Here is a 57671-nt window from a genome sequence, read left to right as displayed (position 1 = left end):
GCTGGCCCGGATCGTCGAGGAGTTCGGGGAAGGCGTCCTGACCGGGGAGGGGACCCTGAACCGGGAGAAGCTCGGCTCGATCGTCTTCTCCGACCCCGAGAAGCTGGCGAGGCTCAACGCGATCACCCACCCGCTGATCGGGGCGAGGAGCGCCGAGCTCCAGGAGGCGGCGCCCGAGGACGCGGTGATCGTCTTCGACGTCCCGCTGCTCGCCGAGAACGGCCTCGAATCGCTGTACGCCCTGGTGGTCGTGGTGGACGCCCCGGTGGAGACCCAGCTGGAGCGGCTCACCTCGCTGCGCGGCATGAGCGAGGAGGAGGCGCGCAAGCGCATCGCCGCGCAGGCCACCCGCGAGCAGCGCCTGGCCATCGCCGACCGGGTGATCGACAACTCCGGGACGCTGGAGGAGCTGGCCGGGCAGGTCGACCGGCTGTGGGCGGACCTGCTGGAGCTCCGCTCCTGAGGGCTCAGTCCTGGCGCAGTTCCCAGAGCAGGTCGGGCCGGTTGGTGGTGATGCCGTCCACGCCGTACTCCAGGAGGCGCAGCATCGTGTCCTCGTCGTCGATGGTGTAGGCGTAGATCTCCAGCCACCGCTGGTGCGCGTCCCGGACGTAGGCGGGGGTGATGACCTTCTCGGAGGGGTGGACGGCCTTGGCGTACCAGCGGACCCCGAACAGCTCGTAGGAGTCCGGATGGCCCAGGACGGTCCCGCGGACGGAGGGCAGGGCGTCGTTGACGGCCTTCACGTAGCGCCAGGAGAAGCTCTGCACCGTGAGCCGCTCGTGGCTCGTCCAGTAGGAGTCGTTCTTCACCTGCGAGACCAGGCGCTGGGTGATCCCCGGATACTCCCCGGGGTTCTTCAGCTCCACGAGGGCCTTCGAACGGGCCGCCTTGATCGTCCGCAGCGCCTCGGCGAGCGTCGGCACCCGCTCGCCCCTGTAGCGGCGCGCGAACCAGGAGCCGGCGTCCAGCCGCTTGATCTGCTTGAGGGTGAGGTCCTGCACCCGCCACGGCTTGAGCTTGGGGAAGAGCTTCTCCACGTCGGTGGTGCGGGTGAGGGTCCGGTCGTGGACGACGACGAGGTGGCCGTCCCTGGTCTGCCGGACGTCCAGTTCGATGAGGTCGGCCCGCATCCGCCCGGCCGTCCGGAACGCGGCGAGGGTGTTCTCCGGCGCGTAGGCCGAGGCTCCCCGGTGCGCGATGATCTGGACGTGGGCCCAGGCCCGGCGCTCCCGGTCGGCCGCGGCCGGGCCGGCGACGGCGAGCGGGGCGAGGAGGGCTAGAGCGGTCACTGAGACCGGTGCGCGGAGCCGCGGCATGTGCTGGTCCTCCCCTAGAGGCGGTCAGGGTGGTTCCCGGGTCCATGGTGCGCGTGCGCGGTGACGGCGCGATGAGGATCCGGTGGGCGGACGGTGACCACCGTAGGGCGATCCGGTGACGGGCTGCCAGCAGGCAGGCGGGTCAGATCGGGAAATCTCCGTTCAGCGGTTCTTCCAGGGGGATCCTCCGGACGGAAGGGAGGTGTTCGTCCAGTTCGCCGGGTTCGAACCGGCACAGCCCCACGGCCCACCAGAACTGACCGGAGACGCTTCCGGCGTGCTTGTAGCGCCCGTCCGGGGCGATGGCGGCCCAGCCCTCCGGGAGGCCCAGCAGGGTGCAGTGCCGTTCCGCCCCTTCGCCGGCCATCCGCCACAGGACCGTCGTGCCGTCGTCGCCGCCTCCGGCGAGCAGCCGCCCGTCGGGGGAGAAGGCGACGGACATGACCCGCCGGGTGTGCCCGTGCAGGGCCTGGAGGGGACGTCCGGTGCCGACCTCCCACAGCCGGATCACCGCGTCGTCGCCCGCGGTGGCCAGCAGCCGCCCGTCGGGGGAGAAGCAGGCCGTCCACAGCCGTCCGGAGTGGCCGTCCAGGGTCTGGAGGGCGGCGGCGGAGGACGGGTCCCAGATCCGGGCGGTGCCGTCGTTGCCCGCGCTGGCCAGCAGGGCCCCCGAGCGGTCGAACTGGACCTGGTAGACGCGGTCCTCGTGGCCGGTCAGGGTGGTGAGGAGGGCTCCGGTGGAGGCGCTCCAGATCCGTACCTTCCGGTCGTCGCAGCCGGTGGCGACGAGCGCGCCGTCGGGGGAGAAGTCGATGCACCGCACCCGGCCCCGGTGGCCCGCGAGGTCGACGACCTGGCGTCCGGTCGTGTGGTACCAGAGCCGCACGCTGTCGTCGTCGTTGGCGGTCGCCAGGATCGTCCCGTCGGGGCTGAACGCCTGGGCCCAGACGTGGTCGGTCTCCACCGACAGCTCCCGTTCGAAGGTGCCGCTGGCGGCCTGCCACAGGTGCACGCCGCCGTCGTTGGTGGCGGTGCCCAGCCTGCCGCCCGCCGGGCTGAACGTCGCGGACGTCAGCCGGTCGGAGGTCCCGGTGAGCTCGTGGAGGCGCACGCCGCCGACCGGATCCCAGATCCGCACCACTCCGTCGTTGCCCGCGGTGGCCAGCATCGTCCCGTCGGGGCTGAACCGCACCGAGGTGATGCGCCTGCTGTGGCCGCGCAGGGTGTGGCGGCAGACGCCGGTGGCGGTGTCCCACAGCCGGGCCGTCCCGTCGTTGCTGGAGGTCGCCAGCTGAGCCCCGTCGGGACGGAAGACCGGCGGCCAGACCGCGCCGCGGTGCCCGGACAGGGCGTGCAGCAGCCGTCCGAAGCCGGGACCGGGCTCGCCGCCCGAACGCTCCAGGCTCCACAGCCGGACCGCGCCGTCGCTGTCGGAGGTGACCAGGCGGGTGCCGTCGGGATCGAAGGCGGCGCGGTAGATCGCCCCGGTGTGGCCGGTGAGCTGGCGGGGGGAGTACCGCCCGGTGAGGTCCCACAGCCGGACCGAGCCTTCGGTGTCGCCCGAGACCAGTAGCCCGTCGCGGGCGTCCAGCGCGTAGACCCTGCCGGTGTGGCCGCTCAGCTCGCGCAGCAGCGCCCCGGACGGCGGGTCCCACACCCGGATGCGGCCGTGCTCGTCACCGGTGACGAGCAGCCCGTCCTCGGTGAAGATCAACCGGAAGACGGCGCCCTCCCCCTCCATGGTGTGGAGGAGTTCTCCGTCGCCGGACCAGACGCGGACCGTCCCGGCGGAGTCCCCGGTCACGATGAACCTCCCGGGCCCGCCGCCGGGACTGAAGGCGCAGGTGTAGACGGGCGCGGTGTGCCCGGGGAGGACGGTGTGGAGCTCCGCCGTGGCGGTGCGCCAGATCCGGATCGTGCCGGTGGCGTCCCCCGCTGCGACGAGGGAGCCGTCGGCGTCGGTGACGACCGGCCATACCCCGTCGGGATGGATGTCGATGGACTGCTTCTGCTCCCCGGTGGAGGTGTCCCAGAAGCGCAGCGTGCCGTCGGCGGCCCCCGTGACGAGCAGCCCCTCGCCGGCGTACAGGACGGCGTAGGCGCGGTCCCGGTGCCCCTGCAGGACGCGCAGCGGCAGCCCGGTGCGGGAGTCGCAGAGCAGGACGGATCCGTCCTCGCCGCCGAACGCGATGGTCGCCCCGTCCGGGCTGTAGGCGGCTGGGGAGGGCAGTCGGCTGGACTGGAAGTGGAAACCGTAGGGGACGCCGACCGCCGAGGGCGCGAACTGCGCCTCGACGGCGCTGCCGGGGACCATCGCCGCGCCGCGCAGCTCCGCCCGCCGGGACCCGGCGCCCGCCGTCTCGATCACGGCGGCGCGGGACCAGCGGCTGCCGGTGAGCACCGCGTCGCGCAGGTCGGCGCGGACCAGCCGGGCCCGGCCGAGGTCGGCTCCGGACAGGTCGGCGCCGATGAGCCGGGCCTCGTCCAGCCTGGCCCCGGCCAGCCGTGCGCCGCGCAGGACCGCCCGGCTGAGGTCGGTCCCCACGAGCCGGGCGTCGGTGAGGTCGGCGCCGGTCAGGTCCACCTCGCTGAGATCGCGGTAGGACAGGTCCTCGCCCTGCAGCCGGGCGCCGCGCAGGTCGGTGCGCGCCGGGGTGCGCAGCCTGGTGGTGATCTTGATGGCGTTGGCGCGGACCACGTCGCCGGCCTCGGGGTCCCGCAGGACCCGGGCCGTCCACTCCTGGCAGGCGCGGCTGTCGGCCAGGTCGCACAGGAAGTCGACGGTCAGCTGGGACAGGGGGCGGCGGCCCAGCGCGGCGGGGTCGGCCCCGGAGGTGAGCTCGTCGGCGATGTGCCGGGCCACCAGCCACTCGGAGACCGAGCCGTGGATGAACCCGAACAGGCCCTCGTCCGTGCGGACCAGCAGGCTTCCCGCGCCGACCGCGTGCGCCGTCTGGCCCTGCGACATGGTGGCCACGCCGCCCTCCGCCAGGCCGGCGAGGGCGGCGGCGACCTCGGCCAGGTCGTCCGGACGCAGGTGGGTCTCGCCGGTCTCCCACAGGCGCAGCGCCAGGATCCGGGCGGCCCGCCACAGCTCGTCCAGGGACAGCCCGCCGGGGGAGCCGGGCACCCCGCGCACCCGCTCCTCCTCGTGCCGCAGCCAGGAGGTGAGGATCTCCTGGTACAGGTCGGCGGGACTGACGGTCTGCCGGGCCCGGGAGACCAGGCGCAGCCGTTCCTCGGGCAGGTCGGCGATGAATCCGAGCATGCGCGGGTTCTGGGCCAGGCCGAGCAGGTCCTCCACCCCGCGCAGCAGCGCCATCCGCCGGTCGGCGGCGGACTCGTCCCCGTACCGGTTGACGAGGAACGCCCGGATCTGGGCGGGGGTGAAGTCGTCGACGCCGAGCACCCGCCGGTTCGGCAGCGTCCCGACCCGCTCGCCGAGCGCGGTGAAGACCTGTGAGTGGGACTTGAAGTGCTGGGTGCGCGACGCCACCACGATCTTGGCCTTGCCCTCGGCGGCGGCCAGCAGGGCGTCCAGGTGGTCGGCGGCGCGGTCGTAGGTCACCCGCGTGACCAGCTCGTCGAACCCGTCGAAGAGCAGCACGATGCGGCCCTGGCGGAGCATGTAGTGGAAGGCCCGCAGGTCGATGAGGTCCTCGCCGTGCGCGGCCAGGTGCGCGGCGACCAGCGCGTCCACCGAGTGCGCCTTGTCGAGCTTGCGCAGCTCGATGAGGATCGGGATGAGGCCGGGCAGCTCGGAGGGGATGCGCCGGGCCACCTCCCTCAGCGCGAAGGTCTTCCCCCGGCCGAAGTCGCCGAGCAGCAGCAGGAACCTGCCGTGGTCGGCGGCGAGCAGGTCGAGCATGGTGCCGACGAGGTCGTCCCGGACGGCCGGGGAGTCGCCGTCCAGCTCCCGGTAGCGCTGCTGGACGTACAGGCCGGACGGGTACAGCGGGTCGGCGGACAGCCGGACGGTCTGGTCGGTCACGTAGGACGACAGGTCCAGCAGCCCCTGGAACTCCATGAGGCTGCGCAGCCGCACCCCGCGCCGCAGCGCGTCCTCGCGCAGCGACCTGGGGGGCGCCGGGCCCAGGAAGACCAGTTCCGAGCCGTGGGTGTCGCCTCCGGCGTGCACCTGCCGGAGGAAGGCCGACAGCTCCGCCTCGCCGACCCGCCCGACGTGCGCGCCGACCCGGAACTGCCGGACGAATCCGTCCTCCAGGTGGCTGACGAGGAGGTGCGGGGGCTGGGAGTCCACCCTCCTCGTCCTGGCCCCGGGGAAACGGGTCTCGCACGCCTCGACGATCTGGTCGAGCAGCAGGCTCACCGGGTCGGCGGGGCGGTCGGGCGACTCCCGCTGAGGGGGGACGGGCGGGGCGGGCGGAGCGGGACGGAAGAGGCCGGCGCGGTCGAGGCGTTCGGGCGCGACGCCGCGCCGCAGCAGGGTCAGCCCGCCGGAGTCGACGGTGAGCAGCTGGTGGCGGCCCGGCGCGAGGGCGGGCAGGCAGGGCGTCCCGGAGGGCAGGTCGCCGCGCGCGCCCTGCCGTCCGTGCAGCACCAGGTCGAGCCCGGGCGCGACGAGCCGGTCCAGCAGGTCGGCGTCCCGCAGCCGGTCGGGGTCGCCCTCCAGCGGACTGTGGTTGAGCACCCCGAGGCGCAGCCAGCCGTCGCCGAAGGCCCGCAGCCGCTCGGCGAACCAGGCGGCCTGGGAGGGGCCGATCACCCCGCGCCGGTCGTCGTCGCGGTGGCTGAGCGCCATGGTCGTGTTGAGCCCGGCGACGACCGTCCGCAGTTCGGGGATCGGGAACAGGGTCCACGGCTGGGCGCTGTCGAACACCACGTTGTCCAGGCCCCGGTACAGCTCGGAGAACAGGGTGCTGAAGTGCCGCCATTTGGGCCAGTAGGGAGGTTCGGGCTCCTCGTCGTCGGCCTCGCAGGAGTTGAAGTAGGCGCGGCAGGCCGCCTTGGTGACGTCGCGCGCTCCGGGCACCAGCACGACCCGGTGCGGTTCCAGGCCGAGCAGGGTGCGCATCCCGGTGAGGAAGTCGGCGGCCTCGGCGCACTCGCGGCGGCTGCCGGACTCGGTGAGGTCGCCGGTGACGACCAGCAGGTCGGGGCGCGCGTTCAGTTCGGTGACCTCGGCCCAGATCCGGGCCTGCAGGTCCGCGGCGTCGAACGGCTCGTCGGCCAGCGTCCACCCGAACCGCGGGCCCGCCAGGTGCAGGATCGTGACGTCCTCCCGGCGCGGTTCCCCGCCGGAGGCCTCGGGCGGGTAGGAGGGCTGGACGGCCGGGGAGCGCCGCGCCTGCCGCCCGCCGTTGGAGCCGTTGCGGGCGGGGACGGGCTGCGCCGCCGGCGCGGCGGGAGGGAACGGGGAGGGCGGGCGGTCCTCGGGCTTGGCCCGCCCCGAGAGGGCCTCGCGGACCCGGGTGATCAGCAGGTCCCGCGCGGTCTCCTCGTCGGTGACGCCGACGAGGTCGACGTAGGTGATGGTCGACAGGAGCCCTTCGAGTTCGCAGTCCTCCAGCCGGACCGTCACGAGTTTCGCCGACGGGTTGTCGGGGTTGGCGCGCAGGGCGGCCTGCCATTCCATCCGGCCGTAGCGGGAGCGCATGTAGTTGCGGGACAGGACGGCGATGACGACGGCCGCCTCGCTGACCCCCCGGTCCATGAAGTCGATGAAGTTGGTCCCGGGGACGAAGTCCCAGGCCTGCAGCATCGTCCGGTAGCCCGCGGCCTCCAGCTCCCAGGCGATCCACGCCGCCCAGCGTTCGTCGGCGGGCGAATAGGACACGAAAATCTCAGTCTGCGGCCCCGTCATCCCGCCAGTATCCAAAAGGATCACCCTGCTGCACAGCCTTTGCGAGAAGAGGACGTCGACGCGTCCCGGCTCCATGGGACGATGCTCGGTTGGCCTCCGCTCCGCGCTCCGTGGGAGCATGCCCCGGTGAGCCGAGTGTCGACACTGGACTGGATCCGGTTCGGTCTGCTCCTGCTGGGCGTCGTCTTCGTGCTGACCGGGGTCCTGCCGGCGGAGGAGGCCGAGGCCGGCCTGCGCCGGATAGCCCCGCTGCTGCTCTTCCTGGTCAGCGTGATCGTCCTGGTGGAGCTGACGAAGGAGGCGGGGGTCTTCGACGTCATCGCCGACCGGCTGGCCGTCATCGGCCGCGGCCGCTACGCGGCGCTGTTCCTCCTGTGCGTCGCGTTCGCGTCCCTGACGACGATCTTCCTCAACCTGGACACCACCGCGGTCCTCCTGACGCCCGTCATGCTCGCCCTGGCGATCCGGACGGGCATCGCGGCGCTTCCGCTGGCGATGACCACGGTGTGGCTGGCCAACACCGCGAGCCTGCTGCTGCCGGTGTCGAACCTGACCAACCTGCTGGCCGCCGACCGCGTCATGCTCACCCCCCGGGAGTTCGCCGCGCGCATGTGGCTCCCGCAGCTGGTGGCGATCGCGGTGACCATGGTGCTGCTGTGGGTCTTCTACTGGCGGCGCGGCGCGCGCGGAGCCGACAGGTATGAGCCGCCCTCCCCGATGAAGGTCGGCGACAGGGCGCTGTTCACCGTCGCCTCGGCGGCCTGCCTTCTGTTCATCGTGCTGGTGATGGCGGGGGCCCACGTCGAGTACGCGGCGGCGGGCGCGGCCGTCGTGACCGCGGTCGCCTTCGCGGTGCGCAGACCGCGCTCCCTCACCCCCGCCCTGATCCCGTGGCAGCTGCTGGTCTTCGTCACCGGCCTGTTCCTGGTCATCCCGGCGCTGGTCCTGCACGGCCTGGACGTGGTGATGACCGCCCTGATCGGCGCCGACGGCGGGGCGGGCGGGGCGTTCCGCGCGGCGCTGACCGGCGCGGCGCTGTCCAACCTCATCAACAACCTGCCCGCCTACACCGCGGGGGAGTCCGTCGTCCCTCCCGGTAACGGCGACCAGCTGCTGGCCCTGCTGGCGGGCACCAACGTCGGGCCGCTCATCACCCCCTGGGCATCGCTGGCGACGCTGCTGTGGTTCGAGTGGTGCCGCCGCCACGACCTGCGCATCCCGCTGCGGCGGTTCATGGCGCACGGCGCCGTGCTGGCGGCGCTGGCGCTGCCCGCGGTGGTCGCGGCGCTGCTGATCGGATGATCAGCCGAGCGGCGGCAGGTCCAGGCCGCGGGCGGCCTCCAGCAGCCCGGCCAGGGAGGCGACGGCCTCGGGGCGGGCGGCGATGAAGCTGTGCTCGTCGCGGGCGGTCGACAGCTCGAACGGGCCGCCGTCCAGCGCGGTGAGGACCGCGCCGGCCTCGGTGGCCAGGAGCGCCCCGGCGGGCAGGTCCACCAGGCCGGTCCGGTAGCCGACCACCGCGTCGATGAGGCCCTGTGCCAGCATCACCCAGGTGAGCTGGGGGGACCACAGCTGGAGCAGCCGGCGGCACCTGGCTCCCAGCAGGTGCTTGTAGGCCAGGGCGGTGGGGTCGGTGCGCCCGACGGGATAGCCCTGGACGTAGGAGACGATCGGCGCGGCCCCGGGACGGGCCGGGGTCAGAACCAGCGGCGTCCCGCCGGGGCCGCGGGGGCCGTCGCCGCGGACCGCCGACCAGGTCCGGCGGGTGACCGGGTCGTGGATCACGCCCACGGCGGGCGCGCCGTCCAGGCACAGCGCGATCCCCACGGAGTAGGCGGGCAGCCCGATGGCGAGGTTGTGCGTGCCGTCCAGCGGGTCCACGACCCACAGGGCGGACCGCTCCTCGGATCCGCCGCTGCGGCCCGACTCCTCGGCCAGGACGGCGTGCCCGGGGTAGGCTTCCCGCAGCCGGTCCAGGATGATCCGCTCGGCCCGGTGGTCCAGGTCGGTCACCACGTCGTCCGCCCCCTTGGCCTGGACGACGAAGCGCGCCCCGGGCGCCAGCACCGCGCCCGCCTCCTCGGCGGCGGCGACCGCCACCGACCTGGCCCGTGCGAGATCGATCATCGGTCCTCCTGGAGCAGTTCGGCGGCCCGGCGGGCCAGACGGACGGTCCGTGCGGGGTCGTCGCGGCCGCGGCGCACCCGGTGGCGGCCCAGGCCCGGCGGGCCCAGGGAGAGGTCGTGGCCGCCGGGCCGCTGCGCGCCCAGCACCACCGTCACGGCCTCCCCGGCGACGACCGTCCGGTGGAAGACCCCGGCGGGCAGCGTGTAGACGCCGCCCCGCGTGTAGGTGCCGCCGTCGGCGGCGGACACCCGGACGGTGCGGTCCGTGGGACGCAGCTCGTCGGTGCCGTCTCGGCTGAGCACCTCGAAGACCCGCAGGTCGGCGCCGTCGTCGAGCCTGCCCAGCACGTTGCTCAGCCGGCCGTGGAGCAGCAGGCTGAGCAGGTCCCAGCTGTGGCAGTGCCAGGCGGAGGTGGTGGGGGAGGGGGGCGGCAGCTCCGGCGACCACAGATGGAGGCAGACGCCTCCGTCGCCGCGCTCGACCGGCAGGCACACGAAGCCCAGCGGGTGCAGCACCCCCTCGGCAGGGAGGGAGCCCGAGGCGACCAGCTCCAGCGTCCGCGCGGCCCAGCCGGCCACCTCCCCGGTGCCCGAACCTTCCGTCAGCCTGCGGTGGAGTTCCCGGTAGCGCATCATCCCCGTCCCGTCCCGTCCGCGGCCTACAGCGGCCTCTCCGAGGGGTCCCCGTAGGGGTCGACGGCCCGCAGGGCGCGCCGGGCGATGTCGGCGACGTCCCGGTCGCCGAACGAGCGGGGCAGCGGCAGGTCCAGCACCTGGAACAGGCGGCGGACCTCCTCGACCGTCGGCTCCTCCGAGAGCCGGGCGGTGCGCGCCAGTTCGATCGGCACCCGGCGGGCCTGGTCGAGGCTGTTGAGCAGTTCGGTGTAGCACCAGTCGTAGTAGAACTTGCCCTTGTCGACCCGCAGGGCCGGGGCGGAGGGGTCCTCCCGGGTGATGACGACGCAGGAGGAGGACAGGTCCCAGCGGAAGGTGGTCATCGTGCGGGACAGCCCGATGTCGATGTCCAGGAGCCGGTAGCGGTCGCGCTGGTAGCAGGCGGCGAGGATGGTGGCGTAGGACTCCTTGCGGGTGCGCTCCAGCGTCCAGGGCTCGTGCTCCTCCCCGGCGGGGGCGCCGGCCCTGCGGAACCGCGCGTAGGTGTCGCAGACCTCCTCGTCGGACGGGTCGATGATCTCCAGCCGGAAGAGCAGGGCGCGCCGCTCGCGCTTGGCGTCCTCGACGCACCGGGGCAGGGTGACCGCGCGGATGTAGGTGCCGGTCCCGCCCTTGAAGATCCACCGGTCGGTGCCCCGGCGGGCGGAGGCCAGCGCGGCGGCGACCTCGTCGCCGCCCATCACCTGGACGGCCGAGGACTCGTCGAGCGCGTGCCTGGTGCGCCGGACCAGCCGCTCGAAGCCGTCGATGCGCTCGAGCCGCTCGGGGAGCGCCCCCAGGGAGCGCAGGGAGCCGCGGATCTCCTCCTCCACCGGGGCGCTGCGGTAGCGGTCCCGCAGGATGCCCGCGGCCAGCAGGCCCAGGACGAGCAGGGTGGCGCTGGCGACCAGGCCGGGATCGGGGTCGTCGCTGAGCCCGAAGATCGCCACGACCACCGCGATGACCAGCGCGATCGCGGCGTCGGCGTTCTTGAGGAGCCAGACGAAGAAGCGTGCCAAGGTAATCCCCGTACCTGTAGGCGGTGTGGCCATGGTAAACCGCGCGGGTCCGGCGCGGCCAGACCCGGGTCAGGCCCGGGTCGGCGAGAATTCTGGTTTTCGGGGGAAGAAGGGATAACTAGAGGAAAATCCCGTTTTCCTATGGTTGAAGGATTGCCCAAGAAATGGGCATACGGTGCACTGTGCTCTTTCTCTCAGGGAATGACCGTCCTAGCGTGTCGGTTGGTGGAGATCCCGGCGAAGGAGCAGCGACGTGGCCGAGAAGGGTTCCTGGGACGAAGGGGGCGGCACCGGGCGCGAGCCCGGACCGGACCGTGACCGTGCCGGGCCCGGGACGGACTCGGGCTCCTCCTCGGGGGCGGGGGGGCCGTCCAGGAAGGGGTTCAATCCCGCCTGGCTGCTGGTCCCCGCGCTGGGGCTGCTGCTGGGCGGCATGGGGATAGCGAGCATGAACCGCGGGCCCGCGCCTCAGAGCGCGCCGACCGTGACCGTCACCGGACCCGACGCCACCGTGGTCCGGCCCGTCGCCCCCATCGGGACCTCCACCACGGCGCCGGGCTGCGACCTCGCCTTCGTCAGCACCTCGATCCGGCCGCCCGTCCAGCGGATCCAGAACGACCAGACGGGCGGGTACCTAGACGCGCCGTCCGGTCAGGACTTCGTCGCGGTCGAGACGACCCTGACGAACTCGGGAACGGAGGGCTGTTACGCGACGGCCGGCTACCAGCGTGCCTACACCTCCGGAAACACCTATTACACGGGGAATGGGGAAGCCGGGGGCCAGCTCTCCGGCGGACGCGCGGTGGCTCAGTCCATTCCAGCAGGAAAAAGCGTCAAAGGCGCTTATGTCTTCCAGGTCCCCACGGGCTCCCAGGTGAGTTCGGTAAGGCTGCGCAGCAATGGAAGCGAGCAGTGGACCATTGTCAATGTGGGCTGACGGGGTCTCGATCACGCAATCTCTGGAGAAAAAGTCATGAGCACACCCATGGATATCAAGAAACTGCTCGGCGCACGCATGACCGGACCCGACGGCGAGGAACTCGGCACCATCGAGCAGATCTTCTTCGACGACGTGACGGGCGCCCAGGAGTGGGCACGGCTGCGGATGGGAGGGCTGCTGGGAGGCAAGGACAGGTTCGTTCCGCTCATGGGCAGTTCGCTGTCCGGCAAGGACCTGGCCGTCCCCTACGACAAGACCACGGTGAAGGACTCGCCGGAACTCACGGTGGACCGGCACATCACCCCCGAGCAGGAGTCGCAGCTGCGCTCCCACTACGGGCTGGAGGCCGGAACCCAGTCGCGCACGACCACCACGCCGTCGAGCGGGACGGGCAAGACCTCCGCCGCCGCCTCGGCCGCCGCGGCCGGGGTCGCCGGAGGCCGGACGGAGACGCCCGGTACCACGGGCCCCGAGACGAGGACGGGAGAACCCGGAACGGCCGGCGTGACCTCCGGGGCGGCCGGCGCGGCGGGGCTGGGCCGTGAACGCGAGCGTACGGGCGAGGCGGCCCGTCCCGGGCACCCCCAGGAACTGGCGCTGACCCGCTGCGAGGAGCGCATCGCCTTCCACACCGAGGAGATCGAGCTGGGCCGGGTGCGGCTGCACAAGTACGTGGACGTCGTACCGGTGGAGGAGCGGGTCCGGCTCGTCCACGAGGAGTTCGAGCTGGAACGGCTCCCCGTCACGGAGGGCGCCGCCGACATCCGGGAGGACTCCGTGGAGGTCGTCCTGCGCGGCCAGGAGGCGTTCGCGGTCAAGGAGATCCACCCGGTGGAGAGGGTCCGCCTGAACATCAAGCAGGTACCCCAGGAGCGGGTCATCCGCGACGAGGTCCGCCGGGAGCGGATCGAGATCGAGAGGATCGAGGGGACCCCGGGGGCGCACCCGACCGGGCGCGCCGAAGGCAGGGGCGGCATGGGCGCGGAGAGCTCCGTGGACCGCAGCGACGAGCCCCCCGGCCCCGGCCGGGGAAGGAAGCGGTGACCCTGGGCGTTTCCGGGACCGGCGGCCTCGACGAGGCCGCCGGTCCCGGCGTCTGCGGCCTTCACCGGCGCTGAGGGGATCTTCGGCGCGTCCGGCTGTTCCGCACGGGCCGCCCGTCCCGCCCGTCCGCGAGAGGCGTGGTCTGTCGGTGGGGGGCCGTACGGTGGGGGTGATGGCAGTCAGGGGAGGGCACGTGCGTCAGGAACTCGACCTTCAGCGGATCGACAAGCCGTTCGAGGTCGTCACGGAGATGACGCCCGCCGGCGACCAGCCCGCGGCGATCGCGGCGCTGGCCGAGCGGATCGAACGCGGGGAGAAGGACTCGGTGCTGCTGGGCGCCACCGGCACCGGCAAGACCGCGACCGCGGCATGGCTGATCGAGCGGGTCCAGCGGCCCACGCTCGTCATGCTGCCGAACAAGACCATCGCGGCGCAGTTCGCCAACGAGCTGCGGGAGATGCTGCCGAACAACGCGGTCGAGTACTTCGTGTCCTACTACGACTACTACCAGCCCGAGGCGTACGTCCCGCAGACGGACACCTACATCGAGAAGGACTCCTCGATCAACTCCGAGGTCGAGCGGCTGCGGCACTCGGCGACCTCCTCGCTGGTGACCCGGCGGGACGTCGTGGTGGTGGCCTCGGTCTCCTGCATCTACGGCCTCGGCACGCCCGAGGAGTACGTCAAGCAGATGATCAAGCTCGAGACCGGCATGGAGATCGACCGCGACCGCCTGCTGCGCCGCCTGGTGGACATCCAGTACGCCCGCAACGACCTGGCCTTCACCCGGGGCACCTTCCGGGTGCGCGGCGACACCATCGAGGTGATCCCGCAGTACCAGGAGCTGGCCGTCCGGATCGAGATGTTCGGCGACGAGATCGACAAGCTCTCCACCCTGCACCCGCTCACCGGCGAGGTCCTGGAGGAGCACGAGGCGCTGCACATCCTGCCCGCCACCCACTACGGCGTGGGGGAGGAGCTCATGACGCGGGCGGTCGCCGGGATCGAGGCCGAGCTGGCCGAGCGGCTGGCGGAGCTGGAGGGCCAGGGGAAGCTGCTGGAGGCGCAGCGGCTGCGCATGCGCACCACCTACGACCTGGAGATGATGCGCCAGATCGGCACCTGCTCGGGCATCGAGAACTACTCCCGCCACATGGACGGCCGGCAGGCCGGCTCGGCGCCGCACACCCTCCTGGACTTCTTCCCCGAGGACTTCCTGCTGGTGCTCGACGAGTCCCACCAGACGGTCCCGCAGATCGGCGCCATGTACGAGGGCGACGCCTCCCGCAAGCGCCAGCTCGTCGACCACGGGTTCCGGCTGCCGTCCGCGCTGGACAACCGCCCGCTGAAGTGGGAGGAGTTCCTGGAGCGCATCGGCCAGACGGTCTACCTGTCGGCCACGCCCGGCTCCTACGAGCTGGGCCGGGTGCAGGGCGACGTGGTCGAGCAGGTGATCCGCCCGACCGGCCTGGTCGACCCCGAGGTGGTCGTCAAGCCGACCAGGGGCCAGATCGACGACCTCGTCGAGCAGATCCGCACGCGCACCGAGCGGAACGAGCGGACGCTGGTCACCACCCTCACCAAGAAGATGGCCGAGGACCTCACCGACTACCTGCTGGAGCTCGGCATCCAGGTGCGCTACCTGCACAGCGAGGTCGACACCCTGCGCCGCATCGAGCTGCTGCGCGAGCTGCGCCAGGGCGACTTCGACGTGCTGGTCGGCATCAACCTGCTGCGCGAGGGCCTGGACCTGCCGGAGGTGTCCCTGGTGGCGATCCTGGACGCCGACAAGGAGGGGTTCCTCCGCTCGGAGACGTCCCTGATCCAGACCATCGGCCGGGCCGCCCGCAACGTCTCGGGCGAGGTCCACATGTACGCCGACAGGATCACCCCGTCGATGGAGCGGGCGATCGACGAGACCAACCGGCGCCGCGCCAAGCAGCAGGCCTACAACGCCGAGCACGGCATCGAGCCCCGCGCCCTGCGCAAGAAGATCGCCGACATTCTCGACTCCATCGTCCGCGAGGACGAGGACACCGAGGTCTACCTGGGGGGCTCCGGGCGCGCCCAGTCCCGGGGCAAGGCCCCCGTCCCCGGCTTCGGCAGCCGCGCGGTCGGCGGCCATACCGCCGACCTGGTCACCGACCGCCCCCGCGAAGAGCTGGAGGACCTCGTCCTGTCCCTCACCGAGCAGATGCACCAGGCGGCCAAGGACCTCCAGTTCGAACTGGCGGCCCGCCTCCGCGACGAGATCAAGGAGCTCAAGCGCGAACTCCGCGACCTCAAGGAGGCCGGCATCCGCTGACCGCCCGGTGGAGGGGCGGTTCAGCCGGGGGAGGCGGCACGCCTGCGGCGGCGGACGCGGCGCAGGAGGCGGAAGGCGGCGTACAGGAGGGCCAGCAACAGGAGGAGCGCCAGGACGGGGGCCAGGAGGGCGAGCAGGCTCAGCCCGAGGGAGAGCCCGTCCTCGGCGGTGCTGAGCACCGGGGCGGCGGCGCCGAGGGAGCCGGTGTTGGCGATCGGGCGGACCAGGGTCTTGATCACGTGCACGGCCAGCGCCACGAGGACGCCCGGCACCCAGCTCACCCATGGGTGCTCCTGGAGCGAGGCCGGGTCGGTGCCGAGCCCGGAGTCGAGCTCCCCCGCCGCGAGCGTGGCCGCCGTGGCCGCCCCGCCCGCCGCGGGCCGCACCAGCGTCATGACCGCGTCGTTGATCGAGTCGACCACCGGCACCTTGTCCAGCACCATCTCGGCGAGCAGCAGCACCGAGAGCCCCGCGAGGACCCACCCGTTCCCCATCCAGGAGAACTCCCCGGGGAGGACCACCAGTTCGGTGTACCTCCCCAGCAGCCCGACCACCAGGATCGGGATGTAGGCGTTGAGGCCCGCCGCCCCGGCCAGCCCCAGCCCCGTCAGGAACGCGAACATGATCCTCCCGCCGCCGCGGCGCCCTTCGAGGGCGCCCGTGAATTCCCGCTCGGGCCCGCTGCCCGCACCCGCCTCCGGACCGGAGGAAGGAACGGCCTCTGTCGGCCCCACGGATCAGACGGATCGAACACCCGAACGGACCAGTCGAATCCGTCACGTCCGGCGGCCCCGGAGTTCCGCGGGGCCCGAACGGGACGGACGCTCCGGCAGCACCAGTGGCCGGGCGGGTCGACCGCCCCGAACGGATCGGAGATCTCGGGAGCACCGGTGGCCGACCGGAACGGACCTCCCGGCGGGCGCGGATTCGGGCGGTCAGCGAAGGAGGAGGGGAAGGACGACGGTGTCGAGGAGGCGGTCGGTCAGGGCCGGGTCGGGGGCCGGGTCGCGGAGCATGGTGCGGTAGCTCAGCAGGGAGGGGACGAGGGAGAAGACGAGGCCGGGGTCGGCGTCGGGGCGCAGCTCCCCGCGCAGGACGGCGCGACCGAAGACGCGGCGGACGCACTCGACCCGGGGGTAGATGATCTGCAACCGGAAGGCCCGGTCCAGGTCGGGGTTGGTGGACAGCAGGGCCATCATCCGGACGAGGATCTCGCCGTGCTCGGCGTGCTCGCGGGCCAGGTGCTCGATGAGGACGCGGAGTTCGGCGCGCAGTCCCAGGTCGCCCGGGTCCTCGGGCGCGGGGAGCAGCGCGGCGAGGGACTCCACCAGCAGGTCGTCGAGGCCGGGCCAGCGGCGGCGCAGCGCCTCGCCGTCGACGTCGGCCAGCGCGGCGATCTCCTCGTGGTCGGGTCCGCGGTCGGAGACGTCGCGGAACACGCCGAGGGTGGCGGCATGGATGTCGTCGAGCCGCCGAGAGAGGTCGCTCTCCGTGAGGGTCACTGGACAGCCTTCATGAGGATCGTCGGTCTTCAGGGCAGATTCGGGCACGTACGTCCCTGTCACCGTTCGGTGGCCCTCAGTGTCGCAGGGGGCCGGAGCCGGTGTCAGGAAGTTACACCGAAATATCGAGGATTTATCTCTCAGGAAGAGAATTTTTCTCACTAGATCATCACTTGTGTCGAAAATCGGTTGTCGGGCGGACATCTCGCGGCGTGCCGTCCGGATACCGGATGGTCAGTATGCGAGGAGTCGTGGCGGCATCCCGCCCTTGCCGGACCCTCCTCCTTGAACCGGGACCCTCCTCTAAAGTCGTCAGAAGCCGGATGACAGTGCCTGCGGGGGTGGGATGAAGGTCTGGGCCCGAGGGAGAACGAGCGGCCTGCTCGCCCTGCTTCTGCTCGTGGTGGTGCTCGTCGGCCTGTCCGTGCCGCTCGTCTCCGAGCGGGTGCGCTGCCGGACGTTCGGCGTCGGCTGCGACCGCCCGTCCGGGACGCCCGTGGCGCCGGCCGCGGCTCTTCCCGGAAGGCTGCCGCTCACTCCGCTGGAGGTCGCCTCCCAGGGCGCGTATGTGGCGCTGGGCGACTCCTTCTCCTCCGGCGAGGGAGCCTACGCGCTCCCGGACGACCTGTCTCCGGAGAACCGCTGCCACCGGACGTCCCGCAGCTATGTCCACGCCGTCTCCAGAACGTTCGAGTTCGCCGGGGGCACCCGTTTCTTCGCCTGCTCGGGCGCCCGGACCGAGCACTTCTTCGAGTCCAAGGCGGGCGAGCCTCCCCAGGTGGAGCACGTCGACGCGGGCACCAGCCTGATCACCCTCAGCATCGGCGGCAACGACCTGGGCTTCACCAAGGTCCTGGCCGGCTGCATCCTCACCTTCCCCTGGTCGGGCGGATGCCGTGATCAGGAGGCCGCGCTGGAGGCCCGCAAGCCTGCCCTCCGGCAGGCGCTGGCCGGGATCGTCCGGAAGCTGCAGGAGCGGGCGCCCCGCGCCAGGATCATCGTGCTCGGCTACCCCAGGCTGTTCGGCGAGCGGGAGGGCGAGGCGCTCGACAACCTCGGCGTCGACGACCAGCGCTGGCTCAACGCCGAGGGCAGGGAGCTGAACGACCTCATCCACGAGGTCGTCAGGGCCGCGGACCAGGAGCTGGTCCGGCTCGGCGCTCCCGGCTCGGTGGAGTTCATCGACGTGCACAGCGCCTTCACCGGGCACGAGGTGGGCACCGGCGCCCCCTACGTGAACGGCCTGGACGTCGACCTCAAGGCGTTCAAGGCGGAGTTCCACAGCTACCACCCGAACGCCGCCGGTTACACGGCGCTGGCGGAGCTGGTGACCCGGCAGGTCCAGGCGGGACCGGGCCGCCAGCTCAACCAGTGGCGTTAGCGCTCAGTCGTCGGAGGGCGACAGCGCCGCGAGCCGCTCCAGGGAGTCGGCGAACTCCTCGACCATGTCGTAGACGACCTGCTTGGCGGGCTTGATGCTGTTCATCATGCCGACGCACTGGCCGACGAAGTAGTTGACGAGCTGCTGGGCGCCCTCGTTGCCGGCCTCGGCGTGCTTGGTCAGGTGCCGCATGGCCGCCTCGGCGACGATCATCTGTAGCGGCATGGGCAGCGCGCCGGGGGAGTCGGGGCCCTCCCACTCCTCGGTCCAGGCGGACACCAGCTGCCGGGCGTGCTTGCCGGTGCGCGAGCGCGAGCGGATGGTGTCGCGGGCGGTGGCCTCGAGCATCTTCTGCTTGACGGTCTGCGGGGTCTCGGCCTCCTCGGTGGTGAGCCACACCGAGCCGGTCCACACGCCGGACGCGCCCAGCGCCAGGGACGCGGCGATCTGCCGGCCGGAGGCGATGCCGCCGGCGGCCAGCACCGGGATCGGGGCGACCGCGTCGACGACCTGGGGCACCAGCACCATCGTGGAGATCTCTCCGGTGTGCCCGCCGGCCTCGCCGCCCTGGGCGACGATGAGGTCGACCCCGGCGGCGACCTGGCGCCGCGCGTGCTCGACGGTGCCGACCAGCGCGGCCACGGGCACCCCGGCGGCCTTGGCCTTCTCCACCATGATGGGGGGAGGCGTGCCGAGCGCGCTGGCGATGAGCTTGATCGGATGGGCCAGCGAGACGTCGATGAGCTCCGTGGCCCCGGCCCCGGTGACGCCCCGCGCCCCGCTCCTGGCCGCCCTGGCGGCGTTCTTCCCGGCGAGGTCCGGCACGGGGACGCCGTACTTCTCGAACAGCCGGGCGAGGAACTCCCAGTGCTCCTTGGGGATCGCCGCGATGGGGTCGCCGCCCTCCCGGGCGGAGGCGTCGATCTTGGCGGGCACCAGGACGTCCACCCCGTAGGGGCGGCCGCCGACCTCGCGGTCGATCCAGGCCAGCTCCTCCTCCAGCCGCTCAGGGGTGTAGGCCACGGCGCCGAGCACGCCGAACCCGCCGGCGTTGGTGACGGCCGCGACCACGTCACGGCAGTGGCTGAACGCGAACAACGGGAACTCGATCCCGAGCAGATCACAGACGTCGGTCTTCATACCCCAGACCATACCGAATCTGATTCGGTTTGGCGCGGAGAGCCCCCGCCGTCCGACGAGAACGCCCCCGCCGGTCCCCGAAGGGCGGGCGGGGGCGCGAAACGCGGAGCGGGGATCAGGCCGGGACGAACTCCAGGAGGGGCTCGCCCTCCTCCTGCGGCGTGAAGCGGGCCTTGAGCGCCAGCCCCTCGGCGGGAGCGTCCACGTCCGCCAGCGCCGTCTGCAGCCAGGGCCCCTCGGGGAGCTCCACCAGCCCGATGCGCGCGGCTTCGCCGCCGCCGCGGCTGTGCACCGCCGCCCAGCTCACCAGCTCGCCGGTGCCCTCGGCCGTCGCCCATTCCAGCTTCTGGGCGCCGCAGCCGGTGCAGCCCGTGGCGTCCGGCGCGTACCACCTGCCGCACTCGCCGCACCTGCGGATGACCAGCTCACCTCGCACGGCGCCGTCGAAGAACGCGTCGGAGCGCCCGTCTCGCTTGATGGTCATCGCGTCACCGTCCTGCTTTCGCGCCGGCGCCCGAGCCCGGCCGGGTCGGGCTGAGGATGAGGGTGCTGTGGTGGTCCAGGATGCCGCCGTTGCCGCTGACGAGGACCACCTCGTTGCGCTCGGCCTGGCGTTCGCCGCCCTGGCCCCGGGCCTGGATGATCGCCTCGGAGACCGGGGTCATGCCCCACATGTAGTAGCCCGACAGCTGCCCGCCGCCGGTGTTGGTCGGCAGCCGCCCGCCGGGGCCCAGCGCGCCGGACGCCGCCAGCTCCCCGCCCTCGCCCTTGGCGCAGAACCCGTAGTCCTCCAGGGTCACCAGGGTGGTGAAGGTGTAGCAGTCGTAGATCTGGCACTGGTCGATGTCCGAGACGGTCACCCCGGCCATCTTCATCGCGGTCGGGCCGGAGATCGCCGCGCCGGTGGTCAGCCCGAACCCGCTGCCGCTCTCCATGGCGTTGCCCGGGTGGCCCTGGCCCCAGCCGAGGACGTGCACGGCGGGCTGGGCGAGGTCGGCCGCGCGGTCGGCGCCCGTGACGAGCACCGCGATCGCGCCGTTGGAGACCAGGCAGCAGTCCAGGAGGTGCAGCGGCTCCACGACCCAGCGCGAGTTCTGGTGGTCTTCCAGCGTGATGGGGTCGCGCATCTGGGCCAGGGGGTTCATGGTGGCCCACTGGCGGGTGGACACCGCGACCGCGCCGAGCTGCTCGCTGGTCGTGCCGTAGCGCGCCATGTGCCGCTGGGCGGCCAGCGCGTAGTAGGCGTTGACGCTGCGGAACCCCTGCGAGGCCGTCATGCCCGAGTAGCCGTAGTACTCGCGGGCCGAACGGTCGTAGGCCGCTCCGGCCGACTGCTTGGGCTTCAGCGGCGCGTCGGCGAACACGCACGCGATCGCCGAGGCGGCCCCGCTCTCCACGAGCATCGCCGCGTGGGCGATCATCGCGCCCGCGGTGGCGCCGAAGGCGTGCATCAGGCTGAGCACGCGCAGGTCGCGCAGCCCCAGCACCGAGGCGAGCTCGATTCCGGGGGAGCCGCCCATGCCGTGGCTGACCAGCAGCCCGTCCAGGTCCGTCAGTTCCATCCCGGCGTCGGCCACGGCCAGCCGCACCGCGTCCGCGGCCAGCCGGCGCGGACTGCGCCCGTAAACCTTGCCCAGCTCGGTCATCCCGAGGCCGGCTATCGCCGCTACCACCCGATACCTCCTGATGTGCTTTGCGCACACCATACCGAACGACGTTCGGGAGAAATTGAAGCGCCCTTGAATGATCGGGTATGGACACCGGGAGTTCTCGATGTGCTACCTTGAGCAGTGGTCGTAGCTGTTCTTTCGCCTGATCGAGTGTTCGATTGCCCGCGGAGGTCACTTCCGTGGGCTTTCTTCATTTACGGGGGACTCTCGCGGCGGCCGCAGGTTCACGAAGTGTGGGCCTGGAGTTACAACCCAGGAGTGCAGTATGGCGCAGGGCACCGTCAAGTGGTTCAACGGTGAGAAGGGCTTCGGCTTCATCTCTCAGGATGAGGGCGGCCCGGACGTCTTCGTCCACTTCAGTGCCATCCAGGGAAGCGGTTACCGCAACCTGGAGGAGGCCCAGCGGGTGGAGTTCGACATCACCCAGGGTCCGAAGGGCCCGCAGGCGGAGAACGTCCGCGGGATCTGATCCACTCAAGCGTGCGCAGGACCCCCGCAGCCTTTGGCTGCGGGGGTCTTGTCGGTTTGCGGCCTTTTCGAGATAAGCCTCAGGTCCGGAAAGGCCCGGTCACGCAGTAGGTGATCCCTCCGCTGGAGGAGCCGGACGTCCCGCGCTGGGAGGAGAAGTACAGCCGGTTCCCCGCCGGGTTGAACGCGGGGCCGCACAGTTCCGAGGAGCTCTGCCCGGTCACCCGCAGGAAGGGCGAGATCTCGTCGCCGGCGGTGATGAGGTTGATCTCCATGTTCCCGCCGTCCTCGGCGACGTACAGGTCCCCGTAGGACGAGCCGGTGATGTTGTCCACCCCGGTCAGCGGCGCCGAGCCGCCGGTGACCAGGTTGTCGTCGTAGGCCAGTTCGAAGGTGCTGCTGCCCAGGTTGAACTGCCAGACGCGGTTGTCGCCCTTGGTGGTGATCCACACGGTGTCGTCGGCGTACCAGCAGCCCTCGCCGCCGTTGAAGGACTTGGACCCGGAGACCTGGCCGCGGGTGGCGGTCGGCGAGCCGTCCGGGTCGGGCACGTTCGCCCAGCTGAACGAACCAGAGGTGCCCGAGCCCGCGACCAGCACCTGCAGCGTCCCGGACGACAGGTTCCCCCAGGTGGTGGGGACGAAGCGGTAGAAGCGCCCGTTGGTCTCGTCCTCGGTGAGGTAGACGACCTTCCGGACCGGGTCGGCCGCGGCCGCCTCGTGCTTGAACCGGCCCATCGCCGGCCGGGCCACCGCGGTGCCGCCGAACGGGTAGGTCTCCCAGACCCGTCCGAGGCTGATCTCCTCGCAGGACAGCCAGGTGTTCCAGGGCGTCTTGCCGCCGGCGCAGTTGTTGCTGGTGCCGCCGAGGATGCGCGAGGCGGCGGTCGGCGTCCCGCCGGAGTCGAACCTGATCATGGAGGCGCCGCCCCCGGAGGAGCTGGACGCCTCGGAGTTGGACACGTAGATCCAGCCGCTCCCGTCGGCGAAGCAGGCTCCGCCGTCGGGGGCGCTGTGCCAGGTGTAGGAGGTTCCGGACACCACCTGGCCGGAACGGGCGACGACCCGGCTGGTGAAGCCGGCGGGGAGCTGGATGCCGTTGGCGTCGGCGGCCAGCAGGGATCCGTAGGGGCCGGTGGCGTTCTGCGCGGGGGCGGCGAGCGCGCCCCGCACCAGAGAGCCCGAGAAGGCGGTGATTCCGGCGGCGAGCACGCCGGAGCGCATGAAAGTACGGCGTTCCATCGGGGGGTCTCCCTCGGGAAGGTGATGGGACGCCTCAGTTGTCTCCCCGCCAGGAGTACGCCGGACCGCCGCCGGACCAACGGGTCATGACGGTCCGGTGTCGAGGGGGTCCGTCAGGTGCCGGCGAAGCCGTCCGTCGCGGTGATGAGCCGGTGCAGGATGCCCGGCTCGTCGAACGCGTGCCCCGCGTCGTCCACGATGTGGAACTCCGCCTCGGGCCAGGCCTTGTGCAGGTCCCACGCGGTCGCCATGGGCGTGCACAGGTCGTACCTGCCCTGGACGATCACCGCGGGGATGTGCCGGATCCGGTCGATGTTGTCCAGCAGCCAGTCCTCGGACTCGAAGAACCCGCCGTTCACGAAGTAGTGGTTCTCGATCCGCGCGAAGGGCAGCGCGAACTCCGGCTCGGCGAAGTGGCCGACGAGGTCGGGGTCCGGGCGGAGGGAGGCCGTGCCGCCCTCCCAGGTGGACCAGGCCCGCGCGGCGGGCAGGTGGACGGCCGGGTCCGGGTCGTTCAGGCGGGCGGAGAAGGCCTCGATGAGGTTCTCCCGCTCCTCCTCGGGGATCGGCTCCAGGTAGCGCTCCCACAGGTCGGGGAAGAGCAGGGAGGCGCCGTACTCGTAGAACCAGAACAGCTCGAACGGGCGGAGCAGGAAGATCCCGCGCAGCACCAGCTCGCTCACCCGCTCCGGGTGGGTCTGGGCGTAGGCCAGGGACAGGGTGCTGCCCCAGGACCCGCCGAAGACCTGCCAGCGCTCGATCCCCAGGTGCCCGCGCAGCAGCTCCATGTCCGCCACCAGGTGCCAGGTGGTGTTGTGCTCCAGGGAGACGGCGGGGTCCGCGGCGTGCGGCAGGCTGCGGCCGCAGTTGCGCTGGTCGAAGAGGACGATGCGGTAGCGGGCGGGGTCGAACTGGCGGCGGTGGTCGGGAACGCACCCTCCGCCCGGCCCGCCATGTACCATCACCACAGGCTTGCCCTGTGGATTGCCGCAGACTTCCCAATAAATCCGGTTACCGTCTCCGACCTCGAGCAGGCCTGAATCGTAGGGTTCGATCGGCGGATACAGACTGCGCAGCTCCATGTTCTGACATTCTGTCAGTACCTGGGAGCGCAGGGAGACGGTGTTCGCGTTGTGGCACGGGGGAGACATTCCCCCATGTCGGCAATAGAGTTTTCCCCTAAACGACGTCGTGATGAACCCCCTGATGGAGTCTTTACCGTGAGTGACCTCAACGGATCAGGCGGCCAGCGCACCGCACAGCCCGGTGGCTTGTCATGGTCGCCTTCCCCGGCGCAGGCGCCCCGAGAACTCCTGAACCCCGCCTCGCTGCCGGTCTCCACCGGCGGCCAGCAGCAGGGTCAGCAGGGGCAGCAGCAGGGAGAGGGCCACACCCTTCCCGGATGGGACCTCGTCGACAAGCTCAAGCAGATGGCCGAGCTGCTCGGCGAGGCGCTGTCGATGGGCGAGCGGCGCATCACCGATGTGCAGAGCGAGGCGGCCAACCAGCTCGCCTCCGCCCAGGCCGAGCGCGAGAAGGCCCAGCGGGACGCGGCCACCGCCTGGAGCGAGGTGCAGCGCACCCGCACCCGGGCCGAGCAGGCCGAGCGCCGGGTCGGCGAGACCGAGGCGGCGATGCGCCAGCTCGTCACCCAGCACGACAACGTGCAGGCCGCGCGCGACGAGGCGCTGCGCTCGCTGGAGGAGGCGGGCAACGCGCGCCGCGCCGCCGAGGAGCGCATCGGCGAGCTGACCCGCGCGGTGGAGACCGTCAGGACCGAGCTGGCCTCGGTGCGCGCGGCGCTCAACGACGCGGAGAACACCGCCCAGGCCCTCCAGGTGGCCGCGGGCACCGCCGCCAAGGAGGCGGAGGAGGCGCGCCGCCAGGCGGCGGAGGCCAACCGCCAGGCCGCCGAGTCCGGACGCCAGGCCGAGGAGTCCCGCCGCAGGACCGAAGTGGCCGAGGCGGAGCGGCAGAACGCCGTGGAGGCCGCCCAGCAGGCCATGGAGCAGGCCAAGGCCGCCGACGCGGCCAGGGAGTCGGCGACCCAGGACAAGGCCCGCGCCGAGTCCGAGGCGACGCTGGCGCGCTCGCGCACCGAGCAGCTCACCCGGGAGCGGGACGGGGCGATGGCCGCGGTCCGGCAGATCGCCACCGAGCGCGACGCCGCCCTGGAGAAGATCAAGGAGCGCGACGCCTGGGTCGACCAGCTCGCCGAGGCCGTCACCGAGCAGCGGGCCCAGCTCGGCGCGCTGTCCCAGGAGCGCGACGCCGCCCGCAACGCCGCGGATCAGGCGCGCAGCCTCATCGACGAGCTCACCCGCCAGCTGCGGGTGATCATGCCGTCCTCGCCCCTGCACAACCACGCCGCGCTGAGCGAGGTCGGGGCGACCATGACCGATTCCAGCCGGAACGGTTACCCGGGCTGAACCGAATGAATACCCGGTGATCGGATGATGACGAACGGATACTGAGCTGCTGTTATTCTGGTACCCCGTGGACAGGGCGGCTCCCGCCGCCGCACGACGACCACGGGAGACCGCTCTTGCGCCTCGCAGATTCCAGTAAAACGCGCGCCACCAAACACCTCTTCGTCACCGGGGGGGTCGCGTCCAGTCTGGGCAAGGGCCTCACCGCCTCAAGCCTCGGACGCCTGCTCACGCTGCGCGGGCTGCGGGTCACCATGCAGAAGCTGGACCCGTATCTCAACGTGGACCCGGGCACGATGAACCCGTTCCAGCACGGTGAGGTCTTCGTCACGGACGACGGAGCCGAGACCGACCTGGACATCGGCCACTACGAACGGTTCCTCGACACCGAGCTGCACGGCAGCGCCAACGTCACCACCGGCCAGGTGTACTCCAACGTGATCGCCAAGGAGCGGCGCGGGGAGTACCTGGGCGACACCGTGCAGGTCATCCCGCACATCACCAACGAGATCAAGGACCGGATCCGCGGCATGGCCGGCCCGGACATCGACGTGGTGATCACCGAGGTCGGCGGCACCGTCGGCGACATCGAGTCGCTGCCCTTCCTGGAGGCGGTCCGCCAGATCCGGCACGAGATCGGCCGCGACAACGTGTTCTACCTGCACGTGTCGCTGCTGCCCTACATCGGCCCGTCCGGGGAGCTGAAGACCAAGCCGACCCAGCACTCGGTCGCCGCGCTGCGCAACATCGGCATCCAGCCGGACGCGATCGTGCTGCGCAGCGACCGCCCGGTCTCGCACAGCATCAAGAACAAGATCAGCCTGATGTGCGACGTCGACCGCGAGGCCGTGGTCTCGGCCGTGGACGCCGCCTCCATCTACGACATCCCCAAGGTCCTGCACTCCGAGGGCCTGGACGCCTACGTGGTGCGCCGCCTGGACCTGCCGTTCCGGGACGTCGACTGGGGCGTGTGGGACGACCTGCTGCGCCGGGTCCACGAGCCCGCCCGCGAGGTCGAGATCGCGCTGGTCGGCAAGTACATCGACCTGCCCGACGCCTACCTGTCGGTCACCGAGGCGATGCGCCACGGCGGGTTCGCCAACGACGCCAAGGTCAAGATCCGCTGGGTGAAGTCCGACGACTGCGAGACCCCCGAGGGCGCCCGCGCCCAGCTGGAGGGCGTGGACGGCGTGCTGATCCCCGGCGGGTTCGGGGTGCGCGGCATCGAGGGCAAGGTCGGCGCGATCACCTACGCCCGCGAGAACCGGCTGCCGACCCTGGGCCTGTGCCTGGGCCTGCAGTGCATGGTCATCGAGGCGGCCCGCAACCTCGCCGGGATCGCCGGCGCCGACAGCACCGAGTTCGACGAGAAGGCCGAACATCCGGTGATCTCCACCATGGCCGACCAGCTCGACGTGATCTCCGGCGAGCGGGACCTGGGCGGCACCATGCGCCTGGGCCTGTACCCGGCGGACCTGGCCGAGGGCTCCCTGGTCCGCGAGCTGTACGGCGCCGCCCGGGTCTCCGAGCGCCACCGTCACCGCTTCGAGGTCAACAACGCCTACCGGGCGGACCTGGAGAAGTCCGGAGTGGTCTTCAGCGGCCTGTCCCCGGACGGAAGGCTGGTGGAGTACGTCGAGCTGTCGCGCGACGTGCACCCCTTCTTCGTCGCGACCCAGGCGCACCCCGAGTTCCGGTCCCGGCCCACCAACGCCCACCCGCTCTTCACGGGTCTGGTGGCGGCGGCCCTGGCGCACCAGAGGTGACGGACGCCCCCGGGATGCCCCAGGATGGGCGCATGGACGTCCAGGACATTGCGGAGAGCTGGCAGGTGACCGGCTCGGCCGAGCACTTCAAGGGACGGATCATCACCGTCCGCGAGGACGAGGTGCTCATGCCGGCCGGCGACGGGCTCGAGCCCGTCCGCCGCGAGTACGTGGAGCACCCGGGGGCCGTCGGCACGATCGCCCTCGACGGCAGGGGCCGGATCCTGATGCTGCGCCAGTACCGGCATCCGGTCGGCCACCTACTGTGGGAGCTGCCCGCCGGCCTGCGGGACGTGGCGGGGGAGCCCCTGTGGCGCACCGCCGAGCGGGAGCTGCTGGAGGAGGCCGGGTACCGGGCCTCCACCTGGCACACGCTGATCGACACCTTCCAGACCCCCGGCATGAGCGACGAGCGGGTCCGGGTGTTCCTCGCCCGCGACCTGGAGCGGGTGCCCGACGAGGAGATCGACTTCGTCCGGGTGCACGAGGAGGCCGACATGCCGGTGGTGTGGGTGCCGCTGGAGGATGCGGTCGCCAAGGTGCTGGCGGGGGAGATCCACAACGCCCTCGCCGTGTCGGCGATCCTGGCGCTGCACGCGGCGCGGACCCGGGGATTGGATGATCTACGCGACAAGGAGGCGGCCGAAGCCTAGGCTCGGCCCGACATGAGCACTCTCGAAGCCGCGGTCGGCGCCTACCTGGGGCATCTCGCGGTCGAGCGCGGCCTGGCCGTGAACACGCTCAGCTCCTACCGGCGCGACCTGCGCCGGTACCAGGAGCACCTGCGCGGCAGGGGGGTCGGAGACCTCGCCCTGATCGGCGAGAAGGACGTCCAGGGCTTCCTGGCCTCCCTGCGCGAGGGCGACGCCGACCGGGCCCCGCTGTCGGCCGGTTCGGCGGCCCGCGCGGTGGTGGCGGTCCGGGGCCTGCACCGGTTCGCGCTCCGGGAGGGGCTGGCCGACGCCGACCCCTCCCGCGAGGTGCGGCCGCCGTCGGCGCCCCGGCGGCTGCCCAAGGCGATCTCCCTGGGGGAGGTGGAGCGGCTGCTGGGCGCGGCGGGGGACGAGACGGCCCGCGGCCTGCGCGACCGGGCGCTGCTGGAGCTGCTGTACGGCTCGGGCGCGCGGATCTCCGAGGCGGTCGGCCTCGACCTGGACGACGTCGAGCTGGACGAGGGGACCGTCCGGGTCTCCGGCAAGGGGAGCAAGGTCAGGATCGTCCCGATCGGCGGGTACGCGGTGCGGGCGCTGGAGGCCTACCGCGTCCGGGCCCGTCCCCAGCTGGTCGGGGCGGGCCGCGGCACGCCCGCGCTGTTCCTCAACGCCCGGGGCGGACGGCTGTCCCGGCAGGGCGCCTGGATGGTGCTGGGAGCCGCCGCCGAGCGGGCGGGGCTGAAGGACGTGTCCCCGCACACTTTGCGCCATTCCTTCGCAACCCATCTTCTGGAGCGGGGCGCGGACGTTAGAGTGGTCCAGGAGCTCCTCGGGCACGCCTCGGTGACCACGACACAGGTCTACACGCTCGTGACGGTCCGGCTACTGCGTGAGGTCTACGCCACAGCGCACCCCCGCGCACGTGCTTGAACACCGGTGTTGACCGTGTGTCGTGTTGCCGTGGAGTCCCGACCCGCTTAGAGTCCCCGCATCGACGGTATCTCCTCGCCGTCGGGGAGGTTCGAACATGCCTGACACAGGCGCGGAAAGCGTGCTCTCGGCTGCGATCGCCACCGAGCCCGGAAGCGCGCTGGGTCCGACGAGACGACCCGTCCCCACTTTTCCCGACCCGGATCCCCTGCTCCAGCACGGTCCGGCCCGGATCGTCGCCATCTGCAACCAGAAGGGCGGCGTCGGAAAGACGACCACGACCATCAACCTGGGCGCGGCGCTGGCCGAGCACGGGCGCAGGGTGCTGCTGGTGGACTTCGACCCGCAGGGCGCCCTGTCGGTCGGCCTCGGCCAGGGCGACCCCCGGCAGCTGGACGTCACCGTCCACAACATGCTGCTGGAGAACGACACCGAGTGGGACGACATCCTGCTGGAGACCTCGGTCGAGAACATGCACCTGCTGCCCAGCAACATCGACCTCTCGGGGGCCGAGGTCCAGCTGGTGCACGAGGTCGGCCGCGAGTACATCCTCTCGGGCAAGCTCAAGCCGGCGGTCGAGCACTACGACTACATCCTCATCGACTGCCAGCCGTCCCTCGGCCTGCTGACGATCAACGCGCTGGCCGCGTGCCAGGGCGTCGTCGTGCCCCTGGAGTGCGAGTACTTCGCCATGCGCGGCGTCGCCCTGCTCATGGAGACCATCGAGAAGGTCCAGCAGCGGATCAACCCCACGCTGACCATCGACGGCTTCCTGGGCACCATGTACGACTCGCGGACCCTGCACACCCGCGAGGTGCTGCAGCGCATCGTGCAGGCCTTCGGCGACCAGGTCTTCCACACGGTGATCAACCGCACCGTGCGCTTCCCCGACGCCACCGTCATGGGCGAGCCCATCACCACGTTCGACCCGTCGTCCATGGGCGCCAACCACTACCGCGAGCTGGCCAAGGAAGTCATCCAGCGCTGGAAGGAACTCGGCTGATCCTGCCGATCCCCTAGGCTTTTGACGTGGAGGAAGCGCAGGTACAGGAAGAGGCGCCGCAGGGGTTCCAGGTGCATCTGGACGTCTTCTCGGGGCCGTTCGACCTGCTGCTCGGGCTGATCGCCAAGCACAAGCTGGACATCACCGAGGTCTCCCTGCACCGGGTGACGGACGAGTTCATCTCCTACATCCGCTCGCACGGGCCGGAGTGGGACCTGGACCAGGCCAGCCACTTCCTGCTGGTGGCGGCCACGCTGCTCGACCTCAAGGCGGCGCGGCTGCTGCCCTCCGGGGAGGTCGACGACGAGGAGGACCTCGCGCTGCTGGAGGCGCGGGACCTGCTGTTCGCGCGGCTGCTGCAGTACCGGGCCTACAAGGAGGTCAGCGCCTTCTTCTCCGGCCTGATGGCCGTCGAGGCCCGGCGGTACCCCCGGATGGTGCCGATGGAGCCGCGGTTCGCCAACCTGCTGCCCGAAGTGCTGCTGGGGCTGGGGCCCGAGGAGTTCGCCAGGCTGGCCGCGAAGGTCTTCCAGCCCAAGCCGCCCCCGCCCGGCGTCTCGGTCACTCATATGTACACGCCGCAGGCCAGTGTGGAGGAACAGGGCGCTATCCTCGTGGAGAGGCTGCGCAAGCTCAGGAAGGCCACCTTCCGCGCGCTGACCTCCGACTGCGAGGGCGTCCACGAGATCGTCGCCCGGTTCCTGGCGCTGCTGACCCTCTACCGCGAGCAGGCGGTGTCGTTCGAGCAGATCGAACCTCTGGGCGAGCTGCACGTCGGATGGACGGGCAGCGAGGAGGGCGACATCAGGCTCGCGGACGAGTTCGCCGGGGCCCCGCCCGCCGGCGGACCGGGCGGCGGGGACGGACGAGAAGACGGGGAGGACCGTGGTGAGTGAGGGGCAGCCGCCGCTCAAGGCCTCCCTGGAGGCGATCCTGCTCGTCGTGGACGAGCCGGTCTCCGAGATGACCCTGGCCCAGCTGCTGGAGGAGCCCGTCGCCCGGATCACCGCGGCCCTGGCCGAACTGGCCGGGGAGTACCGCGCGCAGGGCCGCGGCTTCGACCTGAGGAAGATCGCCGGAGGCTGGCGGTACTACACCAGCGAGGCCTGCGCGCCCGTGGTCGAGCGCTTCGTCACCGAGGGCCAGCAGGCCAGGATCACCCAGGCCGCGCTGGAGGCCCTCGCCGTCGTGGCCTACCGGCAGCCGGTCAGCCGCGCCCGGGTCTCGGCGATCCGCGGCGTCAACAGCGACGGGGTGATGCGCACCCTCACCCTGCGCGGCCTGATCGAGGAGGCGGGGCAGGACCCCGAATCCCAGGCGCTGCTCCACCGCACCACCGCCTACTTCCTGGAGCGCCTGGGCCTGAACTCCCTGGAGGAGCTGCCCGAGCTGGCGCCCTACCTGCCCGACGAGATCACCGACATCGAGGACATGCCCGTATGAGCACCACCACCGGTCAGCAGGACGAGCAGGGCGTACGCCTGCAGAAGGTCCTGGCCGACGCCGGAATCGGCTCCCGCCGCGCCTGCGAGCAGATCATCGCCGACGGGCGGGTGAAGGTCAACGGCAGGGTGGTCAGCTGGTTCGGCGAGCGGGTCGACCCGCGCCGGGACGAGATCCAGGTCGACGGCCGCAAGATCGAGACCTGGCACGAGCTGCGCTACTTCGCGCTGAACAAGCCGGTCGGGGTGGAGAGCACCATGGCCCCGGGCAAAGGCGTCCGCACGCTGATCGACTACGTCGAGGACCTCACCGAGCGGATCTACCACGTGGGCCGGCTCGACACCGACACCGAGGGCCTGCTCCTGCTGACCAACGACGGGGAGCTGGCCCACCGGCTGATGCACCCCTCCTTCGGCGTCACCAAGACCTACCTGGCCGACGTCCCCGGACCCATCCCGCGCGACCTGGGCCGCAGGCTGCGCGCGGGCGTCGACCTGGAGGACGGCATCGTCAAGGTCGACGACTTCAAACTGGTCGAGCAGACCGGCAGGCGCGCCCTGGTGGAGGTCACCCTGCACGAGGGCCGCAAGCACATCGTGCGCCGGCTGCTGGCCAAGGCCGGCTTCCCGGTCCGGAAGCTCGCCCGCACGAACTTCGGCCCGATCGCCCTCGGCCGGCTCAAGCCGGGCGGGGTGCGCGCGCTGACCGAGAAGGAAGTCGCGGCGCTGTACGAAGCCGTGGGCCTGTAAGACCAGAAGGAGAGAGACCAGTGGCCGTACGCGCCCTACGGGGAGCCATCCAGGTGGACGCCGACGATCGGGACCAGATCCTGGAGGCGACCGCCGAGCTCGTCTCCGAGCTGATGGCCCGGAACGGGCTGACCACCGACGACGTGATCAGTGTGATCTTCACCGCGACCCCGGATCTCACCGCGGAGTTCCCCGCCCTGGCCGCGCGCAAGCTCGGCTTCACCGACGTGCCGCTGATGTGCGCCAGTGAGCTGAGCGTGCCGCACGCGCTGCCGCGGGTGGTCCGGCTCATGGCCCACGTCGAGACCGACCGGCCGCGGTCGGAGATGCAGCACGTCTACCTGAGGGGCGCGACCGTGCTGCGCCTCGACATCGCCCAGTGACGGCCCGGCATCCCGGTAAGGTCCTCCCGTGACGGAAATCCCGTGCGTCGCCGTGGTCGGCGCCGGCCTCATCGGCACCTCCGTGGCGCTCGCCCTGCGCGAGCGGGGCACCGAGGTGCTGCTGAGCGATCGCGACCCCGCCACGCTGGCGCTGGCGATCGAACTCGGCGCGGGCATCGCGCTTCCCGACGAGCCGGGCGAACCGGTCGACGTGGCGGTCCTGGCGGTCCCCCCGGCCGCGGTGGGCCGCACCCTGCTGGAGGCGCAGAAGCGCGGTCTGGCCAGGTTCTACACCGACGTGGCCAGCGTGAAGGCCCGTCCCGTCCTGGACGCGATGGACCTCGGCTGCGACCTGCGCGGCTACGTGCCCGGCCACCCGCTGGCGGGGCGGGAGCGCTCCGGCCCCACCGCCGCCCGCGCGGACCTCTTCCTCGGCCGCCCCTGGGCGCTGTGCCCCACCGAGGCCTCCGGCGAGGAGGCGGTCGAGACGGTCGCCGCGCTGGTGCGGGCCTGCGGGGCCGAGGTGCACCGGGTCGACCCGGTCGAGCACGACCAGGCCGTCGCGCTGGTCTCCCACGGCCCCCACGTGGTGGCCGCGGCGGTCGCGGCCCGGCTGGAGAACGCCCCCCAGGTGGCGCTCGACCTGGCCGGGCAGGGCGTCCGCGACGTCACCCGGATCGCGGCCAGCGACCCGGGCCTGTGGGTGGACATCCTCACCGCGAACGCCGTGCCGGTCGCCGAGGTGCTCGACGCGGTCGCGGGTGACCTGGCGCTGGCCGCGGCGATGCTGCGGGCCTCCTCCACGGCCCGCTCCGACGTCGCCGAAGTGATCACGCAGAAGGTCGGGGACCTGCTGTCCCGGGGCAACACCGGCCGCGCCCGGATCCCGGGCAAGCACGGCGGCCGCCCCCCGCGGTACGCGCACGTGCAGGTGGTCATCCCCGACAGCCCCGGTGAACTCGCCCGGATCTTCGAGGCGGCGGGCCACGCCGGGGTCAACATCGAGGACGTCTCGATCGAGCACTCGCCGGGCCTCCCGGTGGGTGTGGCCGAGCTCTCGGTCCGGCCCGAGGCCGCCGAGACCCTCACCGCCGCGCTGCGCGACCGCGGCTGGTCCGTTCCGGTTCTTTCCTGAAATTCCCTGAAAGTCGAGAGACATGACTCTGATCATCGCCATGGACGGCCCGTCCGGTTCCGGAAAGTCGAGCGCGGCCAAGGGAGTGGCCCGCGCTCTCGGGTACCGTTATCTGGACACCGGCGCCATGTACCGGGCCATCACCTGGTGGATGCTGGAACAGGGCGTCGACGTCGAGGACGCGGCGGCCGTCGCGGCCCGTGCGGGCGAGGTGCGCATCCAGGTGAGCACCGACCCGGACGCGCCGGGCATCGCCGTCGGGGACCTGGACGTCTCCGGCCCGATCCGGAGCCGGGCGGTGACCGCCGCGGTCAGCGCGGTCAGCCGGGTCCCCGAGGTCCGGCAGGTCCTGGTGGCGCTGCAGCGTGACATCATGGCCGATGGGAGCATCGTGGCCGAGGGCCGCGACATCGGCACCGTGGTCGCGCCGGAGGCGCCCGTCAAGGTCTTCCTCACCGCCAGCGAGGAGGCCAGGGCCCTGCGCCGGGCCAAGGAGATCGCCGATCCCGCCGTCTCGGTCGAGGCCACCCTGGCCGACCAGGCCCGGCGGGACAAGCTGGACTCCACCCGCACCGCCTCCCCCTTGACCAAGGCCGACGACGCCGTGGAGATCGACTCGACCGAGCTGGGGCTCGACGAGGTGATCGACACCGTCGTGCGGCTGGTAAAAGAGCGCGTCAGCACCGGTTGATCCGTCCTCCGGTGCGGACGGGACGCACCAGAGAACGGACGAGAGCATGACACAGCGAGACGACTTCGCGACCGAGGAAGAGTTCGAGACGTTCGACCCGGACGACTTCGACCCCGCGGAGTACGAGTTCCACGACGAGGAGGCCGAGGCCGCCGAGCCGGCGCGACTGCCGCTGGTGGCGGTCGTCGGCCGCCCCAACGTCGGCAAGTCGACCCTGGTCAACCGGATCATCGGCCGGCGTGAGGCCGTGGTCGAGGACGTGCCCGGCGTGACCCGCGACCGGGTGTCCTACCCGGCCTCCTGGAACGGCCGCGAGTTCACCGTCGTGGACACCGGCGGCTGGCTTCCCGAGTCGCGCGGCCTGGCCGCGGCCATCGCCGAGCAGGCGAAGCTCGCGGTCGAGCTGGCCGACGTGGTGCTGTTCGTGGTGGACGCCACCGTCGGGGCGACCGACGTCGACGAGGCCGTCGTGGAGATCCTCCGCAGGTCCAAGAAGCCGGTGGTCCTGGCCGCCAACAAGGCCGACGACCCCCGGGCCGAGCTGGAGGCCACCGCGCTGTGGAGCCTGGGCATCGGCGAGCCGCTCCCGGTCTCGGCGCTGCACGGCCGCTCCAGCGGAGACCTCCTGGACCGGGTGCTGGAGACGCTGCCCGAGCCCGCCCCCCGCGAGCGGATCGGCGAGGCCCCCGGCGGCCCGCGCCGCGTGGCCCTCATGGGCCGTCCCAACGTCGGCAAGTCCAGCCTGCTGAACAAGCTGGCCAAGGAGAACCGCGCCGTCGTCGACTCCGTGGCGGGCACCACCCGCGACCCGGTGGACGAGCTGATCGATCTCGGCGGCAGGACCTGGCGGTTCATCGACACCGCCGGCATCCGCAAGCGCCACCGGGAGAACCAGGGCGCCGACTTCTACGCCATCCTGCGCACCCAGTCCGCGCTGGAGCGCTCGGAGGTCGCCGTCGTCCTGGTGGACGCCAGCGAGTCCCTGGCCGAGCAGGACCTGCGCATCGTCAACAACGTGATCGAGGCGGGCCGCGCCCTGGTCCTGGCCTACAACAAGTGGGACCTGGTGGACGAGGAGCGCCGCTTCTACCTCGACCGGGAGATCGAACGCCAGCTCGTCGGCGCCCGCTGGGCACCCCGGGTCAACATCTCCGCCAAGACCGGCCGCCATGTCGAGAAGCTGGTCCCCGCGATCGACACCGCCCTGGAGAGCTGGGGCCACCGCGTCCCCACCGGCAAGCTCAACCAGTTCTTCACCGACCTGGTCTCCTCCCACCCCCACCCGATCCGCGGCGGAAAGCAGCCCCGCGTCCTGTTCGCCACCCAGGCCAGTGTCCGTCCTCCGAAGTTCGTCCTCTTCACCAGCGGCTTCCTCGAGCCCGGCTACCGCCGCTTCATCGAACGCCGCATCCGCGAGGAGTTCGGCTTCGAGGGCAGCCCCATCTCGGTGACCATGAAGATCCGGGAGAAGCGCAAGGACCGCAACAAGCGCCGCTGAGCTTTCGTGCCAACGGCTTCAGGCAAGCCGTTGGTACAGAGTGGCTTGTCCAAGCTGATACACTCGATGTCTGACCGGCCTGGGGCGTAACTGAGCCCCAGGCGCGCAAGTGGAGCCAGCTCCCACCTGACCGGCCTTCGGACCGGCGGGTCCCGGTCCGGCATCCTCGGGATGTCGAGCAGCCCTGTGCAGGGGATACCTTTGAAGGTGTACCCGCGAGGGCTGACCGGTGGTGGCCTCGCATGCGCGTCGTGCGGGGCTTTCTTCGTCTGGGAGTCCGGGTACGACAGGTCCGACGGACATGAAAGGCCCCAGGGAGGTCCCATCAGCGCCGAAACGCGTTTCACCGAACCGCGCATCAACGACCGAATTCGCGTGCCGGAAGTCCGGCTCGTCGGGCCCAATGGCGAGCAGGTGGGCATCGTCCCCATCGCCAAGGCGCTCGATCTTGCCCGTGAGTCCGACCTCGACCTGGTCGAAGTCGCGCCCACCGCGCGGCCTCCCGTGGCCAAGCTCATGGACTACGGCAAGTTCAAGTACGAGTCCGCGATGAAGGCGCGTGAGGCGCGGCGCAACCAGGCGCACACGATCATCAAGGAGATCAAGCTCCGCCCGAAGATCGACCCGCACGACTACGAGACCAAGAAGGGTCACGTGGTGCGGTTCCTCAAGGGCGGGGACAAGGTCAAGGTGACGATCATGTTCCGCGGTCGCGAGCAGTCCCGGCCGGAGCTCGGCTACCGGCTGCTGCAGCGGCTCGCCCAGGACGTCAGCGAGCTCGGCTTCGTGGAGTCGAACGCCAAGCAGGACGGCCGGAACATGATCATGGTGATCGGGCCGCACAAGAAGAAGGCCGAGGCCAAGGCCGAACTGGCCGAGGCACGGGCCCAGCGCAACGCGGCTTCGCGTGGCGAGCAGGCCGAGGACGAGGCCCCGGTCGACGAGGCCGTGGCCGACGAGGCCCCGGTCGCGGAGGCCCAGGTCGACGAAGCGCCGGCCGCCGAGGAGCCCCGCTCCGAGTGAGACCCGCCTGAACCGGGTCCCCTCGAGGCGGGGGGACCCGGTTCAGGATGTACGCACCTGTCGCTGACCCAGGCGTGCATTCCCCGCACGCCCGGTCAGCCACGCCCAGATGAAGAGGAGACGGCCGCCATGCCGAAGACCAAGACCCACAGTGGTGCCAAGAAGCGCTTCAAGCTGACCGGCTCCGGCAAGGTGGTGCGACGCCGCGCCAACAAGAACCACCTGCTGGAGCACAAGCCGACCAAGCGCACCCGCCGCCTGGACGGCAACGCGGTGGTCTCCGCCGCGGACACCCCCATGATCAAGAAGCTGCTGCGCAAGTAGTAGTCGTCCGACCGACAAGTACGACCGGCCGGAGGGTTGAAAGAGCCCCGGCCCCCACGAAGGAGTTGTGAGACGTGGCACGCGTGAAGCGGGCGGTAAACGCCGCCAAGAAGCGTCGGGTCGTTCTGGAGCGCTCGAGCGGCTACCGCGGCCAGCGGTCCCGCCTGTACCGCAAGGCCAAGGAGCAGCAGCTCCACTCGATGACGTACGCCTTCCGGGACCGCAAGGACCGCAAGGGCCAGTTCCGCCGGCTGTGGATCCAGCGCATCAACGCCGCCGTCCGCCTCAACGGCATGACCTACAACCGGTTCATCCAGGGTCTCAAGGCCGCCGAGGTCGAGGTCGACCGGCGCATGCTGGCCGAGCTCGCGGTGAACGACGCCGCCGCCTTCGCGACGCTGGTCGAGGTCGCCAAGAAGGCGCTCCCGACCGAGCCGGCCAAGGCCTGAGGGCGCGGCAGATGGCGGGCCTCGAGCTGACCAGTATCCGCTCCCCGCGGGTGAAGTCCGCTCGCAGGCTCGCCAAGAGGTCCTTCCGGCAGCAGGACCGGCGGTTCCTCGCGGAGGGGCCGCAGGCCGTCCGGGAGGCGCTGGCCCTCGAAGGAGGGCTGGCGGAGCTGTACACCACGGCCGAAGCCGCCGTCCGGCACGCCGAGCTGATCGCCATGGCCGAGAAGGCGGGCGTACCGGTGCTGCGGGTGAGCGGCGAGGTCATGGCCGAGCTGGCCCAGACCGTGACCCCCCAGGGGCTGCTGGCGGTCTGCGCCTTCCTCGACGTCACCCTGGAGACCGCTCTCGGCGCCCCCGGCGGAGTTCCCAGGCTGGTGACGGTCCTGTCCCACGTACGCGACCCCGGGAACGCGGGGACGGTGCTGCGCGCCTCCGACGCCGCCGGCGCCGACGCGGTGGTCTTCACCGACGCGTCCGTGGACCCCTACAACGGCAAGTGCGTCCGCGCCTCGGCCGGCAGCCTCTTCCACCTTCCGGTGGTGACCGGCCCCCGCTACGACACGCTGATCCCCGCGCTCAAGGACGCCGGCCTGACGGTGCTGGCCGCGGACGGCGCGGGGAAGCACACCCTGGACGACCTGGCCGACGACGGCGCGCTGAGCCGTCCGACGGCCTGGGTGTTCGGCAACGAGGCCTGGGGCCTGCCCGAGGAGGTGCGGGCGCTCGCCGACGACGTGGTCAGGGTGCCCATTCACGGAAAAGCGGAAAGCCTCAATCTGGCGACCGCCGCGGCCGTGTGCCTCTATGCCTCGGCGCGCGCTCACAGAACGGTCAGATAAGTCTTTACCACGCAGTCAGGAATCGAGGGTTGCCTCTTTTCCCTGACCGTTTCAGGACATGTGGCCTGCAGCGTCTTGATCTCCGCTGCTGGGAAGATGGCCGTGTTCCAACGTTCCATCCTTTCGGTGTTCCAGAGTTCCAACGTCAGCCGTTCCGACGTTCCCAGACGTTCGCGGTGTTCTGTAGCGTTCTCAGCGTTCCGGACGAGGCCCGAGCCCGTCCCCTCCGGTTGAGGGGCGGGCGTGCCATGCCGCCCGAAGAAAGGGAGTACATGCTCCGCCGATCGAGGTCCGAGCCGATGCGCACCGGCCCGATCCGCTGCCAGGAGGCGGCGGACGCGGGGGATCTGCGTGTCGAGTTGGCGGGCCTGCACGGCGACACCGCCGTGGTGACCGTGGCCGGGGAGATCGATCTCCGGTCCGCGATGACGCTCCGCGACCACCTCACGGCGGTCGTCGAAGCGGGTTTCGAGTCGATCGTCATCGACTTCGAGCAAGTCCTCTTCTGCGATGCCTCCGGGCTCAACGCGCTGGTGGCACTGGCCAACCGGATGCGGGCCGACGGGGGAGGCGTCTGGCTGGCGGGGGTGCGTCCGGCGCAGCGCCGGCTGTTCCAGATCACCGGTCTCGACCGCCGTTTCCCGCTGTGCGAGCGGGTCGAGGACGCGGTCGCGCAGGCGGGTCCGCACTCGCTCGGCCGTTAGTTTCGAACGACCCGGGAGAAAGGCCGCTATTCCCTTACCCGTAAGGGGTTTCGCGCTCCCAAGGTCCCCTTTCCTGACGCTAGGCTGTGTCCTCAGGCCGTTGGGGAAGGGGCCTCGCCATTGAACGCGGACGGGCAGGGCGCGGAACCGGGCACGCTCGTGCCCGAACCCCGAAGCGCGCCCGCCTACGGAGACGAACTGCCCGATCTCCTGCCCGACGGGCTGCTGATCGCCGACGCCGAGGGCAGGGTGGTCTCCTTCAACCGGATGGCCGAACGCCTCACCGGCCTGCGCCGCGAGCAGGTCCTGGGCCAGGACGCCCGGGACGTCCTGCCGCTGCACGACGCCGACGGGCGGGACTGGTGGAAGTGCACGGACCCGTACGGCGGCCTGTGCACCCGCACCCGTCACCCCGAGCGGAGCCTGTTCCTGCCGAGCGGCCGCGAGGTGCTGGTGACGGCGTCCTACCAGCGCGACCCGCGGCACCGGGTCCGGGGCTTCCACATGGCGCTGCGCGACGCCGAGGCCAGGATGCGCCAGGAGCGCCAGCGCGCCGACCTGGTCTCCACCGTCGCCCACGAGCTGCGCTCGCCCCTGACCAGCGTGAAGGGCTTCACCGCGACGCTGCTGTCCAAGTGGCACCGCTTCAACGACGACCAGAAGCTCGTCATGCTGGAGACGGTCAACGCAGACGCGGACCGGGTCACCCGGCTGATCACCGAGCTGCTGGACGTCTCCCGGATCGAGGCGGGCCGCCTGGAGATGCGCCGCCAGCCGGTGGACCTGGCAGGCCAGGCGCGCCGGACGATCGCGGGCCGCGTCGCCTCCGGGGATCCCGAGGACCGCTTCCGCCTGGACGTGCGCGGACCGCTGCCGGAGTTGTGGCTGGATCCCGACAAGATCGCCCAGATCCTGGGTAACTTGGTGGAAAACGCCGTGCGTCACGGCGCCGGTACTGTCACGATCGTGGTGGAGCCGGACACCGGAAGGGAGGGAGCCGTCGTGTCGGTACGCGACGAGGGCGAAGGCATTCCCCCCGAGGCCGCCAACCGCGTCTTCCGCCAGTTCTGGCGGGGCAACCGCCGCAGGGGCACCGGCCTGGGCCTCTACATCGTGAAGGGCCTCGTGGAGGCCCACGGCGGCGCGATCACCGTGCAGCAGGCCCCCGGCGGCGGCGCCGAGTTCCGATTTACCCTGCCCGCCGGCACCCCGTCCTACGCGTAGGACCCCCGGCGGGCCGTTCCAGCAGTTTCGCAGTGCCCTCAGGTTCTCAGGCCGTCCTGGAGCCGCCTCTCCGCGGGCTCCGGCGCGGAGCCCCGCCGTGGCGGAGGAACGGCCGCCGACCGGCCAACCACTAAACTCTGCGGGTAATCCCGCTAGGAGTCTGATCATGTCTGCACCCAACAAGTCGTACGACCCCGTCGAGGTCGCGGCGCTGGCGCCCGAGGCGCTCGATCGGCATCGTGAGGAGGCCCTGGCAGCGATCAGGGCGGCCTCGTCGCTGGAGGAGCTGAAGGAGACGCGGCTCGCCCACGCGGGGGACAGATCCCCGCTGGCGCTGGCCAACCGGGAGATCGGCGCGCTCCCGCCGCACGCCAAGGCCGACGCGGGAAAGCGGGTCGGGGCCGCCCGAGGCGCCGTCAACCAGGCGCTGAAGGCCCGGCAGGAGGAGCTGGAGGCCGAGCGCGACGCCCGGGTCCTGGTCGAGGAGACCGTGGACGTCACGCTGCCGTGGGACCGGGCGCTGCCCGGGGCGCGGCACCCGCTGACCACGATGGCCGAGCGGATGGCCGACGTGTTCGTCTCGATGGGCTTCGAGATCGCCGAGGGCCCCGAGATCGAGGCCGAGTGGTTCAACTTCGACGCGCTGAACTTCCCGCCGGACCACCCGGCGCGCGCCATGCAGGACACCTTCTTCGTCGAGTCCGAGGACTCCGGGATGGTCCTGCGCACCCACACCTCCCCGGTGCAGGTGCGGGCGCTGCTGTCGCGCGAGCTGCCGGTGTACGTCGTCGCCCCGGGCAAGACGTTCCGCACCGACGAGCTGGACGCCACCCACAGCCCGGTCTTCCACCAGCTGGAGGGCCTGGCGGTGGACGAGGGCCTGACCATGGCCGACCTGAAGGGAGCGATCGCCGCGTTCGTCAACGGCCTGTTCGGCGACCCGCTGCCGGTCCGGCTGCGCCCGTCGTTCTTCCCGTTCACGGAGCCGTCCGCCGAGGTGGACATGCAGTGCTTCGTCTGCCACGGGGAGTCCGTCGGCGACCCCGACCGGCCGTGCCGCACCTGCTCCTCGGAGGGCTGGATCGAGATCGGCGGCTGCGGCATGGTCAACCCGCGGGTGCTGCGGGCGGTCGGCGTGGACACCGAGCGCTACAGCGGCTGGGCGTTCGGCCTGGGCGTCGAGCGGACCCTGATGTTCCGGCACGGGGTCGAGGACATGCATGACATGGTCGAGGGCGACGTGCGGTTCGCCCTCCCGTTCGGGATGGAGATCTGATGCGGGCCCCGCTTTCGTGGCTGCGCGAGTACGCGGCGCTGCCCCCCGAGGTGACCGGCCGCGAGCTGGCCGCCGAGCTGATCGCGGCGGGCCTGGAGGTCGAGACGGTCGAGACCGCCGACATCACCGGGCCGATCGTCACCGGCCGGGTGCTGGAGATCGAGGAGCTCACCGACTTCAAGAAGCCGATCCGCTGGTGCCAGGTCGACGTCGGCAACGACACCCCGCAGAACCTCATCTGCGGCGCGCGCAACTTCGCCGTCGGCGACGTCGTGGTGGTCGTCCTGCCGGGCGCGGTGCTGCCGGGCGGCTTCGCCGTCGGCGCCCGCAAGACCTACGGCAAGCTGTCGGAGGGCATGATCTGCTCGCTGAGCGAGCTGGGCATCGGCGACGACCACAGCGGCATCCTGATCATGCCGCCGGACACCGAGGTGGGCCTGGACGCGGTCGAGCTGCTGGGCCTGCGCGACGACGTCCTGGACATCGCCGTCACCCCGGACCGGGGCTACTGCCTGTCGATCCGGGGCGTGGCGCGAGAGGCCGCCATCGCCTACGGCGTGGAGTTCAGCGACCCGGCGTACACCGAGATCACAGAGCTCGTCGACGAGGGCCCGTCCTACCCGGCCGCGGTCGAGGACCCGTCCGGCTGCGACAGGTTCGTCCTGCGGCGGGTGCGGGGCCTCGACCCGGCGGCCTCCTCGCCGCTGTGGATGCGGACCCGCCTGTACCGGGCCGGGGTGCGCCCGGTCTCGCTGGCCGTCGACATCACCAACTACCTGATGCTGGAGCTGGGCCAGCCCCTGCACGCCTTCGACGCGACCAAGCTCACCGGGACGGTCTCCGTCCGCCGCGCGAAGGCGGGGGAGGGCCTGGAGACCCTCGACCACGTCAAGCGCGTCCTCGACCCCGAGGACCTGCTGATCACCGACGAGTCGGGGCCGATCTCCATCGCCGGCGCGATGGGCGGCCTGCACACCGAGATCGACGGCGCCAGCACCGAGCTGGTGATCGAGGCCGCGCACTTCGACCCGATCGCCGTCGCCCGGACGGTCCGCAGGCACAGGCTGCACAGCGAGGCCTCCTACCGCTTCGAGCGGGGAGTGGACCGGGACCTGCCGCTGCGCGCCTCGCTGCGCGCGGTCCGGCTGCTGGCCGAGCTCGGCGGCGCCGAGATCGTGCCGGGCGCGACGGTCGTGGAGTCCCCGGCCGAGCCGGCGACGATCACGATCCCGGCCTCCCACCCCTCCCGGGTCGCGGGCGTGGAGTACTCCCGCGAGACCGTCGTGCGGCGGCTGGAGCAGGTCGGCTGCGCCATCGAGGGCGACGAGGTGCTCACGGTGACGCCCGCCTCGTGGCGCCCCGACCTCACCGACCCCAACGACCTGGCCGAGGAGGTCATCCGGCTCGAGGGCTACGACGCGATTCCCGAGAGGGCGCCGCGTCCGTCCGCGGGCCGCGGCCTGACCCAGCGCCAGCGGCTGCGCCGCCGGGTCGGCCGGATGCTGGCGGCCACCGGCCACACCGAGACGCTCAGCTACCCGTTCGTCTCGGACAAGGACTGGGAGTCCCTCCAGCTGCCCGCCGACGACGCCAGGCGCCGGGCCCTGCGCCTGGCCAACCCGCTGTCGGAGGACGAGCCGCTGCTGCGCACCACGCTGCTGCCCGGCCTGCTGCGCACCGCGGCCCGCAACCTCGGCCGGGGCCAGACGGACCTGGCGCTGTTCGAGGTCGGCCTGGTCTTCCGGCTCAAGGAGGGGGCGGGGAAGGTCCCGTCCTACCCGGTGGACCGGGCGCCGACCGCCGAGCAGCTCGCCGCCGTCGAGGCGGCCCTGCCGGACCAGCCGCAGCGCGTCGCGGTGCTGCTGACCGGCGAGTCCGAGCGCTCCGGCTGGTGGGGCGGGGGCCGTCAGGCCGGCTGGCAGGAGGCGATCGAGGCGGCCCGGCGGATCGCCGCCGAGGCGGGGGCCGAGGTGCGCGTCAGCGCCGACCGGCACGCCCCCTGGCACCCGGGCCGCTGCGCAGCCCTCCACGTGGACGGCGTCCTGATCGGCCACGCCGGTGAGCTGCACCCGCGGGTGCTGCAGGCCTACGGGCTGCCGCCGCGCACCGCCGCGGTGGAGCTGGAGCTGGACAGGCTGGACGCCGCGCACAACCCCGTTGCGCCGCACGTGTCCACCTACCCGGTGGCGACGCAGGACGTGGCGCTGATCGTCGAGGAGTCCGTGCCGTCCGCCGAGGTCGAGGCGGCGCTGCGCGAGGGCGCGGGCGAGCTGCTGGAGTCCCTGCGGCTGTTCGACGTCTTCACCGGCGACCAGGTGGGGGAGGGGCGCAAGTCCCTGGCCTACGCGCTGCGTTTCCGCGCCTCGGACCGCACGCTGAAGGCCGAGGAGGCCACCGCGGCCCGTGACGCGGCCGTGGCCCGGGCGGCGGAGCTCACCGGGGCGTCCCTGCGGGGCTGATCCGGACACCGTTCAGAACGAAGAGGCCCGCACACGCCGGTGTGCGGGCCTCTTCGTTCTCGAGTTCTCGGACTCTCGGGTGCCCCGGTCAGGGCGAGCTGGTCAGCCGGTAGGCCTCGTCGTCCCGGGTGAGCAGCCACTCGCCCTTGGCGTAGGCCTCGCCGTCGCGGACGCGCGCCTGCCCGCTGCCGGTCTCGTAGACGAGGGACTTCTCGGCGTCCCCGCCGCGGGCGGAGTAGACGACCAGCCCGTCCCCGGCGGTCAGGGACGCCTCGGCGCCCGGGGGGAGCGGTTCGGAGACCTCGCGGGCCTGCCAGGTCCCGGCGTCGTAGACGGTGAGCGTCCGGCCGCGGGCGACGGAGAAGGCGCCGGCCCCCGCCGCGTAGAGCGCGTCCTTGGCCAGGTGCTCGTCGGGCAGCTTCCGGGTCTCCCGGGCGCCGGTCTCGACCTGGACGCGCTGGAGCCTGCCGGTGGGCCGCCCTCCGCCGTCGGTGGACAGCACGTAGGCGTAGGGGTAGGAGAAGCCCGCGGCGTACCCGAGGGTGAGGGGCGCGGGCTCGTCGTCGCAGCCGTGCGCGGTCCAGACGGTGCGCTCGGCCTTGTCGGTCCAGACGGCCACGTCGTGGTCGGCGTGGAAGGCGGCGCCGCCGCCGCGCCGGGCGACCCCGCCGGAGCCGAGCTGGACGGGCTCGTCCTCGCCGGACCGGCACATCAGCTCGTAGGAGCCGCCCCTGCGCTCGGCCCAGACCGTCATGTTCCTGCTGCCAGAGGCCGCGTACAGGCCCTCGGGCTCGGCGATCGGGGCGGGTACGGACAGGAGGCCGCTCACGTCGGCCCGCCACAGCACCCCGTCGCTGCGGCCCCGGGGCCCGACGCCGGTGCCCAGGACCGCCCCGTCGGAGGTGATCCCGAAGGCGTTGAGGACCTTGCCGCTGGGCAGGTCGCGGGCGACGCCGCCGGCCGTCCCCGGCCGGGTGGACCCGGAGGGCCTGCCGTCCGGGCCGGAGGAGGGGGCCGCGGAGCCGTGCTCGTGGGGCGGCGGCGGCTCGGGGAACCCGGCGGCGATGGACGGGTCGGCGGTGGAGGGATCGCCGGAGTCCAGGGCCAGCGGCGTCACGACCGCGGCGGCGACCGCCAGCGAGAGGCCCGCCGCGGACCGGGTGATCCGGCGGCGCCTTCGGCGCGCCTTCACCTGGTGGTTCACCCGTGTCAGGAGGCGTTCGCGCAGTTCGGGGGAGGGCGCCGCATCGTCGAGAGCGCGCAGCCTGCCGGCGACGAGCCGCTCAAGATCTTCCACGTCGGTCCTCCATCAGTGACTGCTCGGCCTCCAGGGGGAGCATGCTGGCGCGGAGCTTGGCCAACGCCCGGGAGGCCTGACTTTTCACCGTTCCGCGGGAGCATCCCAGCACCCGCGCGGTCTCTTCCTCGCTCAGCTGTTCGAAGTAGCGCAGAACGAGCACCGCCCTCATCCGGGGCGGCAGCGCGGCCAGGGCCGTGTCCAGCCCGTCCACCTCGTGGACCCGCTGCAGGCCCGGGTCGTCGGCCGCGTGTTCGGGCACGCCCTCGACCAGGTGCTCCAGCCGGGGCCTTCGCCAGCGGTTGGCCATGATGCGCGCCATCGTGGTGCGTACATAGCCCTCCGGATCGTCCTTGCGCCGGATCCGCCCCCAGGCCACACCCGTGCGGGTGAGCGCCTCCTGGACGAGGTCCTCGGCGTCGTGCTGGTTGCCGGTGAGGACGTACGCGTAGCGGAAGAGCGCCGGGAACCTGTTGGCCACGAACTCCTCGAACTGGCCATTGGCGCCCCGCATCACGTCCCTCCCCTCCAAAGACACCCGCCGGGACCGAAAGGTTGCACGGGTCGTCCGAATCCTCCCACGCTCCCGTCGCGGGGCGTTCCGAGATCGAACTTGAATACTCATCCGATTGGATGCATACTTTTTCTTACGTCGAGCGGAGGAGAGACATGGGTTACCGGGTGGCGGTGGCGGGCGCGAGCGGTTACGCCGGCGGAGAGCTGCTGCGCATTCTGGCCGGTCACCCCGGCTTCGAGATCGGAACGCTGACCGCGGGGAGCAACGCCGGAGCAGTCCTCGGAACCCTCCAGCCCCACCTCCGCTCCCTGGCCGACCGCGTCCTGACCGAGACTACCCCGCAGACCCTCGCCGGTCATGACGTGGTGTTCCTCGCCCTCCCGCACGGCGCCTCGGGACCGCTCGCCGCCGAACTGGGCGAGGACGTCCTGATCGTCGACTGCGGCGCCGACTACCGGCTCGCCGACGCCGCCGAGTGGGAGCACTTCTACGGCACCCCGCACGCCGGAACCTGGCCCTACGGCCTGCCGGAGCTGCCCGGCCACCGGGAAGCCCTGATCGGGACCAAGCGGATCGCGGTGCCCGGCTGCTATCCCACCGTCTCCTCCCTGGCGCTCGTCCCGGCCTTCACCGCCGGGCTCGCCGAACCCGACGTGGTGATCGTCGCGGCCTCCGGGACCTCGGGCGCGGGCAAGGCGCCCAAGACCAACCTGCTGGGCAGCGAGGTCATGGGCGCGATGTCGGCCTACGGCGTCGGCGGCGCGCACCGCCACACCCCGGAGATCACCCAGAACCTGACGGCCGCCGCGGGCGAGCCCGTCACCGTCTCCTTCACCCCCACCCTCGCCCCCATGAGCCGCGGCATCCTGGCCACCTGCACCGCCAAGGCCAAGCCGGGAGTCACCTACGCCGCGCTGCGGGAGGCCTACCTCGCCGCCTACGACGCCGAGCCCTTCGTGGACGTCCTCCCCGAGGGGATGTGGCCGTCCACCGCCATGACGCTCGGCGCGAACACCGCGCTCATGCAGGTCTCCCTGGACGAGCGGTCGGGGCGCGTCGTGGTCGTGGCCGCCATCGACAACCTCACCAAGGGCACCGCGGGCGGGGCGGTCCAGTCGGCCAACCTGGCCCTGGGCATGCCCGAGGACCTGGGCCTGAGCACACTCGCCGTCGCACCCTGACACCTCCCGTCGCAGAGAAGAGGGCACATGAGCGTCACCGCACCACTGGGCTTCCGGGCCTCCGGCATAGCAGCGGGCATCAAGGACAACGGCAACCGAGACCTGGCGCTGGTCGTCAACGACGGGCCCTCGCGCGCGGCCGCGGCGGTGTTCACCGCCAACAGGGTGAAGGCGGCCCCGGTGCTGTGGAGCGAGCAGGTGGTCTCCGGCGGCCGGGTGCGCGCGGTCGTTCTCAACTCCGGCGGCGCCAACGCCTGCACCGGCTCCCCGGGGTTCCAGGACACCCACGCCACCGCGGAGAAGGTCGCCGAGGTGCTGGAGGAGTCCGCCGGCGAGATCGCGGTGTGCTCCACCGGCCTGATCGGCCTGCGGCTGCCGATGGACGAGCTGCTGGCCGGGGTGGAGACCGCCGCCGCCGAGCTGACCCGCGACGGGGGCATGAGCGCCGCGGACGCCATCCGCACCACCGACAGCGTCGCCAAGATCTCCTTCCGGCGGGGCGAGGGCGGCTACATGATCGGCGGCATGGCCAAGGGCGCCGGCATGCTCGCGCCCTCCCTGGCCACCATGCTGGTCGTGCTGACCACCGACGCCGACCTGCCCGCCGGGACGCTCGACCGGGCGCTGCGCGCCGCGACCTCCGTCTCCTTCGATCGCCTCGACGCCGACGGCTGCATGTCCACCAACGACACCGTCCTGCTCATGGCCAGCGGCGCCACCGGCGTCGTCCCCGAGGAGGAGGCCTTCACCGCCCTGCTCACCGAGGTCTGCCTCGACCTGACCCGCCAGCTGCTGGTGGACGCCGAGGGCGCCTCCAAGGCGATCACGATCGAGGTCGTCGGGGCCGACAGCGTCGCCGACGCCGTCACGGTCGGCAAGTCCATCGCCCGCAACAACCTGCTGAAGTGCGCGATCACCGGCGAGGACCCCAACTGGGGCCGGGTCCTGTCGGCGGTCGGCACCACCGACGCGGTCTTCGAGCCCGACCGGCTCAACGTGGCGATCAACGGCATCTGGGTCTGCCGCAACGGCTCGGTGGGCGAGGACCGCGACAAGGTCGACCTGCGGCCCCGCGACGTCTCCATCACCGTGGACCTGTCGGCCGGCAAGCACTCCGCGACGGTCTGGACGACCGACCTGACCGTGGAGTACGTCCGGGAGAACTCGGAGTACAGCTCGTGAACCGGCGCAGCGCGATGGACAAGGCGGCCGTGCTGATCGAGGCGCTGCCCTGGCTCGAGCGGTTCCACGACGCGATCATCGTGATCAAGTACGGCGGCAACGCCATGACCGAGGACCACCTGCGCGAGTCCTTCGCCAACGACATCGTCTTCCTCCGGCTGGCCGGGCTGCGCCCGGTGGTCGTGCACGGCGGCGGCCCGCAGATCAACGCCGCGCTCGAGAAGTTCGGCATCGAGTCGCACTTCACCGCCGGGCTGCGGGTCACCACGCCCGAGGCGATGGACGTGGTGCGCATGGTGCTCACCGGCCAGGTCAACCGCGAGGTCGTCGGGCTGATCAACTCCCACGGCCCGTACGCGGTCGGCATGTCCGGCGAGGACGCCCACCTGTTCACCGCGCGGAAGCTGCACGCGATCGTGGACGGCGAGCCGGTGGACATCGGCCAGGTCGGCGAGATCGTCAAGGTCGACGCCGGCGCGGTGCACAGCCTCATCTCCGACGGCCGCATCCCGGTGATCTCCAGTGTCGCGCGCGGCGAGAACGGCGAGATCTTCAACGTCAACGCCGACACCGCCGCCGCGGCGCTCGCCTCGGAGCTGGGCGCGGCCAAGCTGATCGTCCTCACGGACGTCGAGGGCCTGTACGCCGACTGGCCGAACAGCGACGAGGTCATCCGCGAGCTCACCGCCGCCGAGCTGGAGGAGCTCATGCCGGGCCTGTCCTCGGGCATGGTGCCCAAGATGGGCGCCTGCCTGCACGCGGTCAGCAACGGGGTGCCGCAGGCCCACGTCCTGGACGGGCGCGTGCCGCACTCGCTGCTGCTGGAAGTCTTCACCGATGAAGGGGTCGGAACGATGGTGGTGCCGTCATGAGCTGGCAGGACGACTTCAGGGCCGCGTTCATGCCCAACCGCCCGCTGCCGCCGGTGATGCTCGCCCGCGGCGAGGGCAGCACCGTCTGGGACGTGGACGGCAACGCCTACCTCGACCTGTTCGCCGGGATCGCGGTCTCGGCCCTCGGCCACGCCCACCCCGCGCTGGTGGAGGCGGTGAGCGGGCAGATCGCCAAGATCGCGCACGTCTCCCCGCTGCTGACCACCGAACCTGAGGTGAAGCTGGCCACGCGGCTCCTGGAGCTGCTGGGCCTGCCCGGCAAGGTGTACTTCTGCAACTCCGGGACCGAGGCCAACGAGGCGGCCTTCAAGATGGTCCGCAAGCACGCGGGCGCCTCGAAGTACCTCGTGGCCACCGAGAACGGCTTCCACGGCCGGACGATGGGCGCGCTGGCCCTCACCGGCAAGCAGGCCATCCGCACGCCGTTCGAGCCCTACGGCGCGGACGTCAGGTTCGTGCCCTACGGCGACGCCGAGGCGCTGCGCGCGGCCGTCACCTCCGACTGCGCCGCGGTGTTCCTGGAACCCGCCCAGGGCGAGGCGGGCGTCGTGCCCGCTCCCGACGGCTACCTGAGCGCGGCCCGCGAGGTCTGCGACGCCACCGGCGCCCTGCTCGTCCTGGACGAGATCCAGAGCGGCATCGGCCGGACCGGCACCTGGTTCGCCCATCAGCACGAGGGCGTCCGGCCCGACATCATCACCCTGGCCAAGGGCCTGGGCGGCGGAGTCCCCATCGGCGCGTGCATAGGCGTCGGCGAGGCGGCCGACATCTTCGCCCTCGGAGACCACGGCTGCACCTTCGGCGGCAACCCCCTGTCGTCCTCCGCGGCCCTGGCCGTCCTGGACACCATCGACCGCGACGGGCTGAAGGAGCACGCCGTCAAGATCGGCGAACAGCTCTCCGCCGGGATCGAGGCGCTGGACCACCCGATGCTCGCCGGGGTCAGGGGCCGCGGCCTGTGGCTGGCGATCGTGCTGGCCGAGCCCGTCGCCGCGGCCTTCCGCGACGCCGCCCAGAAGGCCGGTTTCCTGGTCAACAACGTCCAGCCCGACGCGATCCGGCTCGCCCCCGCCCTGACCCTCACCGCCGAGGAGGCGCAGAGCTTCCTCGACGCACTCCCCGCGATCCTCGACGAGGTGGCCGCATGACCCGTCATTTCCTGCGCGACGACGACCTGACCCCGGCCGAGCAGGCCGAGGTCCTGGCCCTGGCCGCCCGGATGAAGGCCGACCGCTACGGCTTCAAGCCCCTGGCGGGCCCGAAGTCGGTGGCGATCCTGTTCGACAAGCACTCCACCCGGACCCGGGTGTCCTTCACCGCGGGCGTCGCCGAGCTCGGCGGCAACCCGCTGGTGGTCGACGCCGGGTCCAGCCAGCTCGGCCGGGGCGAGAGCGTCGCCGACACCGCCCGGGTGCTGGAGCGGGTCTGCGCGGCGATCGTCTGGCGGACCTTCGGCCAGGAGCGCCTCGAGGAGATGGCCGGCGCCTCGTCCGTGCCGGTGGTCAACGCGCTCACCGACCAGTTCCACCCCTGCCAGATCCTCGCCGATCTTCAGACGATCCAGGAGGCGAAGGGTAGACTGGACGGAGTCACGCTCGCCTACTTCGGCGACGGGGCGAACAACATGGCGCACTCCTACCTGCTCGGCGGCGCGACCGCCGGGATGCACGTGCGGATCGCCGCCCCCGAGGGGTACCTTCCGGACCCCGACGTGTGGCACCGCGCGGAGGAGATCGCCAAGACCACCGGCGGTTCGGTCGAGGTGACCACCGACCCCCGGCAGGCGGCGGCGGGGGCGGACGTCCTGGCGACCGACACCTGGGCGTCCATGGGCCAGGAGGACAAGGACCTCTCGGTCTACGTCCCGTACTCGCTGACCGAGGACCTGGTGGCGCTGGCCAAGCCGGACGTCTCCGTCCTGCACTGCCTGCCCGCCTACCGGGACAAGGAGATCGCCGCCTCCGTGCTGGACGGCCCGCACAGCGTCGTCTGGGACGAGGCGGAGAACCGGCTGCACGCGCAGAAGGCGCTCCTGGCCTGGCTGCTGGAGAGATAAGAGAACCGTGACTACCCCGATGACCAAGGCCGCCCGGCAGGCGCGGGTGCTGGAACTGCTGTCCCGGCACAACGTGCACTCGCAGGGCGAACTGGCCCGGCTGCTGCGCCAGGCGGGCATGGAGGTCACCCAGGCGACCCTGTCGCGCGATCTGGTGGAGATCGGGGCGGTCCGCCTGCGGGCCGACGACGGCAGCCTGATCTACGCGGTGCCCGGCGAGGGCGGCGAGCGGATCAAGCTGGCCCGCACCGGCACCGCCGAGACCTTCGACTCCAGGCTGGCCAGGCTGGCCCAGGAGCTGCTGGTCTCGGCCGAGGCCTCCGCGAACCTGGTGATCGTGCGCACCCCCGCGGGCGCCGCCCAGTACCTGGCCTCGGCGATCGACCACGCCGAGTGGCCGCAGATCCTCGGCACCGTCGCGGGAGACGACTCCATCCTGGTCATCTCCCGCGACCCGCTCGGCGGAGAGGAGCTCGCGGCGAGGCTGCTGCGGCTCACCGAGCGACGAAGTCAGGGGTCCCCGGGCCCCGGAAACCCACCCCTTGACCTGAACGACTCCAGATACGAGAAAAAGGACGAAGACATATGACTGAGCGCGTCGTACTGGCGTACTCCGGGGGCCTGGACACTTCGGTCGCCATCCCCTTCCTCGCCGAGCAGATGGGCGCCGAGGTCGTCGCGGTGGCCGTCGACTGCGGCCAGGGCGGCGAGGACATGGGCCAGATCCGCCAGCGGGCCCTGGACTGCGGCGCGGTCGAGTCCGTCGTCGTGGACGCCAAGGAGGAGTTCGCCCGCGACTTCTGCTTCCCCGCGATCCGGGCCAACGCCCTCTACATGGACCGCTACCCGCTGGTCTCGGCGCTGTCCCGGCCGCTGATCGTCAAGCACCTCGCCGCCGCGGCGGCCCGGTTCGGCGGCACGTACGTCGCGCACGGCTGCACCGGCAAGGGCAACGACCAGGTCCGGTTCGAGGCCGGCCTGATGGCGCTCAACCCCGACCTCAAGTGCGTCGCCCCCGCCCGCGACTACGCCTGGACCCGCGACAAGGCCATCGCCTTCGCCGAGGAGAAGGGCCTGCCGATCGAGGTCTCGGGCAAGAACCCCTACTCCATCGACCAGAACCTGTGGGGCCGGGCCGTGGAGACGGGCTTCCTGGAGGACATCTGGAACGCGCCGATCGAGGACCTCTACGCCTACACCGCCGACCCGGCGACCCCGCGCGAGGCCGACGAGCTGATCGTCACCTTCGAGAACGGCGTCCCCACCGCGATCGACGGGCGGGCGCTGACCCCGTTCCAGGTCATCGACGAGCTGAACAAGCGCGCGGGCGCCCAGGGCGTCGGCCGGCTCGACATGGTCGAGGACCGCCTCGTGGGCATCAAGTCCCGCGAGGTCTACGAGGCCCCCGCCGCGATCGCGCTGCTCGCCGCCCACCAGGAGCTGGAGAACGTCACCGTCGAGCGGGACCTCGCCCGGTTCAAGCGTTCGGTCGACCAGCGCTGGGGCGAGCTCGTCTACGACGGCCTGTGGTTCTCCCCGCTGAAGACGGCGCTGGAGTCCTTCATCGCCGAGGCCCAGCAGCACGTGACCGGCGACGTGCGGCTCACCCTGCACGGCGGCCGCGCCGTCGTGACCGGCCGCCGCAGCGGCTCCTCGCTGTACGACTACGATCTGGCCACGTACGACACCGGCGACACCTTCGACCAGAGCCTGGCCAAGGGCTTCGTCGACCTGTGGAGCCTGCCGAGCAAGATCGCCGCTGTGCGGGACCGCCGGAACGGCTCCTGAACGATCCACAGGACGGACGCGCGCCTGACGGTGCGCTCGGACCTGTGGCCGAACGTGCGCTGACGCACTGAACGGTCTACAGGAAGGGCGCTCGCCCCTGGCGGCGCCGGACCTAAGGCCGAACGTGCGCCGAGGCGCGCTGAACGATCCACAGGACGCACGCACACCTGACGGTGCGCGCTATACCCTGTGGCTGAACGTGCGCTGGCGCGCACTGAACGATCCACGGCCCCGCCCCGGGGTACCGCTCCGGGGCGGTGCGGCCGTGTTCGACGCGGGCCATGCCTGACCGGCCCGCTGCCACTGACATATCGGAGATTGGGATCACTGTGAGCAAGGCACCGACCCGGTTGTGGGGCGGACGGTTCGAAGGCGGGCCGTCGGACGCGCTGGCACGCCTGTCCGTGAGCGTCCAGTTCGACTGGCGGCTCGCGCCGTACGACCTGATGGGGTCGCGCGCCCACGCCCGCGTGCTCAACCGCGCGGGCCTGCTGGACGACGACGAGCTCACCCGCATGCTGGACGCCATCGACGACCTGGAGCAGGCCTGCGCGTCCGGCGAGTTCCGGCCCACCGTGGCCGACGAGGACGTGCACACCGCGCTGGAGCGCGGCCTGCTGGAGCGCCTGGGCTCCCTGGGCGGCAAGCTCCGCGCCGGACGCTCCCGCAACGACCAGGTCGCCACCGACCTGCGCCTGTACCTGCGCGACCACGTCCGCCGGATCGTCTCCCGGCTGGTGGAGCTGCAGACCTCGCTGATCGGCCAGGCCGAGGCCAACATGGGCGTCGCCTGCCCCGGCATGACCCACCTGCAGCACGCCCAGCCCGTGCTCTTCTCCCACCAGCTGCTGGCGCACGTCCACGCCATCAGCCGCGACATCGAGCGCTTCCAGGACTGGGACAAGCGCGCCGCGATCTCCCCGCTGGGCTCCGGCGCCCTGGCCGGCTCCTCCCTGCCGCTGGACCCGCAGGCCGTCGCCGAGGAGCTCGGCTTCACCGCCGCCGCGGCCAACTCCATGGACGCCGTCAGCGACCGCGACTTCGTCGCCGAGTTCCTCTTCGCCGCCGCGCTGACGGGTGTGCACCTCTCGCGCCTCGGCGAGGAGGTCTGCCTGTGGGCCTCCCAGGAGTTCCGCTGGATCGAGATGGACGACACCTACGCCACCGGGTCGTCGATCATGCCCCAGAAGAAGAACCCCGACGTGGCCGAGCTGGCCCGCGGCAAGGCCGGCCGGATCATCGGCGCCCTCGTCGGCCTGCTCACCACCCTCAAGGGCCTGCCGCTGACCTACAACCGCGACCTCCAGGAGGACAAGGAGGGTGCCTTCGACGCCGTCGAGACCCTCCTGCTGGTGCTGCCCGCCGTGTCCGGCCTGATCGCCACCATGCGCGTCAACACCGAGCGCATGGAGGAGCTGGCCCCGCAGGGCTTCGCGCTGGCCACCGACCTGGCCGAGCTGCTGGTCCGCCGCGGCGTGGTCTTCCGCGACGCCCACGAGGTCGTCGGCCACCTGGTGGTCTGGTGCCAGGTCAACGACAAGGACTTCGGCGACCTCACCGACGAGGAGCTGGCCAAGGTCTCGCCGCACCTCACCCCGGACGTCCGCGAGGTCCTCAACGTGCCCGGCGCCATCGCCTCCCGCAAGGCTCACGGCGGCACCGCCCCGGAGCGCGTCCAGGAGCAGATCGAGAACCTGCGCGCCTCCTCCGACGCCGCGGCCTCCTGGGCCTCGGAGTCCTGACCTTCCCGAGACGGGCCGGATCTCCTATGATCCGGCCCGTCCGTGTTCCCTCAGCAGCCGCAAGGAGACCGCCCGTGAAGCCCTCCCCTCGCATCACCCACGTCTCGTGGGGCCGGATCGACGTCGAGAGCCTCGGCTCGGGCAAGGACTGGAAGCTCTTTCCCGGCGGCGGCCGCGCCTGGGACTGGAACGAACACGGCACGAGACACGAACCGGGCATCCGCCCAGAGGAGATCGGCGAGCTCCTGGACCGCGGCGCCACCGTCGTGGTGCTCAGCCGGGGCATGGACCTGCGCCTCCAGACGATGCCCGAGACGCTCCGCCTCCTGGAGGAGGCCGGAATCGAGGTCCACACCGCGGAGACGAGGCAGGCCGTCTCCCTGTACAACGAGCTCACGAAGACCCGTCCGGTCGCGGGCCTGTTCCACTCCACCTGCTGACCCGGTGGCGCGCGGGACCAGGGCGGTGTCGGCGGATCCGTCGCCGTCTCCCGATTCCCGGGTCCGCTTGTCAGGAATTCCCTGACGTTTTAGTCTCTGTCAGGTTCATCCTGACGTGTGGAAGGGCGTGATGGAGACGTTGGACGCGCTGGAGGAGCCGGGCAGGTGCTCCTTCTGCGACCGGGCGGAGCACCAGGTGCGCAAGCTGGTCTCCGGGCCGGGGGTGCGCATCTGCGACGAGTGCGTCGACCTGGCCAACAAGATCATCGAAGAGTACCGGGAGAGGCCCGCGGCGGCCGGGTTCCCGGGCTGGGAGGCGCTGACGGACGAGCAGATGCTCGACCGGATCCCACGGATCTCGGCGGCCGTCGACCAGGTCGAGGCCGAGCTGCGGCTGTGGGTGCGGGAACTGCGCCGGCGGGGGGTCACCTGGGCCAGGATCGGAGCGGCGCTGGGCATCACCCGCCAGTCCGCGTGGGAACGCTTCTCCGGCGAGGAGTGACGGATGACCGAGCGAACCGCGGCCGGGGCGCGGACCCCGATGGACCGGGAGTTCTTCGACCGTCCCGTGCTGGAGGTCGCGCCGGACCTGCTGGGGCGCGTCCTGAGCCGGACGACGCCCGAGGGGACGGTGGCCGTCAGGCTCACCGAGGTGGAGGCCTACGCGGGCGAGCAGGACCCGGCCTCCCACTGCTACCGGGGCAGGACCGCACGCAACGAGGTCATGTTCGGGGAACCCGGGCACGCCTACGTGTACTTCACCTACGGGATGCACTTCTGCGTGAACCTGGTCTGCGGTCCGGACGGGACGGCCTCGGCGGTCCTGCTGCGGGCCGGGGAGATCATCGAAGGGGCGGAGCAGGCCCGGATCCGGCGGAACGGCTCCTCCGACCGGGACCTGGCCAGAGGGCCCGCGAGACTGTGCCAGGCCCTGGGAATCGAGCGGGCCCTCAACGGGGCGGACGTCTGCGCCCCGGGGGAGCTGACGATCAGCGCGGGCACTCCCGTACCGGCCGGGCTGGTGCGCTCGGGCCCGCGCACCGGCGTCTCCTCGGCCCATGACACGCCCTGGCGGTTCTGGGCGGAGGGGGAACCGAGCGTGTCGCCCTATCGTAGGCACACGCCCCGACGCCGCGGATGATCGCGGGAAGAGCCGATATCGATTACCGCCGGCGGGGTTTCATCGGGCAACCTTGGGTTGTCATCAGCTTTCGAGAAGTGGGACGACCGTGACCGACATCGTGGACGAACTGCAGTGGCGTGGCCTGCTGGCCCAGACCACCGACGAGGAGTCGCTGCGCGCGGCCCTCTCGGCGGGGCCCGTCACGTATTACTGCGGGTTCGACCCGACCGCGCCCAGCCTGCACGTCGGCAACCTCGTCCAGCTGCTCACCATGCGGCGCATCCAGGACGCCGGGCACAAGCCCCTGGCCCTGGTGGGCGGCGCGACCGGCCTGATCGGCGACCCGAGCGGACGCTCCAGCGAGCGCCAGCTCAACTCCACCGAGGTCGTCGCCGGCTGGGTCAAGCGCATCCAGGAGCAGGTGGCGCGCTTTCTGTCCTTCGAGGGCGAGAACGGCGCCCGGATGGTCGACAATCTCGACTGGACCGGGCCCATGTCCGTGATCGACTTCCTGCGGGACGTCGGCAAGCACTTCCCGGTCAACAAGATGCTGGCCCGCGAGGTGGTGGCCTCCCGGCTGGAGGTCGGCCTGTCGTACACGGAGTTCTCCTACCAGCTCCTGCAGAGCATGGACTTCCTGGAGCTGCACCGCCGCTACGACTGCGTCCTGCAGAGCGGCGGCAGCGACCAGTGGGGCAACCTCACCGCGGGCGCCGATCTCATCCGCAGGGCCACCGGCCACCACGTGCACGCCATCGCGACACCGCTGCTCACCAAACCCGACGGCACCAAGTACGGCAAGACCGCCGGCGGGGCGATCTGGCTGGATCCCGAGCTGACGTCCCCGTACGCGTTCTTCCAGTACTGGGTGAACGTCGAGGACGGCGAGGTCGGCAAGCTCCTGCGCACCTTCAGCTTCCGGAGCCGTGAGGAGATCGAGGAGCTGGAGAAGCAGTCCGCGGAACGGCCCGCCGCGCGCATCGGGCAGAAGGCCCTCGCGAAGGAGCTGACGACCCTCGTCCACGGCGCGGACGAGACGGACAAGGTGATCGCCGCCTCGGCCGCTCTGTTCGGGCAGGGCGGCCTCGACGCCCTGGACGAGCGCACCCTGGCCGCCGCGCTGGCGGAGGCCCCTCAGGGCACCGTGCCGGCCGGGGAACTGCCGTCCGTCGCGGACCTCCTGGTGACGGCGGGTCTGTGCAAGAGCAAGTCCGAGGCCCGGCGCACGATCACCCAGGGCGGCGCCTACCTCAACAACGCCAAGGTGGAGGCGGAGGACTCCGTCCCCGTCTCCGGCGACCTGCTGCACGGCCGTTTTCTCGTGCTGCGCCGCGGCAAGCGCAACATCGGGAGCATCGTCGCCGGCTGAGGTAAGAATCTGCTGGTCAAAGGCCCTTTCGGAGTTTCCTCCGGAGGGGCCTTCCGCATGTTCCGGCAAACATCCCGGAGATCCAGGTCACAAAAGGTTTGGCATAGGGAGAACCGGGACATCAATCTCGTACAGAAGCGGTCTGAGCAGGCGTCGAGTGCTCCAGGAGCGCCGATTTGACGTTGCCCCCCGGCCGTCGTAATGTTCTACCTGCCCCACGGGGGAGCGGGACGCGAGAGCGGCCGGCCCCGAGGGAAGAGAAACCCACTCTGACCCAACAGTCCGATCGGTTCGGTACGAACCACTGAATCGGAACTGCTAAGTTAAAAGGGTCGCAGCGAGAGAAATGCCGAAAGGCACGAAACGAACTGCAAAAGGTCTTCCAGAAAGAATCGGATCGAAAGAGCCGGTTTGACAGGGACAAAAGGCCTGCTAAGTTAGAAGAGTCGCAGAGAGGGAAACGCCGGAAGGC

The 57671-nt window shown here is 71.6% G+C and carries 52 protein-coding genes and 1 pseudogene (1 of these 53 running past the window's edge); 39 read left to right on the top strand and 14 right to left on the bottom strand.

Translation table 11 applies throughout. From position 1 onward, the window contains the following. Nucleotides 1-463 carry the 3' portion of a dephospho-CoA kinase gene (coaE, locus tag ABD327_RS24465; RefSeq protein ID WP_344453040.1) on the top strand. Its footprint begins 140 nt before the window's first position, so the window shows 463 of its 603 coding nt (coding positions 141-603); its start codon lies off the left edge, out of view; the stop codon is at nt 461-463. 4 nt (nt 464-467) lie between these two features. On the opposite strand, the gene ABD327_RS24460 is transcribed toward coaE, so the two are convergent. Then, a complete protein-coding gene (locus tag ABD327_RS24460) occupies nt 468-1319 on the bottom strand; it encodes a glycerophosphodiester phosphodiesterase (protein ID WP_344453038.1) in 852 nt (283 codons plus the stop codon). Nucleotides 1320-1461: 142 nt separating this feature from the next. Then, nucleotides 1462-7116 carry a WD40 domain-containing protein gene (locus ABD327_RS24455; protein ID WP_344453036.1) on the bottom strand — a complete coding sequence of 1885 codons (5655 nt, stop codon included), beginning with the start codon at nt 7114-7116 and terminating at the stop codon, nt 1462-1464. A 153-nt stretch (nt 7117-7269) separates the two neighbouring features. Between ABD327_RS24455 and ABD327_RS24450 the strand changes: the two genes are divergently transcribed. Further along, nucleotides 7270-8445, top strand: a complete 1176-nt coding sequence (locus tag ABD327_RS24450; RefSeq protein ID WP_344453035.1) for an ArsB/NhaD family transporter — start codon at nt 7270-7272, stop codon at nt 8443-8445. On the opposite strand, the gene ABD327_RS24445 is transcribed toward ABD327_RS24450, so the two are convergent. The 3 genes from ABD327_RS24445 to ABD327_RS24435 are packed head-to-tail and all read right to left on the bottom strand — an operon-like array spanning nt 8446 to nt 10942. Further along, nucleotides 8446-9270 carry an inositol monophosphatase family protein gene (locus ABD327_RS24445; protein ID WP_344453034.1) on the bottom strand — a complete coding sequence of 275 codons (825 nt, stop codon included), beginning with the start codon at nt 9268-9270 and terminating at the stop codon, nt 8446-8448. Continuing rightward, nucleotides 9267-9905, bottom strand: coding sequence for a hypothetical protein (locus tag ABD327_RS24440; protein WP_344453033.1), 639 nt, complete (start codon nt 9903-9905; stop codon nt 9267-9269). Before ABD327_RS24440 ends, ABD327_RS24445 begins: the two co-directional genes overlap by 4 nt. A gap of 23 nt (nt 9906-9928) precedes the next feature. Next, nucleotides 9929-10942, bottom strand: coding sequence for a hypothetical protein (locus ABD327_RS24435; RefSeq protein ID WP_344453032.1), 1014 nt, complete (start codon nt 10940-10942; stop codon nt 9929-9931). Between the two features lie 253 nt (nt 10943-11195). Here ABD327_RS24435 and ABD327_RS24430 point away from each other — a divergent pair, with 253 nt between their 5' ends. From ABD327_RS24430 to uvrB, 3 genes are all read left to right on the top strand, one after another. After that, entirely contained in the window at nt 11196-11879 is a 684-nt protein-coding gene (locus ABD327_RS24430; protein WP_344453030.1) for a DUF4352 domain-containing protein, read from the top strand. A gap of 48 nt (nt 11880-11927) precedes the next feature. After that, the gene (locus ABD327_RS24425) at nt 11928-12926 is read left to right on the top strand and encodes a YsnF/AvaK domain-containing protein (protein ID WP_344453029.1); all 999 of its coding nucleotides are present in this window, start codon (nt 11928-11930) and stop codon (nt 12924-12926) included. Nucleotides 12927-13098: 172 nt separating this feature from the next. Next, a complete protein-coding gene (uvrB, locus tag ABD327_RS24420; RefSeq protein ID WP_425547201.1) occupies nt 13099-15231 on the top strand; it encodes an excinuclease ABC subunit UvrB in 2133 nt (710 codons plus the stop codon). 20 nt (nt 15232-15251) lie between these two features. Here the strand turns inward: uvrB and ABD327_RS24415 are convergent, their stop codons facing one another. Together ABD327_RS24415 and ABD327_RS24410 are read right to left on the bottom strand one after the other, a co-directional pair. Beyond that, nucleotides 15252-15854, bottom strand: a complete 603-nt coding sequence (locus ABD327_RS24415) for a DUF4126 domain-containing protein (RefSeq protein WP_344453028.1) — start codon at nt 15852-15854, stop codon at nt 15252-15254. A 312-nt stretch (nt 15855-16166) separates the two neighbouring features. Beyond that, nucleotides 16167-16733: a TetR-like C-terminal domain-containing protein gene (locus tag ABD327_RS24410; RefSeq protein WP_344453026.1), complete on the bottom strand. Its 567-nt coding sequence runs from the start codon at nt 16731-16733 to the stop codon at nt 16167-16169. A gap of 346 nt (nt 16734-17079) precedes the next feature. Here ABD327_RS24410 and ABD327_RS24405 point away from each other — a divergent pair, with 346 nt between their 5' ends. Beyond that, on the top strand, nt 17080-18114 hold the full coding sequence (locus ABD327_RS24405) for an SGNH/GDSL hydrolase family protein (protein WP_344453025.1): 1035 nt from the start codon (nt 17080-17082) through the stop codon (nt 18112-18114). A gap of 3 nt (nt 18115-18117) precedes the next feature. Here the strand turns inward: ABD327_RS24405 and ABD327_RS24400 are convergent, their stop codons facing one another. From ABD327_RS24400 to ABD327_RS24390, 3 genes are all read right to left on the bottom strand, one after another. Continuing rightward, complete coding sequence (locus ABD327_RS24400; RefSeq protein WP_344453024.1) at nt 18118-19254, bottom strand: NAD(P)H-dependent flavin oxidoreductase; 1137 nt, start codon at nt 19252-19254, stop codon at nt 18118-18120. 115 nt (nt 19255-19369) lie between these two features. Continuing rightward, nucleotides 19370-19738 carry a Zn-ribbon domain-containing OB-fold protein gene (locus ABD327_RS24395; RefSeq protein WP_344453023.1) on the bottom strand — a complete coding sequence of 123 codons (369 nt, stop codon included), beginning with the start codon at nt 19736-19738 and terminating at the stop codon, nt 19370-19372. 4 nt (nt 19739-19742) lie between these two features. Further along, nucleotides 19743-20927, bottom strand: coding sequence for a thiolase family protein (locus ABD327_RS24390; protein ID WP_344453021.1), 1185 nt, complete (start codon nt 20925-20927; stop codon nt 19743-19745). A gap of 262 nt (nt 20928-21189) precedes the next feature. Between ABD327_RS24390 and ABD327_RS24385 the strand changes: the two genes are divergently transcribed. Next, a complete protein-coding gene (locus ABD327_RS24385) occupies nt 21190-21393 on the top strand; it encodes a cold-shock protein (protein WP_106398580.1) in 204 nt (67 codons plus the stop codon). 79 nt (nt 21394-21472) lie between these two features. On the opposite strand, the gene ABD327_RS24380 is transcribed toward ABD327_RS24385, so the two are convergent. After that, nucleotides 21473-22633 carry an alkaline phosphatase PhoX gene (locus ABD327_RS24380; protein ID WP_344453020.1) on the bottom strand — a complete coding sequence of 387 codons (1161 nt, stop codon included), beginning with the start codon at nt 22631-22633 and terminating at the stop codon, nt 21473-21475. A 113-nt stretch (nt 22634-22746) separates the two neighbouring features. Beyond that, the gene (gene pip, locus ABD327_RS24375) at nt 22747-23709 is read right to left on the bottom strand and encodes a prolyl aminopeptidase (protein WP_344453539.1); all 963 of its coding nucleotides are present in this window, start codon (nt 23707-23709) and stop codon (nt 22747-22749) included. A 144-nt stretch (nt 23710-23853) separates the two neighbouring features. On the opposite strand from pip, the gene ABD327_RS24370 reads away from it, so the two are divergent. From ABD327_RS24370 to pheT, 20 genes are all read left to right on the top strand, one after another. Next, entirely contained in the window at nt 23854-25062 is a 1209-nt protein-coding gene (locus ABD327_RS24370) for a coiled-coil domain-containing protein (protein ID WP_344453019.1), read from the top strand. Between the two features lie 116 nt (nt 25063-25178). Then, the gene (gene pyrG / locus ABD327_RS24365; protein ID WP_344453017.1) at nt 25179-26828 is read left to right on the top strand and encodes a CTP synthase; all 1650 of its coding nucleotides are present in this window, start codon (nt 25179-25181) and stop codon (nt 26826-26828) included. A 32-nt stretch (nt 26829-26860) separates the two neighbouring features. Next, entirely contained in the window at nt 26861-27481 is a 621-nt protein-coding gene (locus ABD327_RS24360; protein WP_344453015.1) for an NUDIX domain-containing protein, read from the top strand. 12 nt (nt 27482-27493) lie between these two features. Further along, nucleotides 27494-28411: a site-specific tyrosine recombinase XerD gene (gene xerD / locus ABD327_RS24355; RefSeq protein WP_344453013.1), complete on the top strand. Its 918-nt coding sequence runs from the start codon at nt 27494-27496 to the stop codon at nt 28409-28411. Nucleotides 28412-28508: 97 nt separating this feature from the next. Further along, nucleotides 28509-29414, top strand: a complete 906-nt coding sequence (locus ABD327_RS24350; protein WP_344453012.1) for a ParA family protein — start codon at nt 28509-28511, stop codon at nt 29412-29414. A 26-nt stretch (nt 29415-29440) separates the two neighbouring features. Further along, on the top strand, nt 29441-30310 hold the full coding sequence (locus tag ABD327_RS24345; protein ID WP_344453011.1) for a segregation and condensation protein A: 870 nt from the start codon (nt 29441-29443) through the stop codon (nt 30308-30310). Then, nucleotides 30303-30857, top strand: coding sequence for an SMC-Scp complex subunit ScpB (scpB, locus tag ABD327_RS24340; RefSeq protein WP_344453010.1), 555 nt, complete (start codon nt 30303-30305; stop codon nt 30855-30857). The genes ABD327_RS24345 and scpB overlap by 8 nt, the downstream gene beginning before the upstream one ends. Continuing rightward, nucleotides 30854-31606: a pseudouridine synthase gene (locus ABD327_RS24335; RefSeq protein ID WP_344453009.1), complete on the top strand. Its 753-nt coding sequence runs from the start codon at nt 30854-30856 to the stop codon at nt 31604-31606. The genes scpB and ABD327_RS24335 overlap by 4 nt, the downstream gene beginning before the upstream one ends. A gap of 20 nt (nt 31607-31626) precedes the next feature. Next, nucleotides 31627-31989 carry a chorismate mutase gene (gene aroH / locus ABD327_RS24330; protein WP_344453007.1) on the top strand — a complete coding sequence of 121 codons (363 nt, stop codon included), beginning with the start codon at nt 31627-31629 and terminating at the stop codon, nt 31987-31989. Between the two features lie 28 nt (nt 31990-32017). Then, a complete protein-coding gene (locus ABD327_RS24325; RefSeq protein ID WP_344453006.1) occupies nt 32018-33124 on the top strand; it encodes a prephenate dehydrogenase in 1107 nt (368 codons plus the stop codon). A gap of 22 nt (nt 33125-33146) precedes the next feature. Then, complete coding sequence (gene cmk / locus ABD327_RS24320; protein WP_344453005.1) at nt 33147-33815, top strand: (d)CMP kinase; 669 nt, start codon at nt 33147-33149, stop codon at nt 33813-33815. A 46-nt stretch (nt 33816-33861) separates the two neighbouring features. Next, a complete protein-coding gene (gene der, locus ABD327_RS24315; RefSeq protein WP_344453004.1) occupies nt 33862-35313 on the top strand; it encodes a ribosome biogenesis GTPase Der in 1452 nt (483 codons plus the stop codon). A 324-nt stretch (nt 35314-35637) separates the two neighbouring features. Beyond that, nucleotides 35638-36336: a translation initiation factor IF-3 gene (infC, locus tag ABD327_RS24310; RefSeq protein ID WP_344453537.1), complete on the top strand. Its 699-nt coding sequence runs from the start codon at nt 35638-35640 to the stop codon at nt 36334-36336. A 129-nt stretch (nt 36337-36465) separates the two neighbouring features. After that, nucleotides 36466-36660 (top strand): 50S ribosomal protein L35, encoded by a 195-nt coding sequence (gene rpmI / locus ABD327_RS24305; RefSeq protein ID WP_106398591.1) that lies wholly within the window; start codon nt 36466-36468, stop codon nt 36658-36660. A 74-nt stretch (nt 36661-36734) separates the two neighbouring features. Continuing rightward, a complete protein-coding gene (gene rplT / locus ABD327_RS24300) occupies nt 36735-37109 on the top strand; it encodes a 50S ribosomal protein L20 (protein ID WP_344453003.1) in 375 nt (124 codons plus the stop codon). 11 nt (nt 37110-37120) lie between these two features. Then, on the top strand, nt 37121-37948 hold the full coding sequence (locus tag ABD327_RS24295) for a TrmH family RNA methyltransferase (protein ID WP_344453001.1): 828 nt from the start codon (nt 37121-37123) through the stop codon (nt 37946-37948). A 248-nt stretch (nt 37949-38196) separates the two neighbouring features. Further along, nucleotides 38197-38652 (top strand): STAS domain-containing protein, encoded by a 456-nt coding sequence (locus tag ABD327_RS24290; RefSeq protein ID WP_344452999.1) that lies wholly within the window; start codon nt 38197-38199, stop codon nt 38650-38652. A gap of 159 nt (nt 38653-38811) precedes the next feature. Then, nucleotides 38812-39876, top strand: coding sequence for a sensor histidine kinase (locus ABD327_RS24285; RefSeq protein ID WP_344453535.1), 1065 nt, complete (start codon nt 38812-38814; stop codon nt 39874-39876). A 166-nt stretch (nt 39877-40042) separates the two neighbouring features. Then, a complete protein-coding gene (pheS, locus tag ABD327_RS24280) occupies nt 40043-41152 on the top strand; it encodes a phenylalanine--tRNA ligase subunit alpha (protein WP_344452998.1) in 1110 nt (369 codons plus the stop codon). After that, the gene (gene pheT / locus ABD327_RS24275) at nt 41152-43611 is read left to right on the top strand and encodes a phenylalanine--tRNA ligase subunit beta (RefSeq protein ID WP_344452997.1); all 2460 of its coding nucleotides are present in this window, start codon (nt 41152-41154) and stop codon (nt 43609-43611) included. The genes pheS and pheT overlap by 1 nt, the downstream gene beginning before the upstream one ends. A gap of 88 nt (nt 43612-43699) precedes the next feature. On the opposite strand, the gene ABD327_RS24270 is transcribed toward pheT, so the two are convergent. Further along, the gene (locus ABD327_RS24270) at nt 43700-44908 is read right to left on the bottom strand and encodes a hypothetical protein (RefSeq protein ID WP_344452996.1); all 1209 of its coding nucleotides are present in this window, start codon (nt 44906-44908) and stop codon (nt 43700-43702) included. Next, nucleotides 44895-45422 carry a SigE family RNA polymerase sigma factor gene (locus ABD327_RS24265; RefSeq protein ID WP_344452995.1) on the bottom strand — a complete coding sequence of 176 codons (528 nt, stop codon included), beginning with the start codon at nt 45420-45422 and terminating at the stop codon, nt 44895-44897. Before ABD327_RS24265 ends, ABD327_RS24270 begins: the two co-directional genes overlap by 14 nt. Before the next feature lie 155 nt (nt 45423-45577). On the opposite strand from ABD327_RS24265, the gene argC reads away from it, so the two are divergent. The 12 genes and pseudogenes from argC (at nt 45578) to tyrS (ending at nt 57199) form a co-directional block, all read left to right on the top strand. Then, the gene (argC, locus tag ABD327_RS24260) at nt 45578-46606 is read left to right on the top strand and encodes an N-acetyl-gamma-glutamyl-phosphate reductase (RefSeq protein WP_344452994.1); all 1029 of its coding nucleotides are present in this window, start codon (nt 45578-45580) and stop codon (nt 46604-46606) included. A 27-nt stretch (nt 46607-46633) separates the two neighbouring features. Further along, nucleotides 46634-47788, top strand: coding sequence for a bifunctional glutamate N-acetyltransferase/amino-acid acetyltransferase ArgJ (gene argJ / locus ABD327_RS24255; RefSeq protein WP_344452992.1), 1155 nt, complete (start codon nt 46634-46636; stop codon nt 47786-47788). Between the two features lie 14 nt (nt 47789-47802). Next, complete coding sequence (argB, locus tag ABD327_RS24250) at nt 47803-48660, top strand: acetylglutamate kinase (protein ID WP_344453533.1); 858 nt, start codon at nt 47803-47805, stop codon at nt 48658-48660. Next, nucleotides 48657-49829, top strand: coding sequence for an acetylornithine transaminase (locus tag ABD327_RS24245; protein ID WP_344452991.1), 1173 nt, complete (start codon nt 48657-48659; stop codon nt 49827-49829). Before argB ends, ABD327_RS24245 begins: the two co-directional genes overlap by 4 nt. Then, complete coding sequence (gene argF, locus ABD327_RS24240) at nt 49826-50737, top strand: ornithine carbamoyltransferase (RefSeq protein WP_344452989.1); 912 nt, start codon at nt 49826-49828, stop codon at nt 50735-50737. Before ABD327_RS24245 ends, argF begins: the two co-directional genes overlap by 4 nt. A 7-nt stretch (nt 50738-50744) precedes the next feature. Beyond that, entirely contained in the window at nt 50745-51326 is a 582-nt protein-coding gene (locus ABD327_RS24235) for an arginine repressor (protein WP_344452988.1), read from the top strand. After that, a complete protein-coding gene (locus ABD327_RS24230; protein WP_344452986.1) occupies nt 51323-52525 on the top strand; it encodes an argininosuccinate synthase in 1203 nt (400 codons plus the stop codon). Before ABD327_RS24235 ends, ABD327_RS24230 begins: the two co-directional genes overlap by 4 nt. Before the next feature lie 329 nt (nt 52526-52854). Then, nucleotides 52855-54267, top strand: a complete 1413-nt coding sequence (gene argH / locus ABD327_RS24225; RefSeq protein ID WP_344452985.1) for an argininosuccinate lyase — start codon at nt 52855-52857, stop codon at nt 54265-54267. A 74-nt stretch (nt 54268-54341) separates the two neighbouring features. Continuing rightward, the gene (locus ABD327_RS24220) at nt 54342-54707 is read left to right on the top strand and encodes an Mth938-like domain-containing protein (protein WP_344452984.1); all 366 of its coding nucleotides are present in this window, start codon (nt 54342-54344) and stop codon (nt 54705-54707) included. Nucleotides 54708-54837: 130 nt separating this feature from the next. Next, nucleotides 54838-54981 (top strand): annotated as a pseudogene (locus ABD327_RS24215) (ClpX C4-type zinc finger protein); the annotation flags it as partial. Between the two features lie 231 nt (nt 54982-55212). Continuing rightward, the gene (locus tag ABD327_RS24210) at nt 55213-55848 is read left to right on the top strand and encodes a DNA-3-methyladenine glycosylase (RefSeq protein ID WP_344452983.1); all 636 of its coding nucleotides are present in this window, start codon (nt 55213-55215) and stop codon (nt 55846-55848) included. Between the two features lie 88 nt (nt 55849-55936). Continuing rightward, nucleotides 55937-57199, top strand: coding sequence for a tyrosine--tRNA ligase (gene tyrS, locus ABD327_RS24205; protein WP_344452982.1), 1263 nt, complete (start codon nt 55937-55939; stop codon nt 57197-57199). The last annotated feature ends 472 nt before the right edge of the window (nt 57200-57671 follow it).

Origin of the sequence: Actinocorallia aurantiaca (assembly GCF_039533685.1) — a bacterium.
Taxonomy (GTDB): domain Bacteria; phylum Actinomycetota; class Actinomycetes; order Streptosporangiales; family Streptosporangiaceae; genus Actinocorallia; species Actinocorallia aurantiaca.
This window is presented reverse-complemented; position numbering and strand designations above follow the sequence as displayed.

What these genes read in the sequence shown, in the direction of transcription:
- ABD327_RS24460 (WP_344453038.1), bottom strand. Translation starts at nt 1,319, where the DNA reads ATGCCGCGGCTCCGCGCACCGGTCTCAGTGACCGCTCTAGCCCTCCTC.
- ABD327_RS24445 (WP_344453034.1), bottom strand. Translation starts at nt 9,270, where the DNA reads ATGATCGATCTCGCACGGGCCAGGTCGGTGGCGGTCGCCGCCGCCGAG.
- ABD327_RS24440 (WP_344453033.1), bottom strand. Translation starts at nt 9,905, where the DNA reads ATGATGCGCTACCGGGAACTCCACCGCAGGCTGACGGAAGGTTCGGGC.
- ABD327_RS24425 (WP_344453029.1), top strand. Translation starts at nt 11,928, where the DNA reads ATGGATATCAAGAAACTGCTCGGCGCACGCATGACCGGACCCGACGGC.
- uvrB (WP_425547201.1), top strand. Translation starts at nt 13,099, where the DNA reads ATGGCAGTCAGGGGAGGGCACGTGCGTCAGGAACTCGACCTTCAGCGG.
- ABD327_RS24415 (WP_344453028.1), bottom strand. Translation starts at nt 15,854, where the DNA reads ATGTTCGCGTTCCTGACGGGGCTGGGGCTGGCCGGGGCGGCGGGCCTC.
- ABD327_RS24405 (WP_344453025.1), top strand. Translation starts at nt 17,080, where the DNA reads ATGAAGGTCTGGGCCCGAGGGAGAACGAGCGGCCTGCTCGCCCTGCTT.
- ABD327_RS24400 (WP_344453024.1), bottom strand. Translation starts at nt 19,254, where the DNA reads ATGAAGACCGACGTCTGTGATCTGCTCGGGATCGAGTTCCCGTTGTTC.
- ABD327_RS24395 (WP_344453023.1), bottom strand. Translation starts at nt 19,738, where the DNA reads ATGACCATCAAGCGAGACGGGCGCTCCGACGCGTTCTTCGACGGCGCC.
- ABD327_RS24385 (WP_106398580.1), top strand. Translation starts at nt 21,190, where the DNA reads ATGGCGCAGGGCACCGTCAAGTGGTTCAACGGTGAGAAGGGCTTCGGC.
- ABD327_RS24380 (WP_344453020.1), bottom strand. Translation starts at nt 22,633, where the DNA reads ATGGAACGCCGTACTTTCATGCGCTCCGGCGTGCTCGCCGCCGGAATC.
- ABD327_RS24360 (WP_344453015.1), top strand. Translation starts at nt 26,861, where the DNA reads ATGGACGTCCAGGACATTGCGGAGAGCTGGCAGGTGACCGGCTCGGCC.
- xerD (WP_344453013.1), top strand. Translation starts at nt 27,494, where the DNA reads ATGAGCACTCTCGAAGCCGCGGTCGGCGCCTACCTGGGGCATCTCGCG.
- ABD327_RS24350 (WP_344453012.1), top strand. Translation starts at nt 28,509, where the DNA reads ATGCCTGACACAGGCGCGGAAAGCGTGCTCTCGGCTGCGATCGCCACC.
- ABD327_RS24335 (WP_344453009.1), top strand. Translation starts at nt 30,854, where the DNA reads ATGAGCACCACCACCGGTCAGCAGGACGAGCAGGGCGTACGCCTGCAG.
- cmk (WP_344453005.1), top strand. Translation starts at nt 33,147, where the DNA reads ATGACTCTGATCATCGCCATGGACGGCCCGTCCGGTTCCGGAAAGTCG.
- der (WP_344453004.1), top strand. Translation starts at nt 33,862, where the DNA reads ATGACACAGCGAGACGACTTCGCGACCGAGGAAGAGTTCGAGACGTTC.
- rpmI (WP_106398591.1), top strand. Translation starts at nt 36,466, where the DNA reads ATGCCGAAGACCAAGACCCACAGTGGTGCCAAGAAGCGCTTCAAGCTG.
- ABD327_RS24295 (WP_344453001.1), top strand. Translation starts at nt 37,121, where the DNA reads ATGGCGGGCCTCGAGCTGACCAGTATCCGCTCCCCGCGGGTGAAGTCC.
- ABD327_RS24290 (WP_344452999.1), top strand. Translation starts at nt 38,197, where the DNA reads ATGCCGCCCGAAGAAAGGGAGTACATGCTCCGCCGATCGAGGTCCGAG.
- pheS (WP_344452998.1), top strand. Translation starts at nt 40,043, where the DNA reads ATGTCTGCACCCAACAAGTCGTACGACCCCGTCGAGGTCGCGGCGCTG.
- pheT (WP_344452997.1), top strand. Translation starts at nt 41,152, where the DNA reads ATGCGGGCCCCGCTTTCGTGGCTGCGCGAGTACGCGGCGCTGCCCCCC.
- ABD327_RS24265 (WP_344452995.1), bottom strand. Translation starts at nt 45,422, where the DNA reads ATGCGGGGCGCCAATGGCCAGTTCGAGGAGTTCGTGGCCAACAGGTTC.
- argC (WP_344452994.1), top strand. Translation starts at nt 45,578, where the DNA reads ATGGGTTACCGGGTGGCGGTGGCGGGCGCGAGCGGTTACGCCGGCGGA.
- argJ (WP_344452992.1), top strand. Translation starts at nt 46,634, where the DNA reads ATGAGCGTCACCGCACCACTGGGCTTCCGGGCCTCCGGCATAGCAGCG.
- argB (WP_344453533.1), top strand. Translation starts at nt 47,803, where the DNA reads ATGGACAAGGCGGCCGTGCTGATCGAGGCGCTGCCCTGGCTCGAGCGG.
- ABD327_RS24245 (WP_344452991.1), top strand. Translation starts at nt 48,657, where the DNA reads ATGAGCTGGCAGGACGACTTCAGGGCCGCGTTCATGCCCAACCGCCCG.
- argF (WP_344452989.1), top strand. Translation starts at nt 49,826, where the DNA reads ATGACCCGTCATTTCCTGCGCGACGACGACCTGACCCCGGCCGAGCAG.
- ABD327_RS24230 (WP_344452986.1), top strand. Translation starts at nt 51,323, where the DNA reads ATGACTGAGCGCGTCGTACTGGCGTACTCCGGGGGCCTGGACACTTCG.
- ABD327_RS24210 (WP_344452983.1), top strand. Translation starts at nt 55,213, where the DNA reads ATGACCGAGCGAACCGCGGCCGGGGCGCGGACCCCGATGGACCGGGAG.